The organism is Stieleria mannarensis (assembly GCF_014154935.1).
GTDB classification, from domain to species: Bacteria; Planctomycetota; Planctomycetia; order Pirellulales; family Pirellulaceae; genus Stieleria; species Stieleria mannarensis.
In genome coordinates this window covers 1-57,671 of sequence record NZ_JACEHH010000012.1, presented here as the reverse complement: position 1 = coordinate 57,671, position 57,671 = coordinate 1, and the positions used below count along the sequence as shown (strand labels likewise).

At 60.0% G+C, this 57,671-nt stretch carries 45 protein-coding genes (1 of these 45 running past the window's edge); 21 read left to right on the top strand and 24 right to left on the bottom strand.

The genetic code is table 11. The features are described 5' to 3' along the window. Positions 1 to 1,743 carry the 3' portion of an acetyl-CoA carboxylase biotin carboxylase subunit gene (locus tag H1B37_RS10200; RefSeq protein WP_182866542.1) on the top strand. 255 nt of this gene lie to the left of the window's left edge, so 1,743 of the gene's 1,998 nt are visible here — the last part of the coding sequence; the start codon falls outside the window, past its left edge; it ends in the stop codon at positions 1,741 to 1,743. A 250-nt stretch (positions 1,744 to 1,993) separates the two neighbouring features. On the opposite strand, the gene H1B37_RS10195 is transcribed toward H1B37_RS10200, so the two are convergent. After that, a complete protein-coding gene (locus tag H1B37_RS10195; RefSeq protein WP_286177599.1) occupies positions 1,994 to 2,935 on the bottom strand; it encodes an SDR family oxidoreductase in 942 nt (313 codons plus the stop codon). Here H1B37_RS10195 and H1B37_RS10190 point away from each other — a divergent pair. Beyond that, positions 2,918 to 3,178, top strand: a complete 261-nt coding sequence (locus H1B37_RS10190) for a hypothetical protein (RefSeq protein ID WP_182866541.1) — start codon at positions 2,918 to 2,920, stop codon at positions 3,176 to 3,178. The two genes, H1B37_RS10195 and H1B37_RS10190, sit on opposite strands and share 18 nt — an antisense overlap. A 50-nt stretch (positions 3,179 to 3,228) precedes the next feature. On the opposite strand, the gene H1B37_RS10185 is transcribed toward H1B37_RS10190, so the two are convergent. The 4 genes from H1B37_RS10185 to H1B37_RS33750 all read right to left on the bottom strand — a co-directional run bounded on the left by H1B37_RS10185 (position 3,229) and on the right by H1B37_RS33750 (position 6,763). Continuing rightward, positions 3,229 to 3,570: a type II toxin-antitoxin system PemK/MazF family toxin gene (locus H1B37_RS10185; protein ID WP_220498139.1), complete on the bottom strand. Its 342-nt coding sequence runs from the start codon at positions 3,568 to 3,570 to the stop codon at positions 3,229 to 3,231. A 390-nt stretch (positions 3,571 to 3,960) separates the two neighbouring features. Continuing rightward, a complete protein-coding gene (locus H1B37_RS10180) occupies positions 3,961 to 4,365 on the bottom strand; it encodes a hypothetical protein (RefSeq protein WP_182866540.1) in 405 nt (134 codons plus the stop codon). Positions 4,366 to 5,319: 954 nt separating this feature from the next. Then, positions 5,320 to 6,558 carry an FG-GAP repeat domain-containing protein gene (locus H1B37_RS10175; RefSeq protein WP_182866539.1) on the bottom strand — a complete coding sequence of 413 codons (1,239 nt, stop codon included), beginning with the start codon at positions 6,556 to 6,558 and terminating at the stop codon, positions 5,320 to 5,322. A gap of 70 nt (positions 6,559 to 6,628) precedes the next feature. After that, positions 6,629 to 6,763, bottom strand: a complete 135-nt coding sequence (locus tag H1B37_RS33750) for a hypothetical protein (RefSeq protein ID WP_286177597.1) — start codon at positions 6,761 to 6,763, stop codon at positions 6,629 to 6,631. Between H1B37_RS33750 and H1B37_RS10170 the strand changes: the two genes are divergently transcribed. After that, complete coding sequence (locus H1B37_RS10170) at positions 6,762 to 8,081, top strand: DUF3472 domain-containing protein (RefSeq protein ID WP_182866538.1); 1,320 nt, start codon at positions 6,762 to 6,764, stop codon at positions 8,079 to 8,081. The two genes, H1B37_RS33750 and H1B37_RS10170, sit on opposite strands and share 2 nt — an antisense overlap. Before the next feature lie 222 nt (positions 8,082 to 8,303). On the opposite strand, the gene H1B37_RS10165 is transcribed toward H1B37_RS10170, so the two are convergent. Both H1B37_RS10165 and H1B37_RS10160 read right to left on the bottom strand, forming a co-directional pair. Beyond that, the gene (locus H1B37_RS10165; RefSeq protein WP_286177596.1) at positions 8,304 to 9,281 is read right to left on the bottom strand and encodes a DUF3500 domain-containing protein; all 978 of its coding nucleotides are present in this window, start codon (positions 9,279 to 9,281) and stop codon (positions 8,304 to 8,306) included. Positions 9,282 to 9,629: 348 nt separating this feature from the next. Next, the gene (locus H1B37_RS10160; protein ID WP_182866536.1) at positions 9,630 to 11,411 is read right to left on the bottom strand and encodes an arylsulfatase; all 1,782 of its coding nucleotides are present in this window, start codon (positions 11,409 to 11,411) and stop codon (positions 9,630 to 9,632) included. A 492-nt stretch (positions 11,412 to 11,903) separates the two neighbouring features. Between H1B37_RS10160 and H1B37_RS10155 the strand changes: the two genes are divergently transcribed. Next, on the top strand, positions 11,904 to 13,136 hold the full coding sequence (locus H1B37_RS10155; protein ID WP_182866535.1) for a hypothetical protein: 1,233 nt from the start codon (positions 11,904 to 11,906) through the stop codon (positions 13,134 to 13,136). Positions 13,137 to 13,307: 171 nt separating this feature from the next. Here the strand turns inward: H1B37_RS10155 and H1B37_RS10150 are convergent, their stop codons facing one another. The 3 genes from H1B37_RS10150 to H1B37_RS10140 all read right to left on the bottom strand — a co-directional run bounded on the left by H1B37_RS10150 (position 13,308) and on the right by H1B37_RS10140 (position 16,299). Then, positions 13,308 to 14,354 (bottom strand): NHL repeat-containing protein, encoded by a 1,047-nt coding sequence (locus tag H1B37_RS10150; RefSeq protein ID WP_353620816.1) that lies wholly within the window; start codon positions 14,352 to 14,354, stop codon positions 13,308 to 13,310. A gap of 729 nt (positions 14,355 to 15,083) precedes the next feature. Beyond that, positions 15,084 to 15,323 (bottom strand): hypothetical protein, encoded by a 240-nt coding sequence (locus H1B37_RS10145; RefSeq protein ID WP_286177617.1) that lies wholly within the window; start codon positions 15,321 to 15,323, stop codon positions 15,084 to 15,086. Between the two features lie 94 nt (positions 15,324 to 15,417). Continuing rightward, positions 15,418 to 16,299 (bottom strand): carbohydrate kinase family protein, encoded by an 882-nt coding sequence (locus tag H1B37_RS10140; protein WP_182866533.1) that lies wholly within the window; start codon positions 16,297 to 16,299, stop codon positions 15,418 to 15,420. A gap of 183 nt (positions 16,300 to 16,482) precedes the next feature. Between H1B37_RS10140 and H1B37_RS10135 the strand changes: the two genes are divergently transcribed. After that, positions 16,483 to 16,818: a helix-turn-helix domain-containing protein gene (locus tag H1B37_RS10135; protein WP_182866532.1), complete on the top strand. Its 336-nt coding sequence runs from the start codon at positions 16,483 to 16,485 to the stop codon at positions 16,816 to 16,818. Between the two features lie 143 nt (positions 16,819 to 16,961). Next, positions 16,962 to 18,569, top strand: coding sequence for a carbon-nitrogen hydrolase family protein (locus tag H1B37_RS10130; protein ID WP_182866531.1), 1,608 nt, complete (start codon positions 16,962 to 16,964; stop codon positions 18,567 to 18,569). Here H1B37_RS10130 and H1B37_RS10125 read toward each other — a convergent pair. Next, the gene (locus H1B37_RS10125; RefSeq protein ID WP_182866530.1) at positions 18,517 to 18,930 is read right to left on the bottom strand and encodes a hypothetical protein; all 414 of its coding nucleotides are present in this window, start codon (positions 18,928 to 18,930) and stop codon (positions 18,517 to 18,519) included. The two genes, H1B37_RS10130 and H1B37_RS10125, sit on opposite strands and share 53 nt — an antisense overlap. Positions 18,931 to 19,165: 235 nt before the next feature. Here H1B37_RS10125 and H1B37_RS33745 point away from each other — a divergent pair, with 235 nt between their 5' ends. Continuing rightward, positions 19,166 to 20,623 (top strand): two-component system sensor histidine kinase NtrB, encoded by a 1,458-nt coding sequence (locus H1B37_RS33745; protein ID WP_353620815.1) that lies wholly within the window; start codon positions 19,166 to 19,168, stop codon positions 20,621 to 20,623. A gap of 124 nt (positions 20,624 to 20,747) precedes the next feature. Further along, a complete protein-coding gene (locus H1B37_RS10115; protein WP_182866529.1) occupies positions 20,748 to 22,196 on the top strand; it encodes a sigma-54-dependent transcriptional regulator in 1,449 nt (482 codons plus the stop codon). 392 nt (positions 22,197 to 22,588) lie between these two features. Here H1B37_RS10115 and H1B37_RS10110 read toward each other — a convergent pair whose 3' ends face one another. Then, complete coding sequence (locus H1B37_RS10110; RefSeq protein WP_182866528.1) at positions 22,589 to 23,659, bottom strand: DHH family phosphoesterase; 1,071 nt, start codon at positions 23,657 to 23,659, stop codon at positions 22,589 to 22,591. Positions 23,660 to 23,909: 250 nt separating this feature from the next. On the opposite strand from H1B37_RS10110, the gene H1B37_RS10105 reads away from it, so the two are divergent. From H1B37_RS10105 to H1B37_RS10100, 3 genes are all read left to right on the top strand, one after another. Further along, entirely contained in the window at positions 23,910 to 25,148 is a 1,239-nt protein-coding gene (locus H1B37_RS10105; RefSeq protein ID WP_182866527.1) for a diadenylate cyclase, read from the top strand. Between the two features lie 412 nt (positions 25,149 to 25,560). Then, positions 25,561 to 25,686, top strand: coding sequence for a hypothetical protein (locus H1B37_RS33740; RefSeq protein ID WP_286177595.1), 126 nt, complete (start codon positions 25,561 to 25,563; stop codon positions 25,684 to 25,686). 142 nt (positions 25,687 to 25,828) lie between these two features. Next, entirely contained in the window at positions 25,829 to 26,662 is an 834-nt protein-coding gene (locus tag H1B37_RS10100; RefSeq protein ID WP_182866526.1) for a TrkA C-terminal domain-containing protein, read from the top strand. Between the two features lies 1 nt (position 26,663). On the opposite strand, the gene H1B37_RS10095 is transcribed toward H1B37_RS10100, so the two are convergent. From H1B37_RS10095 to H1B37_RS10080, 4 genes are all read right to left on the bottom strand, one after another. Further along, a complete protein-coding gene (locus H1B37_RS10095) occupies positions 26,664 to 28,151 on the bottom strand; it encodes a DUF1501 domain-containing protein (RefSeq protein ID WP_182866525.1) in 1,488 nt (495 codons plus the stop codon). Continuing rightward, positions 28,148 to 31,132 carry a PSD1 and planctomycete cytochrome C domain-containing protein gene (locus tag H1B37_RS10090; RefSeq protein ID WP_286177593.1) on the bottom strand — a complete coding sequence of 995 codons (2,985 nt, stop codon included), beginning with the start codon at positions 31,130 to 31,132 and terminating at the stop codon, positions 28,148 to 28,150. Before H1B37_RS10090 ends, H1B37_RS10095 begins: the two co-directional genes overlap by 4 nt. A 124-nt stretch (positions 31,133 to 31,256) precedes the next feature. Beyond that, positions 31,257 to 32,669 carry a DUF1501 domain-containing protein gene (locus tag H1B37_RS10085; RefSeq protein WP_182866523.1) on the bottom strand — a complete coding sequence of 471 codons (1,413 nt, stop codon included), beginning with the start codon at positions 32,667 to 32,669 and terminating at the stop codon, positions 31,257 to 31,259. Positions 32,670 to 32,673: 4 nt separating this feature from the next. After that, positions 32,674 to 35,052, bottom strand: a complete 2,379-nt coding sequence (locus H1B37_RS10080; RefSeq protein WP_182866522.1) for a PSD1 and planctomycete cytochrome C domain-containing protein — start codon at positions 35,050 to 35,052, stop codon at positions 32,674 to 32,676. A 255-nt stretch (positions 35,053 to 35,307) separates the two neighbouring features. Between H1B37_RS10080 and H1B37_RS10075 the strand changes: the two genes are divergently transcribed. Beyond that, positions 35,308 to 36,666, top strand: a complete 1,359-nt coding sequence (locus H1B37_RS10075) for a nickel-dependent lactate racemase family protein (protein WP_220498138.1) — start codon at positions 35,308 to 35,310, stop codon at positions 36,664 to 36,666. On the opposite strand, the gene H1B37_RS10070 is transcribed toward H1B37_RS10075, so the two are convergent. The 3 genes from H1B37_RS10070 to H1B37_RS10060 form a co-directional block, all read right to left on the bottom strand. Then, positions 36,596 to 37,579 carry a CvpA family protein gene (locus H1B37_RS10070; RefSeq protein ID WP_220498137.1) on the bottom strand — a complete coding sequence of 328 codons (984 nt, stop codon included), beginning with the start codon at positions 37,577 to 37,579 and terminating at the stop codon, positions 36,596 to 36,598. The two genes, H1B37_RS10075 and H1B37_RS10070, sit on opposite strands and share 71 nt — an antisense overlap. A gap of 169 nt (positions 37,580 to 37,748) precedes the next feature. Beyond that, on the bottom strand, positions 37,749 to 39,011 hold the full coding sequence (locus H1B37_RS10065) for a DUF1559 domain-containing protein (RefSeq protein WP_182866520.1): 1,263 nt from the start codon (positions 39,009 to 39,011) through the stop codon (positions 37,749 to 37,751). A gap of 43 nt (positions 39,012 to 39,054) precedes the next feature. Further along, positions 39,055 to 39,219, bottom strand: coding sequence for a hypothetical protein (locus H1B37_RS10060; protein WP_182866519.1), 165 nt, complete (start codon positions 39,217 to 39,219; stop codon positions 39,055 to 39,057). Positions 39,220 to 39,353: 134 nt separating this feature from the next. Here H1B37_RS10060 and H1B37_RS10055 point away from each other — a divergent pair, with 134 nt between their 5' ends. Then, positions 39,354 to 39,998, top strand: a complete 645-nt coding sequence (locus H1B37_RS10055; protein ID WP_286177592.1) for a DUF2585 family protein — start codon at positions 39,354 to 39,356, stop codon at positions 39,996 to 39,998. Positions 39,999 to 40,081: 83 nt separating this feature from the next. On the opposite strand, the gene H1B37_RS10050 is transcribed toward H1B37_RS10055, so the two are convergent. From H1B37_RS10050 to moaA, 3 genes are all read right to left on the bottom strand, one after another. Further along, complete coding sequence (locus H1B37_RS10050) at positions 40,082 to 41,158, bottom strand: sugar kinase (RefSeq protein ID WP_182866518.1); 1,077 nt, start codon at positions 41,156 to 41,158, stop codon at positions 40,082 to 40,084. Positions 41,159 to 41,264: 106 nt separating this feature from the next. Continuing rightward, positions 41,265 to 42,077 (bottom strand): SDR family oxidoreductase, encoded by an 813-nt coding sequence (locus H1B37_RS10045; RefSeq protein WP_182866517.1) that lies wholly within the window; start codon positions 42,075 to 42,077, stop codon positions 41,265 to 41,267. A gap of 90 nt (positions 42,078 to 42,167) precedes the next feature. Then, complete coding sequence (gene moaA / locus H1B37_RS10040; RefSeq protein ID WP_286177591.1) at positions 42,168 to 43,220, bottom strand: GTP 3',8-cyclase MoaA; 1,053 nt, start codon at positions 43,218 to 43,220, stop codon at positions 42,168 to 42,170. 487 nt (positions 43,221 to 43,707) lie between these two features. Between moaA and H1B37_RS10035 the strand changes: the two genes are divergently transcribed. The 4 genes from H1B37_RS10035 to H1B37_RS10020 all read left to right on the top strand — a co-directional run bounded on the left by H1B37_RS10035 (position 43,708) and on the right by H1B37_RS10020 (position 48,259). Continuing rightward, positions 43,708 to 45,558: a DUF1800 family protein gene (locus H1B37_RS10035; RefSeq protein WP_182866516.1), complete on the top strand. Its 1,851-nt coding sequence runs from the start codon at positions 43,708 to 43,710 to the stop codon at positions 45,556 to 45,558. Positions 45,559 to 45,648: 90 nt separating this feature from the next. After that, positions 45,649 to 47,169 (top strand): DUF1501 domain-containing protein, encoded by a 1,521-nt coding sequence (locus tag H1B37_RS10030; RefSeq protein WP_182866515.1) that lies wholly within the window; start codon positions 45,649 to 45,651, stop codon positions 47,167 to 47,169. 74 nt (positions 47,170 to 47,243) lie between these two features. Then, complete coding sequence (locus tag H1B37_RS10025; protein WP_182866514.1) at positions 47,244 to 47,423, top strand: hypothetical protein; 180 nt, start codon at positions 47,244 to 47,246, stop codon at positions 47,421 to 47,423. Then, complete coding sequence (locus tag H1B37_RS10020) at positions 47,408 to 48,259, top strand: biotin--[acetyl-CoA-carboxylase] ligase (protein WP_182866513.1); 852 nt, start codon at positions 47,408 to 47,410, stop codon at positions 48,257 to 48,259. The genes H1B37_RS10025 and H1B37_RS10020 overlap by 16 nt, the downstream gene beginning before the upstream one ends. 124 nt (positions 48,260 to 48,383) lie before the next feature. Here H1B37_RS10020 and H1B37_RS10015 read toward each other — a convergent pair whose 3' ends face one another. Next, on the bottom strand, positions 48,384 to 49,196 hold the full coding sequence (locus H1B37_RS10015; protein ID WP_182866512.1) for an Fpg/Nei family DNA glycosylase: 813 nt from the start codon (positions 49,194 to 49,196) through the stop codon (positions 48,384 to 48,386). A 324-nt stretch (positions 49,197 to 49,520) separates the two neighbouring features. On the opposite strand from H1B37_RS10015, the gene H1B37_RS10010 reads away from it, so the two are divergent. From H1B37_RS10010 to H1B37_RS09995, 4 genes are read left to right on the top strand one after another with little or no spacing between them, the layout of a single operon-like run. Further along, positions 49,521 to 49,964 carry a GntR family transcriptional regulator gene (locus tag H1B37_RS10010; protein ID WP_182866511.1) on the top strand — a complete coding sequence of 148 codons (444 nt, stop codon included), beginning with the start codon at positions 49,521 to 49,523 and terminating at the stop codon, positions 49,962 to 49,964. Beyond that, positions 49,957 to 50,928 (top strand): ABC transporter ATP-binding protein, encoded by a 972-nt coding sequence (locus H1B37_RS10005; protein ID WP_436298262.1) that lies wholly within the window; start codon positions 49,957 to 49,959, stop codon positions 50,926 to 50,928. Before H1B37_RS10010 ends, H1B37_RS10005 begins: the two co-directional genes overlap by 8 nt. 44 nt (positions 50,929 to 50,972) lie before the next feature. Next, positions 50,973 to 53,468, top strand: coding sequence for an ABC transporter permease (locus H1B37_RS10000; protein ID WP_182866510.1), 2,496 nt, complete (start codon positions 50,973 to 50,975; stop codon positions 53,466 to 53,468). Then, positions 53,465 to 54,799: a hypothetical protein gene (locus tag H1B37_RS09995; RefSeq protein WP_182866509.1), complete on the top strand. Its 1,335-nt coding sequence runs from the start codon at positions 53,465 to 53,467 to the stop codon at positions 54,797 to 54,799. Before H1B37_RS10000 ends, H1B37_RS09995 begins: the two co-directional genes overlap by 4 nt. Before the next feature lie 197 nt (positions 54,800 to 54,996). Here H1B37_RS09995 and katG read toward each other — a convergent pair whose 3' ends face one another. After that, positions 54,997 to 57,183 carry a catalase/peroxidase HPI gene (katG, locus tag H1B37_RS09990; protein WP_182866635.1) on the bottom strand — a complete coding sequence of 729 codons (2,187 nt, stop codon included), beginning with the start codon at positions 57,181 to 57,183 and terminating at the stop codon, positions 54,997 to 54,999. Positions 57,184 to 57,671: the final 488 nt, after the last annotated feature.

Below are 57,671 nucleotides of genomic sequence, written 5' to 3'. Positions count from 1 at the left end.
TCCGAGAACGCCGCTTTCGCCCAGCAACTGGCCGAAGCCGGGATCACCTTCATCGGTCCCAACGTCCACGCGATCAAAAACATGGGCGACAAGATCACGTCCAAGAAACTGGCCCAAGACGCCGGTGTGAATACCGTCCCCGGGCACGCCGACATCATCCCCTCACCCGATGCCGCCGTCGCGATCGCCCAGGAAATCGGCTATCCGGTGATGATCAAAGCCAGCGCCGGCGGCGGCGGCAAAGGGATGCGGATCGCCCGCAACGACGACGAGTGCCGCGACGGATTCCAGCGGGCCAGCGGTGAAGCCAAAACCTCGTTCGGCGATGACCGCGTGTTCATCGAAAAATTCATCGAACAACCGCGACACATCGAGATCCAAGTGATCGCCGACCGATACGGCAACGTGATTCACCTGGGTGAACGCGAATGTTCGCTCCAGCGGCGTCACCAAAAGGTTATCGAAGAAGCCCCCTCGCCCTTCTTGGACGCCAAGACACGTGCGGCGATGGGCGACCAAGCGGTCGCGCTGGCCCGCGCGGTCCAGTACGAATCAGCCGGAACGGTGGAATTCATTGTCGACAATGACCGCAATTTCTACTTCCTGGAAATGAATACCCGGTTGCAGGTCGAACACCCGGTGACCGAATACGTGACGGGACTGGACCTGGTCGAATTGATGATCCGCGTTGCGGCCGGCGAGGAGTTGCCGCTGTCCCAGTCGGACGTCAAGTTGCGTGGGTCGGCGATCGAGGCCAGGGTGTATGCCGAGGATCCGCTGCGCGGTTTTCTGCCGTCGATCGGGCGGCTGGTGCGGTACAGCCCGCCGCCGGAAAACGAGGTCGTTCGTGTCGACACCGGTGTCTATGAAGGCGCCGAGATCTCGATGCACTACGATCCGATGATCGCCAAACTGATCACCTATGGAACCACACGTGATATCGCGATCGCCCACATGCGCGAGGCACTCAATGAGTTCTACATTCGCGGCGTGTCGCACAACATCAGCTTCTTGGCGGCATTGATCGAACACCGACGTTTCCGCTCGGGAATGATCAGCACCAACATGATCGCGGAGGAATACCCGGATGGATTCCATCCGTCGGATTTGGTGCACGAAAATCCCGCCTTGCTGATCGTCGTCGCCGCGGCCATTCATCGCCGCTACATGGACCGCGCGGCGGGGATCAGCGGCCAATTGCCCGGTTATGAACGGAGCATCCCCGACAACTGGGTCATCATGCTCAATGGCGAGCAATCGCCGGTCGTGATGCGTCCCTATCCCGGTGGTCACGAAGTCACCTACGGCACCGACACCTACCGCGTGATCAGCGACTGGCAATTTGGCAAGCCGCTCTTCAAGGGCACCGTCAACGGCGAAACGGTCTGCATTCAAGTCGAGCGCCGTAACATGCATTACAGTCTGTTCCACTGGGGTTCCCAGATCGACATCATGGTCCTGACGCCGCGGGCGGCGGACCTGCTGGCCTGCATGCCGGTCAAAGAGCCGCCGGACATGAGCCGCTTCTTGCTCTCGCCGATGCCCGGCCTGTTGACGCAACTGAGAGTCGAAGAGGGGATCGAAGTCCACGCCGGGCAAGACTTGGCGGTGATCGAAGCAATGAAAATGGAAAACGTGCTCCGCGCCGAGCGCCAGGGACGCGTCGTAAAAGTCCTTGCCAATATCGGCGAGACACTGGCGGTCGATCAACCCATCCTGGAATTCGAATCACTGGGCGGGTGACGCAACCTGGCTCCGTGGCAAAACGATCGGGGGCAAAACGATCGGGGGCAAAACGATCGGGGGCAAAACGATCGGGGGCAAAACGATAAAAGCGTCCCCAGCGGCTTCGTCGCCCGCCCCCTTCACCACCATCATTCTGCCCCGAATCATTCTGCCATCTTACTCTTCATCGTCTTGCCCCCATCGTTTTGCCGCTCACTACAACCATCGCCCGCGCCACCTCCTAACCCAGCGGCACCTGCCGCGTTGATCAAGACGTTGTCGCCGAGCCGTTCTCCTTGTCCAACCCGGCGAAATACTCTTCTAAAGTGTGTGTGCCATTTTCGGGGGCCAGCATGTCCATCGCCATGACGGTCATGAAAAACTCGATCGGCCCATGCACTTTGCTTCCTGTGAATCGTCTGACAAGTTTCAGGATCAGGACTCTGATCCAATCAGGCAGGTGGACAATCGCGGGACGCTTCCCCAGAGACTCAAAGGCGATCGATGCGATTTGATTTTGTGTGAATGTCTCCGGCCCACCGACTTCAATCACCTGCACTGGCTTGTCGATCGCATCGACACAAACCCTCGCCAGGTCTTCCCCGTGAATCGGATTCGCCCTCAGTTCTCCATCTCCAAACAGGTAGACCCGGCCCCGTTTTGCCATGCGATAAAACTCGGACATGTCCGAGAAAAAGCCATTGGGGCGAATCACGCAATGGTCTAAACCGGATTGCTTCAATCGATCCACAAACCGCTCTTTTGCGTCGCAGATCTTCAGCTCTCTCAGCTTTTCACCGTTGAGCACGGAAACATAGATGAACTTCTCGACGCCGCTCCTCTTTGCCTCGTCCAGCAGATTCATGTTGGCCTGGAAATCCACATCCATGTAGGTCAGGCCATCTTTTTGTCGTGTGATACCGACCGTTGTGATCACAACATCGATGCCACGGCAACAGTCTTTGATCGAATCGGGATCCGTCAGTTGTGCCTCGATCACTTCATCCGCTTCGACACCAAGTTGCTTCAGTTTGCCCTGGTTCCGAGCAATCGTCCGTACAAAATGAGAGCGTCTTTGAAGTTCCTTCGCGATATAGCTTCCCAAATACCCTGTTGAACCGGCCAACAAAACTCGCTTCATCATTTCCCCGGTCTTCAGCACGCGTTGCGAAAGGGCGACGGCCGACAGCGGTTGCTCGCCCACTTCCATGAAAACGGTGCAACGAGTATCTCGCGAAGCGACGCAGGCGCGAAGGTGACGGCAGGCAATACCACCATCATCCAGTCATCTTTCTCTTCATCGTCTTGCCCCCATCGTTTTGCCCCCTTCACGCAACCATCGCCCACGCCCGTTTCACGCCCGACGGGCATTACCACCATCATCATTCTGCTGGCCTCGATTCTCGCCGCGCTCGTCAAGGGCTTTATGGTCGGCGCAGGATTGGGGCAGTGATCGATCACGCGAATCGGTGCCCGCATTTCGGACAAATACGCGACTTGCCGTCATTGTCCCAGCACGACGTTGATTCCCACGAGCACGGCAGCCAGTTGCTTCTTTGGAAGTGTTCCGGTGCATTGAGTCAATTGAGCTTTGTCGATGGCGACAATCAGTGAGACGTTCGCCACAGAATCCTTCTCAAGTCCGGTGTAGCGTTTCTTCAGGGTGACATTGCCAGGGGCACCTGCCCATTTAAGGTTGCTGGTCAACGGGACGCAAACCGTGGTTGAGATGCGACTGCGATTAAAAGCATTGCACTGGACGATCAGGACAGGACGTCGAAACCCGGCACCAGAACCGATGGGTTCATCGAGGTCGGCCCACCAGACGTCACCCTGTCGAATCACCACTCAACCCGCCGCAGAGCCCTATGAGCCATTGACTTGGCTGCCGTGGTATCCGCGTCCTGTTCCCGCACTTCGTCGGCGACTTCATCGAGTGCCCGTGTCACGCTCTCTTCATCATGTCTCGCGATAAATTCGGCGAGTGCGCGGGCGTACAACTCACTGCGTGAGGTCTGGAAACGTGCCGCAAGTCTCTCGGCATCGTTGAACACGTCATCTGGGATGGAAACCGCTGTTTTCATACCCGAAGTATAACCGCGGCGTGCGGAATGTCAAAAATTGGTCGGTCCTCCGCGAATCACGATCGCAAGCCAGAAGAAGCCCGGACACGAGAAAGGAAAGCAGTCAACAATCCCGCCGTTTTCAGTTGAACCACAATCCGTTTCTACCCCATTATCGATGGCAAGTCCCGAGGAACGCCAGAACCTCGACGGAGGTCGTCTGGAATCGACCCGCAGACATTTTGAATTGGGTGCGCAACGTCCAACGGTGGCAGTCCAGGAGCGAATCGATTTTCGAGGTGAAAGAGAAGGTGTTTTCGTCATCGCGTTCCACGTGCAGCATCCATTCTCCGCCGGGGGCGATCCAGGCGGCTGAACCGCACTCGGCGTAGTGATGCGTAAATAAGCGGGCAAATCCACTCCAGTCGTCGGCATCGACATCCACCCCAGCAACGCAGTCCGTGCAGCGGACATGCACACGCATCCGCTGAAGCGGTTGATCCACCTCCGCTGGCGTGCGCTGCAGCAACCGAAGCGATGTCAGCCCTTCGTCACAGATGAAGTCGTAGTGCTCCATCGTCAGTCACCTCGTTGGGCTTGCTAACCGTGATCCGCCGTCGATTCAGAGAAACGGGAAGATGTCGATCGACCAAGCGATGCCGTCCCTACCCCGCGGAAGCTTCACGGAAGGGAACAATGAATTCGGCGGGATGTTCATCGGACGCATTGGTGCGAAGCAGCAATTTCTTTGGTGCGACGAGTTCAACTTTGTATCCCATTCTCGTCAATCGTTTCGTGAGCAATCGGCTCGATGCCTCGGGCAACAACGAATTGGTCGCGACAGTGAGTTTCTTTTTTCGGATTCGCGCAACGATGAATCGTTCCGTGCGAATTCTCACGTCGGCATCACCGTACGAGACGAGCAACATCGGCTGGTCGATTGCTCGGTGAACGAATGACGAAATCACCTTCAATACGTCTGGATCCAGGTTCACCGTTGCTTGCACATGAATTCTCTGTTTGACCCCCTGTTCCGTTGGCCCTTCGGTGAAACTGACCCAAGCACCATTCTCCGTCGCTTCGTTGCTGAATGCAGAGGTACAAAACAACGTACAGACGACGAGGCAAAAGCCCACGTTCAAGAGAGAGCGACTCACGACGACACCCCGTAACGATTTAAGTTTGTCGGCAAACGTCCACCGTGGCACGGCGGACAACCAAGTGATCTCGTCGGACTCGGATTCCGAGCCTGTGTGCGAAGGCGAATGATTTCCGCGTCCGGTAACAGCGACAGCGCAAACCATCGTTGCTCCGCGACAATATACTCGACGAGAGCATCCCGTGAGGGCCAGACTGCCCCGATTTCATCGCTCCTCGTGGCGACTACTTCACATTGTCACCGGGGCCTGTCCCCGTCGGAACTGTCCCCGTCGGAAGATGGCAATAAACAAAGACCCGCGGATGGCAGCGCTTTCCCACGGATCCTTGGCCGAATTCCATCCGTGGGTACGCCTTGCCATCCGTGGGGCGGCTACTGTTGCAGGAAGACGAAGGTGCCCAGTTTGGATGCGGTCGCGACGTCGATGCGGCCGTCTTGGTTGAGGTCGGTGGCCAGGATTTGGACTCCCACGCCTGATTCGTCGTCGATCAAGTGTGGGATGTATCGCACGGTGCCGTCGTTTTGGCGTCGCAGTTCGAACCAATACACCACCGGCGGAGCGCCGGGTTCGATGTCGCCGTCGGGGCCATGCGCCCAACGTCGCTTTCCGGTGATCAAGTCCGGCAATCCGTCTCCGTTAATATCGGCCGAGGCCAACGCGTGGGGCTGGGTGAACGCAACCCCGAACCGATCGATCTCCGATCGGTTTCCCATGATCAAGTGCTCCTTGAAGGTTGAACCGGATTCAGATTCGGACTCGCCGCCCAGCTGCTCGTACCATGCCAGTCCCCAACCATGCGCGTCGACCGCGGACAGGATGTCTTGGTCGCCATCACCATCGACATCCTGGGCGAACATCTGCGCGCCGCCTCGGCCTTGGGAAAACAGCCCGCGATGAAAGACCCAGTCGGCTCCGGCTGCGGCGGATTGCGGCTGCTCATACCAACCGTCGTTGAGGATCAGGTCCGGCTTGCCGTCTCGATTGACATCGCCGACGCCCTGGCCGTGATAAAATTGCGGCCAGTCTTCGGCGGCACCGATCGGAATGAATCTCCAAGGTTGCCTCGGTTGCGATGGATCGGGTTGAATCGAACCCCAGCGGCCGTCCCAGTGGCAGATCACCTGCGGCACGCCGTCACCGTCCAGATCAACCAGTGTGGGCGATTCGCCTTTGACCCGATGAAACGCGACGTGTCCTTTCCAAAGCCCCTCCGTTTCGCCCGGGTTCTCGTACCAGATCGCTTGATGTTTGTGGACGCGGCCGAGCACCAGGATGTCGGGGCGGCCGTCACCGGAAAAGTCGGCGACAAAGCTGAACATGCTGTTGCTGGGGCTTTCCGCCGGCGGCAATGCGACCGGCTGGTAGAACGCGTGTGCCACTTGAAAGTCCGGGCCTTCGTACCAGTACGGTCCGGCGACCACATCCGCATCACCATCGCCGTCAATGTCCCCCGATGAAACGCCGTCACAGTAGTACAGATCGCTCAATACCAGCCGTTTGAATCGGAACACCTCTCCGGTCGCGTCAGACGATGGCGACGATGGTTCTTTGCAGCACGCAATCCCTGCCAAAAGAACGGACGAGATCCAGACGGTCAGCAGTTGTTTCATTGTGAAACCTTTCGTGAAGAAGATCGGTGGGAGCTCACGATCATACACCGCGGCGCAAAATGTTTCCGAGCTAATTGATTTGATCGTCGAGCATCACGAGGCTGGCAGGCCCCCTTCCCCAGAGCGACTGTTCCGGCAGACGACCGATGATTATGGTGATGGTCGTTTCGTCGTCGCCCATTTTGCCCCTTGTTGAACTGTTCATGACATCCACCCTCCGAACCTCCGTCGGCGTTGTCCATGCACTCGCACTGATCGTCGCCTTTGCCCACAACCAATCCGGTCAGACCCGCGCGGCCGATTGGAACGTCCCGGTCGCCGGCAACGCGTTTCAAACGGCACCTGATCCGGGTGGCAGGGGCTTTCGGCGCGATGCCACGCTCGTCCTATCGGATTCCGAGGACGTCTACTCGGTCTTCTTTCACGTGGATCGGCCGGCCGTGATGGAGATCGCGGTGCGGGCACGCGCCGTCGACAGTGCCAGCACGCTGGTCACGCGCGTCGGCGATGACGTCTTTCGTACGAGCATCGAGCCGGCGAAAGACTCGGCGTGCCAGGTCGGACGAATCGAAGCGGACAAAGCCGGATACGTCCGTGTCGATCTGCAAGCGGACCGCAATCAAGATGCAGGCGGCATCAAGGTCGGCGACTTGATGGTCACCTCCGATACCGACGGCCTGTCGCTGGATTACGTCAAAACCAACGCAGGCAACATGTTCTATTGGGGACGCCGCGGCCCATCGGTGCATCTGCGGTACGAAGTCCCCCGCGACCGTCCGTTGCAATATGCCTACAGCGAACTGACGGTCCCCGTCGGCCAAGACCCGATCGGATCCTACTTCATGGCCAACGGGTTTGGCGAAGGCTACTTTGGGATCCAGGTCAACGGCCCCCGAGAGCGACGCGTGCTGTTTTCGGTGTGGAGTCCGTTCAAAACGGATGACCCGCGTGAGATCCCTGCGGACCAGCAGATCGTGATGCTTGCCAAAGGCCCCGACGTGCGGGTCGGGGAGTTTGGCAACGAAGGTTCCGGCGGGCAGAGCTTTCTGGTTTACCCCTGGAAAGCCGGGGCGACGTATCGGTTCTTGACCGAGGTGCGACCGGACGCGATGGGGAACACAATCTACACGTCTTGGTTCGGCGACAAGTCACAGTCGACGTGGCGATTGATCGCGAGTTTCCGCCGGCCCAAGACAGACACGCACCTGACCGGGTTTCACAGTTTCCTTGAGAATTTCTCGCCCAGCCACGGCCACCTCGGACGTCGGGCGGCCTATGGGAATGTTTGGGTGCGAGACACGGTCGGCCGGTGGCAACAATGCACGCGGGCTCGGTTTTCGGTCGATGCGACCGGCGGCGGTCGTCATCGTCTGGATTTCACCGGCGGGGCCGACGGCGACCATTTCTATCTTCGCAATGGCGGCTTCTTTGCCGAGACCGGTCGCCCCGGTGAAACGTTCACGCGCCGGTCGACGGCTGACGACCAACCACAGATCGACTTCGAGACGCTACCGCGGGGCTAAGGATAGCGATGCGAAATATCATTCCGCTGACCCCGCCTCGGAATCGCATCCGATCATTCCGCCCCGAATCATTCTGCCACCGTTTCCCTCTTTCCCACCGATTTGACAGGGCACGGTGGGTGTCGGGAAAGGTAAGAAGATTTTGGAGGTAGGAAAATTGGCTTAGTCGAACGGAGGGTGCATGAGCGTCTGGATCCCCTACCATCAGGCTCGTCAGGTGCCCTACGACTTCACGCCGATGTTGATGTAGGCGTGGACGTGGGGAGCGCCGCGGAAGTGCCAGACCAACGAGGGGCCTTCGACGCGCCAGATGTCCCAGACCTTGTCATCGTCCATGTCTTGTTCTTGGTAGAACGCCATGTGCAACTGGTCCAGCCCGCCGCTTTCTTTCAGGATCGCCATCACTTCGTCGACGTCTTCTTCGCGGTACGGCCCGAGCAGAACTTTCAGGGTCGATTCGACGAGTTCCTTTTGGTCGCTGGCCAGTTGGCCGACCGCGATGCCAGGGAAACGCCCGCCGCTGCCTTGCAATTGAACGGCGGTTTCTTTGGGTGCTTTCTTCAGCAGAGCCGACTTCCGTTGGCCGGGATCGAGTGCTTGAAAGACTTCGTTGGTTTTCTTGGTTTGGTAGAAGAACAGGTTGTCCTTCGGCCACTCTTCGCCGTGCCCATAGACGATCGGTCCGCCGAAGGCCGCCTTGTCGACTCGGTTTCCGTCGGCACGCATTGTCAGGTGGCGACCGGTCATTTCGAATTGGAACTGGTCGGTGCCGGGTTCTCCGAAGATCGCGATGCTGTAGTTTTCCATGCCGCCGTCGTCTTCGTCCATCTGTTGGACCAGACGCTCGTAGCCGTCTTTGGAGGTGATGTTACGAACGATCTGATCGATCAGCGTGCGTTGTTTGTCGCTGAACAGGTCGTCTCCGATGACCGCGCTGGTGACGTGCCAATTCGGATTGATGCGTCGACGGTCTTTGTGGTCAAAGGGTCGCCAAATCGCTTTCTTTTGTTTGTCCGAGAGTGATGCGTAGAGTTCGCCGACCACCGTTTCAGCCGTGACGGCAGACGACTCGGCCGCGTGCGCAAACCGAGGGTCGAACAGCCCCGGCGTCGCCACTCCGGCGGCCACGGCGCCGCCAAGTTTGACAAAGTCTCGTCGGGCAACACGCTGTCCTTGGGGATGCGACTCGGGACGGTTCATGTTCATCTTTGTGCTCACAAAAAGATTGGGGGGAGGTTCCTGGCGGGAGCCGTCGGGCGGGCGACGGGTACGAGAATAGTTTACCAATTTGCGCGGCGCGGCGTACAAATTCCGATGGGTTTTGGGGCGAGGGTGTGGGCGGTCGCGAGTTTTCTATTTTCGGGTAAGAAGATTTGGGGGTAAGAAAATGATGAAATCCTCCATCCATTTGACAGAGCGAATTTTCCTGCCCCAAAAATCGTCTTACCTTTCCCCTCGGCCGCGACTCGGCATGTCGGCGGGATGAGGGATGGCAGAATGATGCGGGGCAGAATGATGCGGGGGGCGGCGTGAAGCATCTGTTCACCGCTAGCGGTCGCGACGCGTCAGGATGACTTGATGGGGGCCTTGAACTTTTCCCTCAAACACCACGTCGACACCCAGCGTCAGCTTTCCCGCGGGGAGTTTCATTTCGGCCGTGTGGCCGCGGCGTTTACCGGCGGCAATCGCCAGCGTCTCGGTCATCGGCCCTGCGCTGATCGTGGCTTTACCGGCCGGATGGCCTCCGGAAAAAATCAATTCGATTTTGTACTCTCCGGCTTCGGGCGCTTCCAACAACCAGACGCCGTTGGAGTTTCCTGCCCAGGGGCGGCCCTGTGTGTGTCGCCAATCCTGTCGCGTCAACACGCTCTGCAATTCATGTTCGGTCCCAATCACGATCCTGGGCGGGGCGTAGTTGTCCGGTCGCGTCGAGCTGACATCCTGGAACCAAGCGTCGTAGTCCTGTTTGAGTCGCCGCACGACCTCCGGGTGCTGATCGGCGACGTTGTTTTTCTGGCGTGGGTCCTTCCTTAAATCGTAGAGCTGCAACCGTGGCTGGCCGCTAAAACTTTCCCGCCCGAAACCACTCGGGTGAACCAGTTTCCAGGGTTCTTCATGCAAGGCGAAATGGTGGTAGGGTTGCGGTTGGTCGCCCCGGTGCGTTTGCAACACAACCTGACGCGGCGGCAAGCTGGTTGCTTGACCGGTCAGCAGCGGCAGAAAGCTCCGCCCGTCAAGTTTGTGGTCAGCCGGCACGTCGACTCCGCAGGCATCCAGCAACGTCGGCAGCAAGTCGATGTGCGCGCACAGGACGTCGGAACGGTGTCCGGCGTTCACCTTGGCGGGCCAGTGGAACACCAGGGGGGACCGGATGCCGCCGTCGTCGACATGCGATTTCATGCCGCGCATGTCGCCGACGTATCGCATCGTGTTGGGGCCGTTGTCGTTCAGGTAGATCACGATTGTGTTTTCGCGGATCCCGAGCGTGTCGAGCTTTGTGAAGAGCCGTCCGACGTTTTCGTCGATGTTGGTGATCATCGCCGCGATTCGCGCCAGTTTGTCGCTCTCTTGCTCCAGACGTTTCGGATTGAGCTTGTTGATCAGGATGGGCGAAAAGTCGACCTGCAGATACTCCTGGTACAACGCTTCGGGCACATCATGGAACGGCCCGTGCGGCGCGTTGGTGGCGATGTAGGTGAAGAAGTTCTCGTCGGCTTGAACGCTTTGGTCGATGAAGTCCATTGCGGCGTCAAAATACAGGTCCGTACAGTAACCTTTCATCGGCGTTTCTTCGCCGTTTTTGATCAGCGTCGGGTCGGTGTACTTGCCTTCGGCGCCGATCGGATCGGAGGGCTGGCCGATGCCGCCGCCACGATGCACCAGACTGTCCTGAAACCCCTGGTCCATGGCCCGCAGCGGATAGTTGTCTCCCATGTGCCACTTGCCATAGATCCCGGTGCGGTATCCCGCGCCGGCCAAGAACTCTGCGATTGTGACTTCGTCGCTGTCCATCATCGCGCGGCCGATGTAGGTGTCGATGCAACGCGTCCGATAGTTGTACCGGCCGGTCATCAGGCAAGCTCGCGTGGGGGCGCACACGGGGCTGACGTAGAACTTGCTCAAAAAACCGCTGCGGCGATGCATCGCATCCAACTCGGGCGTTCGGATCACCGGATTGCCCATGAATCCGTAATCGCCGACACCTTGGTCGTCGCTCATGATGACGATCACGTTGGGGCGTTCCGCAGCGAAGGCGGGAGCGATTGAAATCCCAGACGCGAGGACGGCCAGGCAACTAGCGAGTGAGAGGGAAACCGTTTTTCTCTGCATGGATCAGCTCAAGAATCGGGCGGTGGCGCGGGAGGGGGCGGGGAAGGCATTCGAAAAGGATCGCCGGAATTTCTGCCATGGTAAACCAGACGGGCACGTCGTGCATGACGCGTCATGCGTAAGGCACACCGGGGACGTCGATTGTCGATGTGAGGGATTTGATCGTCGCGGATGTGGCCATCACTTTCGCAAGCCGCGGACCCTCTCTGGCGTTTGCTTGCTGCGCAAACGCCGTCTCTCCCAGAGGGAGAGATTCTCAATTGGTTGCCCAAGTGTTCCGCCAACGAATTGACGCCCCTCGCATGACCTCTGGCATGCACCGCACGCCTTCGTCTACTACACTTTGATGGAGCGACGTTCGCCGGAGCGTGGACGACCCGGGGATCCACCTTTTGGCCTAGGTCGTTTCATCCGTGGGGACGCTTTGCCATCGGTGGGCTGATTTCGGTTCACTTTCCGTCCCAACTCGACTCGATTATCGGTGAGCGTCTGATGAGAATCCCAATCCTCGCGTTTCTGATCGCCAGCCTCGCGTTCACCAGCGGCTCCTCGTGCCAGGCCCAATCGGTTCCTTCGGCGAAGCAGTTGGAAAACTGGCGGAAGCGGTTTCCCGATGCGGATGCCGATCGCGACGGCACGCTGACGATCGAGGAAGCCAGTCGTTACCGCGAGAAACTGCGTTCAGGGGCGACCGATCGCCGCGGCGGCAAATCGCGTCAGGGCGCACCACGCCAGTTCACGGTCAGCCCCGGCTGGGGTCGTGAGCGATTTCCCGAACACGCCGTCTGCTACCTGCCGCCGCAAGACATCAAGGCGGTATTTCAACAGACGATCGGTGGCAAACAACCGGCGGTCGTCTCGTATGAAAAGCCCGATGACGGAGCGCTGCGGATCGTCGGCACCGGCCACAGTTTCATGGCGCCTGGGTATCGAACGTTCCCGGTCATTTGCAAAGCGGCCGGGATGGATCAGCCGCTCTACACGCATACCGGCGGTGGCATCACCGGCAGCACTCGTTACAAGTGGGAACAGGAAAACGGGATCTTTGATTTCGAAGGTCGCCCCCAACCCAAACTCCTTGCGTCGATCGCCAATGCGAAATGGGACGCGATGATGTGGGGGCCGTACTTCAACGACCGCCCCGTTTATTATTCCTGTTGGATCGACTTCTGTTTGAAATACAACCCGCACATGAAATTCTATCTGTCCGACGCTTGGCCACAGTTGTATCAACTCGGTACCAATCCGGAATCGGAATCCTTTTTCACCGCCGAGATCTTTGATCGACTCGGGGCGGAACGGCGGGCGGAATATGTTCAGCAAGTCGAGGTGCTGCGCAAGCAATACCCCGACAAGGTCTTTATCATGCCGACTTCCGATGCGATGGTGCTGGCGGCCAAGTCGTATTTGAAGGGTGAGCTACCGGGCGTCGAAGGGATTCATCGCGTGATCGGCGGCAAGGAGCGGTCGTTGTGGCGCGACCAGCTGGGGCACATCGGACCGGGCTTCGACCGATTGGAAGGTTACGTGTTTTACGCAACGCTGTATGGAAGGTCCCCGGAATTGATCGAGGACCAGATCGCGTTCGGCGGAGACGATGCGTTCCCCGGGCCAAAGTTGGACCGAAAGTTTCGCGAGATCGCCTGGCAGGCGGTCATCGGTCACCCGCTATCGGGAGTCGAGGACCGCGACGGTGACCGCGTCGACGATTCACGCGGCCGCTGATTTTGCGGCCGCACCGAATCGCGGATCGCCCCTCCCGTCAGGTTCGGCCTGTTGATTCGTTTCGGTTGCGATTAAATCAACAGGCCGCTTGCGCTTCGTGCTTGCATTGGTGGACCGATTCACTGGGAGTTGGGCAAATCGATCGCGTCCCGGTCGGTGAGCGAGCGGTCCTTATTGAGCTTCGACCGCTTCGAAAATGGCGATCTGTCCGTCGTTGCGTTTGCCTTTTTGGTTCTCGCCCCCGTTGGGCCAGGAGAGGGCGATGCCGAACAACTTTCCGTCACGTTCGACGGCGCAGAATCCGTGCATGTGATGCATGTATTGCAGGCCTTCGTATTCGGCGGGAACCAATCGCCCGACCGGTGTTCCGCCGGACACAATCAACACGGGGGCGACGCCGTTGCTGTCCGCCAATGGATTCAGCAGCGGCAAGTACATTTGGTCGCCGTGAAGGGCAAGGTTGCAGGGATTCGAACGAGGCGGCAACTGGATGTACTTTTGCTCGGAGGCACCGGGCAGCTGGACCATCTCGCCATCGGCGCTAAATCCATAGACTCGGCCGTGAGCCCGCGAGGCGACTTCGATGACTTCGGCACCGTCGACTCGACCGATTTCGACACCATGGGCCGTGGCAAAGGGGCCACCCTGGTTCGTCTTGCCACCCCAGGCCGCTCCGGTCCACTTCCACGTTCCGTCGACATGCTTGGCCGTCAACGCGTAATCCCCCGGAGCGTATCCCGTCACGACGATCAACGATTGAGCTTCGGGTGCGAAGACGACATCGCAAGGGGCGAATTTTCCGCCGTCGGCGTAATACTGATTGATCCGTTCGTCATCGAATTCACCGCCCTTTGGCGATGTCAACACCGCAAGCACTTCGCCGCGTTTGGAGATGACGACTTCGCCGGTGTTGGTGGAAGAGAACGCCCACAACGATTCATTGTTAAACAGGAAGCAATCGGCACCGTGCGCGTTCATCCCGGCGGCAAATTTGGGGTCTTGGTTTTCCACCCGCTTCCACGCCTTCAACTCCGCATCGAGTGCAACCAACCCGAAACCGCTGACAACCGTGACAATCTCGTTCGTTTTCAGGTCTTGGTCGGCATTGTTGTGCAAACCACCCTTGGCTGCGGCGATCATCTTGTCGGATTGCTTGCCGAGATCGTCGCGATGTTCCCAGCGGTAAGTCGTTTCACCGATTTGGAATTTGCTGGACATCGCGGCGTCGGCTGGGTCGACTTTCGCGGTCAGTTGCGATGCCGCGTGATCGTGATCTCCGTGATCATGTCCTTCGTGAGCATCAACCGCCCCAATGAAATAAATCGCAAGCAGCCCGATGGAGGCCACGCGTGTGATCCGAGTGCAGAAAACCGAGAATGACGTATTCACGCGCATGAAGAAACTCTTGAGGATCATTGAAGGATGCAAAATGGGACTGTGGTGGGTTCAGCATGTGCGCAGGAAACCGAACCGACTTGAACAAAGCTCGCTTTGATTCGAACTGTAAATGCGGAAGGCGATTGTTACAAAGGTGGTACAAAACACCGCGTGGCAAAGAAGGTCAATCCCAACATCAGGGCGCTCGACGGGGGGCTGAACCGACCTTGCCTTTGCGCCGGTCCGAGCAGAAAGGTCACGCGTTGGAGGCATTGGCGTGATTACAATCGCGTGCCGATGAACCAAGCCACCCACGACGTGTGGCTTGTGCCCCCTGCTGAACTGCCATCATCACCGGGAGGGCCGAATGCAAAACCTGGCGCACCGGTAATCTGGCAAGTTAGCTAGACGGGGCCACGTTGCCGTTGTTACGCTCGATGCGAGCGTGGAAAACCTCGGCGATCCACCTTCTGGCGAAGGTAGCTACGTTTGACCACACCGGAGCGGTCGTTCCCATCGCCTATCCTAAAAATTGGGGGCAGCTGACGAACCCGCGTGCCAGATGCACGTTCAGAACGTGCAATGTTGTCTCGGTGACCTCGGCGGAGCGATCGCCAGCGGCAGGTGTTCCCAGTGGTTCAGGTCGCGACTGATCGCGTGCCCCCAGCTCATGTGCCCCCATGCGTTTCCCGCGGGATTGTACTGGTAGAACAGGTGGTATTCGCCGTCATGAAACACCAGCCCGTTGGGGTCGTTCATCCAGTGGATTTCCGGGCTGTAATGGAATTGTGGCCGCCAGGGTTCACGCAGGTAGCCAGCGGTTTGGCGGTAGCGTTCAAGCTGGTGCCGCAGGTCGAATCGCTGCGGCGGATCGTCGGCGGTGTCACGTCGGATGTCAACCGTCTTATGACTTCATCAGGTGATCCGGAAACTTCATCGTCGCGCCGGGTTGGGAACAGACATAGGACGCCACGGCGATCGCGTTTCGATTGACGGTGTCGATGTCGTGTCCGGCCAACAAGCCCAGCGTGATCGCGGCGGTGAAGGCATCGCCCGCGCCGACGGTGTCGGCCACTTCGGTGGGGATGCCCGGCAGCTCGCTGACGGCATCTTCCGAAACGATCACCGCGCCCTCGTCGCCACGCGTCAACGCGACGTAGCGGAGTTGGTGTTGCTGGGCCAGTTGCTGCATCAGGTCCACATCGCCGCCGGTCAAGCCATCCAGACGGGCCAGTCGTAGCAGTTCGTCGTCATTGAGCTTGAGCACGTTGGCCAGACCGAGTGATTGTCGGATGATCGCGTCGTCGTCGAACGGTTCACGCAAATTGACATCCAAAATCCGCAGCGCCGATTCGGGTGTCGAATTGACAAATCGGCGGATGGTTTGGCGTGACTGTTCCCGGCGCTGGCCGAGCGTGCCGAAGCAGACCGCGTCGCATGCCGCCGCGACGCGGCTCAATTCATCGTTCCACTGCAAGTGGTCCCAGGCGGAGTCTTCGGCAAATTGATAGCTAGCCGACCCGGAATCATCCAGCTGGACGTCCACCTTTCCCGTGCTGTGAGGGTTGGTCTGCACGACCGAGATGTCGACGCCACGCTGTTTCAGTGATTCGATCGCTTTACGCCCCAGTTCGTCGTCTCCGACCGCGCTGACCATCAAGGCGCGGGCGGACCCACGCGACAGCTCCGACGTGCTGCAGGAAAAATTGGCCGGGGCACCTCCGAACCGCGGTCCGTCCGGGAAAACATCCCAGAGAACTTCACCGATACCAACAACCTGATGCACACCAAACCTCCCTTGCGATTCCGAGTCAGGGCTACGAGTCCTGCGGAGAAACGCCTTTCGCCTCCGCGATCAAAAACCGCCCCGATTCCACGAACACCGTTCAACTACCACCTCATCATAACGCAGAAGCAACCCGAATTCGGCGCCGGGTGCCGCAGGGAGTTGAAAACGGCACAAGAGTTGATGAAGCGATCGTCCATGGACCAACGCGAACACACCCGATCGGCAACCGAGCCTCACGACGTTGCCTTGCCACAGGCCCCGACGCCCCCTGCGTCCCCCGGTTGGACGGATTGGCAACGGGGGTTGCAACGGGAAATTTTGACGCTGATCACTCAAAACCACTCGTCCATTCGTGAGGAAATCTGCGATCGGGTCGACGAGGTCTTGTTGCGAACGACGCTGGAGGCAACCGGGGGAAACATCAGCCAGGCCAGCCATCGGCTGGGAATCAGCCGGCCGACCCTACGGAGCCGTCTTCGCCAACTGAAGATCGCGACGCCGCACTGGCCGACGTGAATGGAAAACTTCTTTCCAAAGTTTGCGAAAATTATTTCCAAAGCGTCCGGCTGTCAAAACGCCCCAAAGTGGCGAGACTGAATCGGTCGATCTGTCCGATGCTAACCGCCGACAGCTCTCTTTTTCTGCGTCATCGAGTTTTCATGAATCAACCTACGCCCCCCGCCAATCGTCATCCCGATCATGCCGTTTTGAGTGCGTCTCATGTCCGCTCCGAGCCGGACTTTGATGTGTCCGAATTCGAACGCAAGCTGATCGTCCGTCCCTTGCGAATCGAAGACTACGACGCGTTGGTCGCGATGCAGTTGCGGTGTTTCCCGGGGATGGAACCGTGGGGCCGCGACCAGATCGAAAGTCAGCTGGCACATTTTCCCGAAGGCCAATTGGTCGTTCAATGCGACGGCCGCGTGGTCGCCAGCAGCAGCAGCTTGCTGCTGGATTATGACGATGACCTGGAATGGTGCGACTGGAAAAAAACGGCTGACGGGGGCTACATTCGCAATCACCGCCCCGGTGGCGACACGTTGTACGGCATCGAAATCATGGTCGACCCGGATTTCCGCGGCATGCGGTTGTCGCGTCGGCTGTACGATGCCCGCAAAGAACTGTGCCGCAGCCGAAACGTGGAACAAATGATCGTCGGCGGTCGGATCCCCGGCTATCACAAGTATGCCGACCAGATGAAGGCGTCGGAGTACGTCGATCGCGTCATCAACAAATCGATCTTTGATCCCGTCCTGTCGGCTCAAGTGGCCAACGGATTTGCCTTGGAAGGCTTGTTGCGGGACTACCTGCCGTCGGACACCGAGAGCTGTGGTTACGCGACGTTTCTGATCTGGCGCAATCTGGAGTACTCGTCGGCCGGCAAGCGGCGTCATCGGCGCACGGTTCGCCCGGTCCGGATCGGTGCGGTCCAATACCAGATGCGCGCGGTGGCGGATTTCGACGAATTCGCCCGCCAGATCACCTACTTCGTCGATGTCGCCGGGGACTACCGTTGCGATTTTCTGTTGTTCCCCGAACTGATCACCACCCAGCTGTTGTCGATCATCCCCTCGCTGCGTCCCGGTCAGGCGGCGCGCAAGTTGGCCGAATACACGCCGAGTTTGTTGGAGGTGTTTGCCGATTTGGCGATGAAGTTCGACACCAACATTATCGCCGGGTCGCACTTCATCGTCGAAGACGATCGGTTGTACAACGTGGCGTTCCTGTTCCATCGCGACGGCCGAATCGACAAGCAGTACAAGCTGCACATCACGCCCAGCGAACGCAGCTGGTGGGGTGTCGAAGGCGGGCCGTCGCTGGAGGTTTTTGACACCGATTGCGGCAAGGTGTCGATCCAAGTCTGCTACGACTGTGAATTCCCCGAACTCGGACGATTGGCGGCCGGCTTGGGGGCGGACATCATCTTTGTCCCCTACAACACCGAAAGCCGTCACGGCTATCTCCGCGTCCGCGCCTGTGCCCAAGCCCGCTGTATCGAAAACGATGTCTACGTCGCGATCGCCGGATGCACCGGAAACTTGCCCTTCGTCGAAAACGCCGACGTGCACTACGCCCAAACCGCGATTCTGACACCCTGTGACGTCACCTTTGCCCGCGACGGCATCGGCGCCGAAGCGAGTCCGAATATCGAAACCGTGATCATCCACGACGTCGATCTGGAATTGCTGCGGCGGCACCGCGAACGCGGCAGCGTCACGAATTGGAAAGATCGCCGCACGGATCTGTATGAGGTGACGCGGAAGTAAGATCTTCGCAAAGCGAGCGACAGGCGACGTAGCCGACCGAGACGGGGTACTTGGCCGCCAGGGCGCTGGCCTGGTCCAACAGTTTGATCGCGACGGCCAGATCGCCCGAACCGGCGGCGTTCAAGGCTTGCTGGGCGTACTCGGCCGCGGTCTTGGCGTCGTGCTCGACCCCCGACAGCCACTCGGCCGCCTGGTACCAGCACTGGGATTCTTCACCGCGCGTCGCCTTGGCCGCCACCACCGCCTGCCGCGCCTGCAGCCCCCGCAGGTTTAACCGCCGCGAACCGAATTCGGTTTCCCAGCAGCACCCCACCCAGGACTGCTGAGCAAGCCGTACCAATTCACTGAGTCGGTCAAACATGGGGGTGGTTCGCGAAAAAGGTAAGCAGCGGATGATGGGAGTGGTCCTGTTCGGCTAAGTTAAACAGCGGCCCGCAGCACCGTCGCCGGGATGCGGTTTGCCTGCTGCGTGTGGCCGACCGTGTGACGCAAATGATGTACCCGCCGACTGTCAAATCTTTTGCCACGCGGTGGCTCGGTCGATTGCCAGAACGTGCCGCCGGCAAGCCAAATTCCTTTGCCCCGATTGCTCGTCCGTGAAAACTTTGTTTCGCCGAAATGCGTTTTCGTTGCTGTGGGTCGCCGCCGTCGTGTTGACCTTCGGGTCGCTTGTCGTGACGTACCGGGCGATCAACGATTTGGCGGTGGCGAATGATCCGAAACGCGACGCTGCCCTTGCCGGCTTGGTGGTCGGGCACACGGTCGTGCTCGCCGCGCTGGCGTTGTTGTACATCGCACGTCGCTCGGAGCATCGTCGCCGCTTGGTCCCCGGCGACAGACCCGGTCGAGCCGACGGGCGATCGCAACGGTTGACCCAAAACAGCGACGACGCAGTCGAGCGTCTGGCCGGCTCCGTGCGCGACGCCTGCAATCAACACGCCTCTGATCAACAGGCCTCGCGTCTGCGAATGAAACAGCATGAAGCCTTGTTGGCTGAGATTCCCGACCCGATCCACGTGCTCGATGCCGGCGGGCGAATCGTCTATTGGAACCGCGGCGCCCAACAGTTGTTTGGTTATTCTGTGGACGAGGCGATCGGGCACACCGCGGGCGACCTGCTGCGGATCGTGCCGCCCCAAGATGAATCCGACAACGTGCACCGTCACGATTACGACAACGCCCCGCGTTGGTCGGGCGAACTGCACGCGACGGCCAAGGACGGCACTCGGCTTCGCATCGAGCGCCGCCGCACACGGTTGTTTGACGAAGACGAATCGATCGGCGATGTCATCTTTGACCTGGACCTGGTCGCCCGCACCAAGTTGCAACAGGTCGAACGGCGGCGACAGCGGCTGGAATCGCTGGGCGCATTGGCCGGCGGGATCGCACACGACCTGAACAATCTGTTGACCCCGATTCTGATGAGCGGAAAGATGCTGCAGCGGGACAATCCCCACATCGATCGTTCGGCGTTGGTGGAAACGATTGTTCTCGGTGCCTCGCGCGGCGCCGACCTGATTTCGCAATTGTTGACGTTTGCCCGTGGCGGAGACGGTGTCCGCCAGCCGATCCGCTTGCAGGCCTTCTTGCCTGAAATCGTGTCGATCATCCAGCGCACCCTGCCCGGCGGCATCGAGTTGCGGCTGGACATCGAACCCGATCTGCCCGACATCAGCGGTGATGAAACGGAGATCAGTCAGGTCGTAATGAATCTGGCCATCAACGCCCGCGACGCGATGGCCGAATCGGGCACCCTGGGAATCGAAGCCTCGTTGATGACGTTGACCACCGAACGCTCGTTTTCTTACACCACGTTGCAACCGGGGGACTATGTCGTCATCAGCGTCTCGGACACCGGTACCGGCATCCCGGTCGACATCCGTGACCGAATCTTTGAACCGTTCTTTTCCACCAAACCCCGCGGCCAGGGCACCGGGCTGGGGCTCAGCACGTCGATCGGAATTGTCAAAAGCCACCACGGCGCGATCGGATTGCAGTCGACCGTCGGCAAAGGGACGACGGTGTCAGTGATTCTGCCGATCTGCGTCCGTTGAAGGGGCCCATGTGCGATGTCCCTTCCCGGACGCCGCCGCAGACGGGCTCTTCCCGCGGGCTTGGATCGCAATCAACCTATGCCATACTGAATGACCCGAAAAACCTCCGCTGACGATGATGGTCATGACAAATCCCCAAACCCTGCTGGTCATCGACGACGACCCCTTGATCCTGCAGTGCATGCGGTTGTGCCTGCCCGAACCGGACTATCACGTGTTGACGGCGGGATCGGCCGAACAAGCCATGGCCGCGTTTCGCCGCGAACAACCCGACGCGGTGCTGTTGGACATCCAGTTGCCCGACCAGTCCGGGTTGGCGTTGATTCACGACCTTCGCGAACAGGATCGCCGTGTCCCGGTGATTCTGATGACCGGCCATGGCACGTCGGAGACGGCGATCGCGGCGATGAGCGGCGGTGCGTTTGACTACATCACCAAACCGTTCGAGCCCGATGAGATTCTGCCCGTCATCGATGCGGCGTTGGAAACGAGTCGCATGGCGCGCAAACCCGCGATCTTGCCGTCGGAAATAGAGCACGCGTCGGCGGAAAAACCGAGCGACCGGATGCTCGGCGAGTGTCCCGCGATGGTCGAAGTGTTTCGATCCATCGGGCGAGTTGCCTCGCGCGACACCGCCGTATTGATTTTGGGGGAAACCGGGACGGGGAAAGAAGTCGTCGCCCGTGCCCTGTACCAACACAGCTCGCGACACGACCACGTGTTCCACGCGATCAACTGTGCGGCGATCCCCGAGGCCTTGCTGGAAAGCGAACTGTTCGGCCACGAAAAGGGTTCGTTCACCGGGGCAGACCAGCGGCGGATCGGAAAGTTCGAAATCTGTAACGGCGGAACGTTGTTCTTGGATGAAATCGGCGACATGACGCCCGTGATGCAGACCAAGCTGCTGCGTGTTTTGCAGGAAAAGGAATTCGAACGCGTCGGAGGCAGCAAGACGATCAAGACCGACGTGCGGATCATCGCGGCGACCAACCGTGATCTGGACTCCGCGATGGCCGACGGGTCGTTTCGCAGCGACTTGTTTTATCGTTTGAATGAATTCACCATCTCGTTGCCTCCGCTGCGCGAGCGCGGCCAAGACCTGCCCAAGATGGCCGAACACTTTTTTCGCCTGTTCTCGCGGCAACTGAAAAAGGACTTCGTTTCGATCGCACCGGAAACGATGCAACGGTTGATCGATCACGATTGGCCCGGCAACGTTCGCGAGCTGCAAGGGATCATCAAGCAGACGTTGTTGAAGGCCAGCGGCCCGGTGATCTTGCCCGCCTTTTTGCCCAGCGGATTCGCCGCCGCGGTGCCGCCGGCCGCCAAGGCCGCCGGCGCCGCAGTGGCGTCACGGGAATGGCAGGACGGGTTGGCCGACGAGATCCGCCGCCGGCTGGGCGAGGGATCGTTCACGATCGGCAATGACATCCACGACGAGGTCGATCGGATCCTGATCAGCGAGGTGATGAAGTCGACCGGCAACAACATCAGCGAGGCGAGCAACCGGCTGGGCATCAGCCGCCCGACCCTCCGCAGCCGCATCAACCACCTGCGGATCGATGTCAGCTGATCAGCGGTCGCCAAGTTAAGACGAAACCCTCCCTGGAAGCGAGGGTCGAGCGTAGCGAGGGGAGGGTCGATCGGTGTTGGCTGAGTGTTTCCGAGCCACAACGAACCCTCCCCGCGTCGTCGCTCACTCCTCCGCGACCCTCCCTGCCAGGGAGGGTGAAGTCGTAAACGCCTGTTAAATCAAAGGTTAAAAACCGCACGACCTCTGAAAGGGAGGGTGTCTTCAAGCATTCGCTGGCTTCACGTCTTAACTTGCTGCGTATGCCCTGTGCCCGACAAGCGGCTGCGGAAAAAAGCGGGCGTGCCAAGACGAGCTTGGCACGCCCCTGGGATGGGGACCTACCTGTGACCATCGAGGCCGAACCTCCTGGTCAACGAGTAGCTCCATACCAGTTACAGATCTAGATTTTGAATGATCTCGCGTTTGGCGATCAAGCGTGTGCCGCGTTTTCGGTCCACGCCGCAGACGTCCAGCCATCGATCGCGGAGCAGGTTGGAGACTTTTTCGACCGCGCTGGCACTTTCGCCGACGTTGGGGATTTTTCCGCCGGCCCGGTGGGCGTGGCCGCCGGCCCCTCCCAGCCCTTGTAACGTCGTTTGAATCATCTCCGCCGCGTTGTCTTCGGCGAACTGGGTCCGCGCCGACACCAGCAAGTCGTCACCGATCACGGCACCGCACATGACCCGCCCGACCGATTCACAGCGGACCAACAAATCGGCGACCTCGCCGACGATCTCCACGCCGTCGGCGCGGGGCAGAAAACACAGCGCCACGTCGTCGTACAGGAACGTGTTCTGCAGCGCCAGCAGCAGGTCACCGTAATAAGTTCGCTGCAACGGCGCGTTGTGAATTTCCACCAACAATTCCGGCTCGGCGTACTCCATCAACCAGGGCAAAATCAATCGATCCAGCGATGAATAATGCGACTCATAGGCACACGTCTCGGTGCGGATCGCATACAGCATGGCGGTGGCCAGTTTGGCTCCCGGAGGGATGTCTTGCTCGCGAAGGTAGCTGGCGATGATCGATGCCGACGCAGCGACCTGGACGCGGATGTCGACAAAAGGTGTTTCGGTATTTTGATCATCGGAGATGTGGTGATCGATGATCGCAAACGGCTGGACGCCCTGACGGGTCAACACATGGTTCGACGCTCCGATGCTGCAGTCGACCAGGATCGCTGCGGCCCGGTCGTCGAAATCGAATTCGTCGACCAACTCGATCGGCGGCTGGAGCAGGTTGACCATGTGCCGGTTTTCGGCCCGCACGATCGCACCGCCCCCGATCACCCGCGTCGGCATTGCGATGGTTTCATCGATCAACACCTTCAACCCCCAACCGGTCGCGATCGCATCCGGGTCGGGGTTGTCGTGCATCACGATCACCACCTCGTCGTAGTCGCACAAACGCTCCAGCAGCTTGGCAGAGACGGATTTCGCATTCAATTGCGTTGCCTTCATCATTCGGTCGCTCTTGTCACCCGGTCGGCACCCAGCCCCCGCCAGCCTTACCAGCCCCCGCCAGCCTACACCCGCTCATGCCGAAAATTCCCCGTTGCGCCAGAGTGCTATCGTATCCCTGGCCGAGACCGGTATAAAGGTTGTGAATCCTGAATCGGCAAAGTTCGCCCGATCTTCTCTCGGCCCCGGTCCGGTTAGGCAAATCGGATCCCGCATGCGGACGGGGAAGGATGACAACCCCATTGGGTGACTCATGTTGGAATCGATTCTGTTGACCGTCCAGGAGCTGCGGCAATCATTCCGCGTTGTCGACGTGATCGACATTTTGCTGGTTTCGGCGTTTCTGTACGCGTCGATGCTGTGGTTCCAGCAGACGGCGTCGCGCGGCGTCCTGGTCGGATTGGCGGCGCTTGCGTGGGTGTACTTTTTGGCCCGCAGCCTGGACATGTACCTGACCTCGTTGGCCTTTCACACCACCTTCGCCGTGCTGCTGTTCATCCTGGTGGTGGTCTTTCAAGAGGATTTGCGGCGGTTGCTCGAGCGGATGGCGTCGTTCCGGTCGGTGCATTTCGACCACGACGGTCGACGCTCGATCCCGATCGATGACTTGGTCGAGGTGGTGTTTCGCATGGCGTCGACGAAAACTGGCGCGCTGATCGTGTTGAAACGAAAGGAGTCGCTGGAACGTCAGCTGAACGGAGGCATTGCGCTGGGCGGCGGATTCAGCATCCCGTTGATCTATAGCATTTTTGATTCCAGTTCGCCGGGCCACGACGGCGCGATCGTGATCGATCGCGACCGCATCGAACAGTATGCCGCCCACCTGCCGATCTCTCCCCACACCGGCAAGATCGGTGGACGCGGCACCCGGCACAGCGCCGCGTTGGGGCTTTCCGAACGCTCCGATGCGGTGACCATCGTGGTCTCGGAAGAACGCGGCAGCGTCTGTGTCACCCAGGCCGGCACGCTGACGGAAATTTCTGGGCCGGCGGAATTGAAACAGTTTCTCGAGGACAGCTTCGCCTCGGTGTTGCCCGAGTCGCGACCACCGCTTTGGAAACAAATCCTGGTGGACCACGCGGGCTTGAAACTGCTGTCGTTCGTCGTGGCCGTCGCCGCCTGGTTCGTGCTCGCCTACGACCCCCACACGGTGCAGCGGACGTTCATCGTGCCGCTGGAATATCGCAACGTGGCAAAGCAACTGGAAATCGATACTTCGGCGCCGACCGAATGCCGTGTGACGCTGTCGGGGTCGGACCGCGATTTTCGTTTCCTGGATCCGGCCAGTTTGAAAGTCTCGCTGGACCTGGCCGACGCACAGGCGGGCTACCACGAGTTTCTGCTCAGCGCCCAGAACATCCGTCTGCCGGCAAACCTGTTTCCCTATCGGATCGAACCACGCGTCGTCCAGCTGAAGATGAACGTCAAACTGCCCGATCCGACGCCGCCCGCGGCCAGTGCGGTAACGCAGTCGTTCGATGGAGATCACTGAAGCGGAGATGCTTCGAGGTGGCGTCGTTTGACGTAGCGACGCTCGCCAGAGCGTGGCAGGCGCAGCGGAACCACCTTCTGGCGAAGGTAGCTACGTTGGACACCTCGGATGGACGCTGGAAAACAGTTTTCCAGTGCGATGATGTTTCTTTGCCATTGCGTCATCGTGAGATTCGCTGCACAGGATCGCCGTGCATCGACGCACAGACGGCATCGATGTCAGCGTGATTTTACGATGTTGAGGCAGGAATGTCGGAATCGATTTCGCACCAATCGGTCGAGAGACCGCACAACGGCCTTTCACCACGCGCCGCCGGTCACTTTGGCACAGAAAATGCTTTTACTATTTGACCGTCGACCCGGTGTGGGTCTCCGATCTACCCGTTTGCTCATCCGAGGAAACAGAAACGAACATGGCCAATCGCGGCAAGAACCAGAAGAAACCCAAAGGCTTCAACAAAAAAATGGCCCCCGTCGTCGCGCCCGCGGCGAACATGAAAGGCAAATCGACGGCCGCATCACGCGGAAAGAAACGTTAGGTCGGCCGGTGAGCCCCTTATGCGTGCCAAGGCAAGCTTTATTTTGGCCCCACCACGCTTTTTCATAGCGACCCGCAAAGTATTATCTGGGCTTTGCGGGTCGCGTTTTTTCGTTTTCCGACCGATCGGCCGGAGGTTTCTTTTGATCGGTGTAATCTCACTGTTGGTGACACTCACGCTGTCGATGATCGTCACGCGAGTGGCCGCGATGGCATTGATGTTCACGGGGCTGTCGCGTGAAGCGGCGAAATTCCAGGCCCGGTCGGCGTTCACCGGATCCGGATTCACCACCCAGGAATCCGAAATGGTCGTCACCCATCCGGTGCGACGCCAGATCGTGATGTTGTTGATGTTGTTGGGCAACGTGGGGATCGCCACCGTGGCCGCGACCGTGATGGTGTCGGTGATGAGCACGTCCAATTCCACGTGGCAAACCCAGGTGCTGTTGTTCACGATCCTGTTCGGCGGGATCACGTTTCTGTGGATGTTTTTTTCTAGCCGCTGGGTCGAACGGCACATGAACCGGATCATCGCTTGGCTGTTGAAAACGTTCACGGACTTGGATGTGCGTGACTACGTCAGTCTGCTGGAGCTTTCGCGCGGCTATGCGGTCACGGAAATGCTGGTCGAACCGCGAGACTGGTTGGCCGGTAAAACGCTGGCGTCGCTGCGGCTGTCCGACGAAGGCATCTTAGTGTTGAGCATCCGACGCGACGGGGGCATCTTTCAAGGCACCCCGCGGGGCGATGACGTGGTCCAGCCCGGCGATGTGTTGATCTTGTACGGCGACCTGGACGATGTGGAACGATTGGACAAACGGCGCGCCGGTTTCAAGGGCGACCAGGAACACGCCCTGTCGGTCGAACAACAGGAAGAATTCGAAGCCGAGCAGCGTGAATTGCTGCAGGCCCTCGAAGCCCGACAGGCGCTCGAGTCGGAGATTTCAGAGAAGGTTGAAAAGCTGGATGGATCATAGGCTATGCCATGATTTCTTTGACCACCCGCGAGGGCTGGGTGACGTTGGACAATCGTTGCGGCAGCCCCTGGTGCATGTAGGTCAACCGTTTGTGGTCGATCCCCAGCAAGTGCTGCAGTGTTGCGTGCAGGTCGTGCGGTGAAACCTTGTCGACGATCGCTTCGTAACCGATCTCGTCGGTTTCTCCGTAGCTGATCCCCGGCTTGATTCCCCCGCCGGCCATCCACATCGTGAAGGCGCCGGGGTTGTGATCGCGGCCGACAAACTTCATCTCGCGACCGCCACGGTTTTCACGCATCGGTGTGCGTCCGAATTCACCACCCCAGACCACCAGCGTGTCCTCGAGCAAGCCACGCTGGCGCAAGTCATTCAGCAGCGCCGCGATCGGTCGATCGACTTCTTCGCAGCGGGTCTTGAAGCCGCCGTTGAGGGCTTCGCTTTCGGCCGCCCCGTGTGAATCCCATCCCCAATGGAATAGCTGGATGAACCGCACGCCGCGTTCGGCCAACCGCCGGGCCAGCAAACAATTGTTGCCGAAGGATTCCTTGCCCGGCTCGGTGCCATAGAGCGCGTGGGTGGCCTTGTCTTCCTGCTGCAAGTCAAATGCTTCGGCCGCATGGGTCTGCATCCGAAACGCCATCTCGTACTGCGAGATTCGCGTCAGGATTTCCGGGTCACCGGTTTCGTTGAATGTTTGTTGGTTGATCCGGTTGATCGCGTCCAAGGCCCGGCGTCGCTGCTGCATCGAAACGCTGTCCGGATTGGACAGGTACAGCACGGGATCGCCTTTGGAACGACACTGAACGCCCTGGTAAACCGACGGCAAAAAGCCCGACCCCCAAACGCTTTTACCGGCCGACGGTGTCTTCCCGCCGGATACCAGCACGATGAATCCGGGCAAGTTCTCACTTTCGCTGCCCAGGCCGTACATCGTCCAGGCACCGAAGGATGCACTGCCCAGATTTTGATTTCCGGTGTGCAATAGCAGTTGCGCCGGTCCGTGGTTGAACTGGCTGGTGTGCATCGATTTGACGAAACAGACCTCGTCGACGACCGATTGGAAATGCGGCATCCGGTCGCTGACCCAAGCACCGCTGTCACCACATTGTCGGAACGGATACTGTGGCCCCAGCATCTTGGGAACGCCTTGGATGAAGGCGAATCGTTTGCCCTCCAAGAAACTTGCCGGGCAATCCTGGCCATCAAGCTGCTGTAGGGCCGGTTTGTAATCGAACAGTTCCAATTGGCTGGGGGAACCGGCCATGTGCAAAAAGATGACCCGCTTGGCCCGCGGTGCGAAATGCGGCAGCGCGTGCGAATCGTCGTGCGAGTCCGGCTGCGTCGCCGCCCCTGCGTCCGACAGACCGGCGGCGATCGATCGACCACCCAACCAGATTCCGGCCAGCCCCATCGAACAGTTTTTCAAGAAGTGTTTGCGCGTTTGCAGACGTGCATACTCTTGTTGGACTTGGTCGTGAAGATTCTTCATTTCGTTACCGCTCGATCCAAATTCAAGATGGTGTTGGCGACGATCGCGAGCGCGTCGGCATCGATCGCGTCGGCAGTGATTGCGTCGGCAGTGATTGCGTCGGCAGTGATTGAGCCGTCAGCGGGGGCTTCAGGCGTCTCGGCCCCCAGATCCTCGGCCCCCAGATCCTCGGCCCCCAGATCCTCGGCCCCCAGGTCCTCGGCCCCCAGGTCGTTGTACAGCTGTTTCAATTCGTCGATTTCGACTCGGCCGGGCGTTCGCTGTGTGACCGCCCGATACATCCACTCGATCGCGGCGCCGGCATCTTCAGCGCCTGCGGCGTCGCCTGCGGCGTCGACTGCGCGAGCGGCCAGTGCCCGTCCGCATTCGACATAAACGGGGTCATTCAGCGTGACGAGTGCTTGCAGTGGAGTGTTGGTGGCGATCCGCCGCGCCGAACAAAGGTCGCGGGTGGGCGAATCGAACATCAGAAAACTCGGGTAGGGACTGGTGCGCCGCCAATACGTGTACAGCCCACGTCGGTACTTGCCGGCACCTTCGGGCGTTTTCCACTGGGCGCCGCTGTACACCGTTTGCCACACGCCGTCGGGTTGCGGCGGCATCACCGAAGGGCCGCCGATTTGATCTTCCAACAGCCCCGAAACCGCGAGCGCTTGATCGCGAATCATCTCGGCCGTCAATCGCGTGCGTGGTCCCCGCGCCAACATCAAATTACGTGGGTCTTGTTCACGAAGCGACTTCGGTGCGGCGCTGGTTTGACGATACACCGATGACAGTACGATCTCTCGCAACAGTGGCTTGAGTCGCCAACCGTGTCCGTCGCGCAACCGGATCGCCAGATGATCCAACAGGTTGCGATCGAAAGGCTGGGTCCCGCTGGATCCGAAATCTTCCAGCGTTTCGACCAGTCCGATCCCGAACAATTCCGCCCAAATACGGTTGGCCCAAACGCGTGCGGCCAGCGGGTTGTCGTCCGACACCAACCAGCGTGCAAATTCCAATCGGTCGCGGACCGGTTCCTCGACGCCGAAGACCGCGGGGATTCCCGGCGGGATTTCTTCACCGCGATCGAGCCAATTGCCACGGATGAATTGACGCGTCGCGCGGGAAACGGCGGCGTCACGGGTTTGCATCACCGGCAAGGACGCTCCACGGACCTGGCCGGCGATCTTCTTTGCCTGGGCCAATGCCCGGTCCGCTTCGGCCAGTTCTTGCGAGCCGATCAATTCGGTCCAGGCGTCGTCGTCGCAACGGTCCCAGCGGAAATGGCGAATCGGGGTGGCCAAATTCCCGGTCACACTATTGGATTGCACCATTTCCAGACGCAGCATGGCATCCGGGCCGATGTCGTCGCCGGTCAAACGATGTCGCAACACAAAGACCGCCCAACGGGGACGATGCAGTTTCGGATAGCCGCCGACGCCATCGGCTTTCTTATCCAAGCTGGATCGCGGATCTTCCGGGCCGGTCAAGGCGTCGGCAAAGACGTCGGCGATCTCGACCGGCACGATGGTCTGGTCCGCCTTGACCAGGGACAGCTTGAACTGGCTGAGCACGGAACCCTGTTCCGGCCAATCGACCGGATCATCCGACTCGGGCAGGATCTCCACGCGCAGCGCCGTCAACGGCTGTCCGTCCGCTTGGACCGTGTAGCGAACGCCCGGCGGGAACGTGCCCCCGGCGGTCCGCACGTGGTCGCCATCGATCCGCAATTCGCCTTCGGTGCTCGAAACGCTGCGCGGAACCAGGGGACTCCAGGGGACGTCGGTCGCAAGATCGCTGCCGAGTTGATTTCGATCGACACGCAACCGTTGGTAGGTCCGTTGCGCGTCGACTGCCGTCGGAATCTTTTCCGGATCGGCGGGGATTTTCAGGGTCGGATAGTCCGACGCCAAATCGGCATCCAACGAGTCGTTCAGGATCGCCATGCAGGCGTAGTACTCTTCGTGCTTGAACGCGTCGTAGGGGTGCGAATGGCATTGCACGCATCCGAACGTTGTCGCCTGCCAAACGGTCCAGGTCGTGTTGATCCGGTCGATCAGCGCCGCGACGCGAAATTCTTCGTCATCGGTCCCGCCCTCGGTATTGGTTTGGGTGTTGCGGTGAAACGCGGTCGCGATCAAATCATCCGGCGTGGGATTATCCAACAGGTCGCCGGCCAATTGGCGGATCGTAAACTGATCGTACGGCATGTCATCGTTGAAGGCGCCGATCAGCCAGTCACGATAGGGCCACATGTCGCGATGCGGATCCTTTTCAAACCCTTTCGAATCGGCATAGCGGGCCAAGTCCATCCAGACCGACGCCCATCGTTCGCCGAATCGTTCACTGGCCAACAGCCGATCGACCTGGCGTTGGTACAGGGTTTCACGCGCGGCAGCGGAGTCGGCGCGTCGCAACGCTCGGGTGAACCGGTCGACCCGCTGCATCGACGGAGGCAAGCCGATCAAATCAAACGACACGCGTCGCAACCATTCTTCCCCTGCGGCTTCGGGGGACGGCGCGAGACCATGTCCGGCCAGCCGCTGGTACACCAACCGGTCCAGCGGCTGCCGTGCCCAGTCCGCTGCGTCGTGATCAGGCTCGGCCGCGTCCGCACCCTCCGGCATCGTCGACTTCAGCGGCTGCAGCGACCACAGCCCACCCCAGGGAGCACCCTGGCGGATCCATTCTTCCAGCAACTCGATCTCCTCCGCCGGCAGCGGATCGGGGTGCTCCTGGACAGGCGGCATCCGTTCGTCCGGATCGTCGCTCTTGATGCGTTCGATCAACAACGACGCGTCGGGATCCCCCGGCTCGATCACCCATCCGTCCGGCGGCAACACTTGTTCGGCATAGACGAACGACAGGTCACCGGCTTGCTTCACGCCGCCGTGACAGGACGTGCAATGCCGCGTCAGAATCGGGCGGATCTGTTCGTTGAAATCGATGGGGCGTTCGGCGTTGGCCCGATTGCCGGTGCTGCTGACGAGGACCAGCAAGAGGATTCCGAACGCCCAGCGCGCGGGGCGCTGCGAGTTCGAAGGGCCGCGAAAAATCCACCCTCTGGCGAGGGTAGCTACTGAAAATTGACGATTCATGACGTTGTGTATGTGAAACGGGTGATCATGCGAGGATCTCGTCGATGACGCGTCCGTGCACGTCGGTCAATCGAAAGTCACGTCCCGAATAGCGATAGGTCAGGTGTTTGTGGTCGAAGCCCAATTGATGTAACACGGTGGCGTGAAAATCTGGCATCGTCACCTTGTTTTCGGTCACTGCCATCGCCAGTTCATCGGTCGCCCCGTAAGTCATGCCGCCACGCACTCCGCCGCCGGCCATCCACACGGTGTATCCATCGATGTGATGATCGCGTCCCACCTTCGTCGGATCCTTGACCTGTTGGACGGTCGGCGTGCGGCCCATTTCGCCGCCCCAGATGACCAACGTCTCGTCCAGCATGCCACGTTGCTTGAGATCCGTCAGCAGTGCCGCGATCGGCTGGTCGGATTCCTTGGCCAACCGAGTGATGTTTCTGACGATCGAACCGTGGTTGTCCCAGGGCTGGCCGGCGCCGTGGTAGCACTGGATGTAGCGGACCCCGCGTTCGGCCAAACGTCGCGCGTAGAGCAGGTTGCGGCCTTGAATCGAATCGCCGTACAGCTGGCGAATGTGCGCGGGTTCTTGCGACAAGTCGAACGCATCCGTTCCGGCGCGTTGCATCCGAAAGGCAAGTTCCATCGTGTGGATGCGGCTTTCCAGACGCTCGTCTTCGGCACGCTGTGCGGCGTGCCGCTGATTCAGGAATTGGGCGAGCGCGACCTGTGCCCGCTGCGAACCCGCTCGCACATCGCGACGCGTCAGGTTGGGCACGATTTGTTTGCCCGTGCTTTCGCTGTCGATGTGCGTTCCCTGGTACACGCCCGGCATGAACGCGCTGGTCCAGTTACGCGATTGGGCGGTCGGCAAACCACGTGGACACAACACGACAAAGCCCGGCAATTCATCGCTCTCATTGCCCAATCCGTACAACAGCCAAGAACCCAGACTCGGGCGTGGTAACGTCGAATGTCCACAATTGGTCAGCAACAAGCCGGGCGTGTGATTGGCGATCTCGCCCTGCATGCTGCGAATCACACACAAATCATCTGCATGCTCGGCCACGTTGGGAAACAACTCGCTGACCTCCAAGCCACACTCGCCGTAGCGTTTGAACTTGAACGGCGATCCGAACAGGTTGCCGGCGCGTTTGCGCTGGGTCGGTTGCAGCTGTTTCTTGACCGAATCGGGCAGCGGCTTGCCGTCCAGGCGATCCAGTTCTGGTTTGCGGTCAAACGTGTCCATCTGGGACGGGCCGCCGTTCATGAACAGGTGGATCACCCGTTTGACACGCGGTGGAAAGTGAGGCGCCAGCTCGCTGAGCGGCGATTCTTCCGGTGCCCGATCGGCCGATGCGGATTGCTGCAACATGCCGGCCAGCGCGATCGACCCCAGACTGGTCGACTGCAACCAGCTGCGTCGTGATAGGAAAGGGTTCATGTCGCTAGTCCACATATTGGAATTCGTTGCACATCAGTAACGCCTGTGCGATCAACGGCCAAGGTGAATCGATGAAACGTGATGGCGGGCGATCCGGATTCTGGAACCGTTTCTGAAATTCCACCAGTTTCAACGCTCGGGCAATTTCAGCGGCATCGGGGTCGCGTCCAAGCACCGACTGAAACAGGGACACCAGCTTGGGCCGATCATGCTTGATCCGTAGAAAATCCGCCGATGACACGATGGCCGCGGCCTGGTCGATCACCAAGGGTGCGTTCATCGTAAACAGTGCTTGTGGGGCGACAATACTTTCACCCCGCGCGGGTTGGGTTTGTACGGGGGCGGGAAAGTCGAACGCCCGCAGCGTCGGATCCAGATTGAATCGATTGATGAATCCATAGATCGCCCGGCGTCGAGTGTAGTCGCCGTCCCACAGACGTCCGGGGTGACCACCGATTCGTCGGTCCAATTGACCGGCGACCAGCAGCATGCTGTCCCGAATCGCTTCGATCGACAGATGTTTTCGATTGCCGCGCCACAGCCAGCGGTTCTCGGGATCCGCTGCCTGGCCGGCTTCGTGAGAGCGGCTGGATTGTTGATAGGTCTGCGACGACACGATCCGACGCACCAGGTGTTTGACCGACCAGTCATGACGCAGGAAATCGTCAGCCAGCCAGTCAAGCAATTCGGGGTGCGTCGGCCGGCTGCCTTGCAATCCGAAATCCGACGGCGTGGTGACCAGGTGGGAACCGATCAAGTGCCCCCAGACGCGATTGACGAACACGCGGGCGGTCAAGGGATTGCCGGCCGATGCGATCTTTTCGGCCAGTTCCAACCGGCCGCTGCTGTCCTGGGGGAATGCGTCTTGCTGCGGATCCAGGATCTTCAAGAAGCGTCGCGGCACCGCCTCGCCGCGGGCCGAGGCATCGCCGCGGATGAAGACATAGGATTCCGGAGGACGCTTTCGGTCGGCCAGGACCATCGCCCGTGCCGGCGCGCCGGGATGAAACGTCAACAGTTCCGCCAATTCCGTCTCACGGATTTTCTGCGCGATCGATCGGTTGTTGTTCTTGGCCTTCTTTCCGTCCGCACCGTCGATCTTGGCGTCGATGGTGGCGCGTTTCTTTTGATAGTCGGCCACTTCGGCGGGAGTCGGTCGATAGGACGCCAGGATGGGTTGTTTCGTTTCGTCCAACGGATTGACGCGTGCGGCGGCGGCAAACACGCCACGCAACGAGTAGTAGTCCGCGGTCGGGACGGGTTCGAACTTGTGATCGTGACAACGGGCGCACGCCGCCGTGATTCCCATCAACCCGCGCGTCGTGACGTCGATCCAATCATCCAACGCTTCGGCTTGCGCTCGGCTGGAATAGGGGCCGGAGGCATAAAACCCGAGCGCGGCCATCTCCGGTGCGTCGGGCGCGAATCCCATCAAGTCGGCCGCCATTTGTTCTTTTAAAAATTGATCAAACGGCTTGTCGTCGTTCAATGATCGGACGACGTAGTCCCGATAGGAAAACGCGAACGGGTGGTAGTGTGGCGTGCGGGTGTCGGGGCGATAATTGTTGTCGGTGTCGCCATAGCGAACGACGTCCAACCACAACCGCCCCAGATGTTGTCCGAACTCCGGTGAAGCGATCAGCCGGTCGATCCACTGTCGTGTCGCGGCATCCCGGTCGATCTGTGCGGCTTCGACAAACGCGGTGATTTGGTCATACGTCGGCGGCAGCCCGGTCAGGTCATGGTGCAATCGGCGCAGCAGCGTTGCCGGGTCGGCCGGGTCGGAAGGTGCCAGAGCGACTTCGGCCAGCGAATCCGCAACGAAGCGATCGATCGCATTGGTTCCCCACTCGCCCCGACTTGATGGGGATGACGGCAGCGTGACCGGCGCGACCGGTTGGAATGCCCAGTGACCGGCGGCTTGATCAAACAGGTACTCTTGGTCGCCCAAACGAGAAAACTCGGTTTCGCCCATGTCATCGGCCGGACCGATCGCACCACGCTGCACCCATTGTTCGAACAACGCGATCGCTTCGTCATCCAACCGCTGGTCCGGCGGCATCTGCAGATTGTCATCGTCATATCGGATCGCGGTCACCAACAGTGACGCGTCCGGTTGTCCGGGGACGACGGCCTTGTCGGTCTCGCCACCTTCGATCCATCCCGATCGGCGGTCCAACAGCAGTCCGCCCTGTTGCTCACCGGCCTCCTCGCTGTGACACTCGTAGCAGTGCCGAACCAACAGCGGTCGGATCTTTTGCTCATAGAACCGCACATCCTCCGCCGACTCTTCGGCCCGCACGGATCCCGCAATCAAACCGCAAACGAGAGCGGTGAAGACGGCAAAGGGGACGACGGCATGGCGACGTGAACGAGCTAGCATCGACAATTCAGCGGTTGGGATGGCGAAGAATTCACCGTGGCGGGGGACCGCGATGCGGCCGACTCCATTGTGATCGACCCGGTCAGCACTGTCTAGTTCAACGGAGGGGGTGGGCGGACGCCCCCAGGGCTCGGGCAGGTCTCATGGCTCGGGCAGGCAATGCCGCGATCGCGAGGTTGCCCGGATAGGGCGCGTCGTGCATGGGGGCTGTCGAAACACGGTGCGCGATCAGCTACGCTTCACCAAGCCTGTCCAGTGTTCCCATCCGACGTTCGAGCCCAAGAGGCGGTCAGTTCGATGCAAGTGTCGTTGCTCTACGGTCGCAGCGGAATCCGCGTGGCGTTGCCCGTCGACGCCGACGTGACGCTGATCGGCAAACCGGAAATGCCGCGTTTGGACGATCCGGTCACCGCCGTCCGTCAGGCCTTGACGCGGTCCCCGGGATCGGATGAAACGCCCGGATTGCAACAGATCGCCGACGGGGCCGCGAGCGCGTGCATCGCGATCTGTGATATCACGCGACCGGTCCCCAATCAGCTGTTCCTGCGGCCGATGGTCGAGACGCTCGTTGCGGCCGGCGTGCCGCTCGATCAAATCACCGTGTTGGTCGCGACCGGATTGCACCGCCCCAACTTGGGCGATGAGCTTGCCGAATTGGTCGGCGACCCGTGGGTGCTGGAGAACGTGAAGGTCGTCAACCACGATGCGCTCTGTGACGAAGACCACATCGATTTGGGCCGCACCGCCACGCGGCAAACACCGATCAAGATCGATCGGCGGTTCGTCCAGGCCGACGTGCGGATCGCGACCGGGTTGGTCGAACCGCATTTTATGGCGGGGTATTCAGGGGGCCGCAAAGTGATCGCGCCCGGATTGGCCCACGCCGACACCATCCGGACGTTTCACAACCATCAATTCATGTCCAATCCCGCCGCGGCCAATTGCAATCTGGATCGCAACCCGCTGCACGAGGAACAGTTGGAAATCGTCGCGCGGATCGGCGGCGCCTACGCGCTGAACACCGTCATCGACGAGCATCGAAATCTGTCGATGGTCAACTTCGGCGAGATCACGGCAAGCCACCGGGAAGCGGTGTCGTTTATCGAGCGGTATTGCCGCGTCGCCGTGCCGCGACCTTTTCCGACCGTGGTCACCAGCGCCGCCGGTTACCCGTTGGATAAAACGTATTACCAAACCGTCAAGGGAATGGTCGGGGCGATGGACATCCTTCAGCCCGGTGGCAATTTGATCATCGCGTCCCAGTGCGGCGAAGGGCTGGGATCGAACGCCTACGCCGCCGCCCAAACGACGCTGACCCGGTTGGGGCCGGAGGGGTTCTTGCGATCGATCCGAGACAAACCGTTTGCGGACATTGATGAGTGGCAAACCCAAATGCAGACCAAAGCGACACAGCAAGGCAACGTCTATCTTTACTCTTCGCTTCCACCAGAATCTCGGGCGTTGACCGGCGTGATGATCAGCGACGATCTGGAAGCGACGATTCGAGCATCGGTTGATGCCAGCGCGTGCAAACGCGTCGCGGTCATTCCCGAAGGTCCTTACGTGATCCCGTTTGTCCAAGATCCTGGATCACCCGGCGGGCCTTGGGGATGAAGTCGGGGTGATCGACCAGCCGCATCACCGCGGGGCTGTTCATTAAATGTCGCACCAACTGCGGATCCACCCCGCGCCCCTGTTCGATCCACTGATTGAGCGCCGGGTCGTTTCGAATCTCATCGATCGCGGTGGCGATCTCCGGGTCCGATCGCAACTCGACAACGCCCGGGTTTTCCAGCACCCGTTGGATGTTTTGTGGATCGCCCAAACCGCGCATCGTCTGGTGGATTTCGCCGACCCCGGAAAGGAACTCAAAACGTTCGAACGGGTTGTAGTCTCGAATCAGCGGCCCGAGCACGCTTTGTCGGGTCCGCGAGGCCCATTCATCGACCGCCATCGCGACGGCGTTCTCGCGGATGTCATCACCGCGCTGCCACATCTGCAAACTGATCAATCCGCCGAGCAGGAGGTAACAGATCGCAACCCCTTCGGCCAGGCCGACGACAAAGCCGGCGAAATGATTGACCCATCTGAATTTGCGACGCTTTAAAAAAATGCGATTGCCGATGATCGTGATCCCCAGCGTCGTCACCAACGAGATCAGCACGCCGATCGCAGCGATGCAGAGAAATCGATTCGTCAGCCCGCTGGTTCCGAACCGCTGGGCAAACGCATCTTGGTACTGCATTCCGATCGCAGGGGCGTAGGCGACCGCGGCGACCAACGCGACGACGGATGCCGCGATCCGGCCGAATCCAACTTTGAATCCGCCCCAACCGGCCAGGGCCGTGATGACGATGGTGATCGCCGTGACCTGATCACCGCGGCGGAACATTAGAAACGCCCCGGCAAGGCTGATCAGCACCAACGGAAGGAACAGCCACAAGGGCATCTCAATCGGGTCCCCCGGCCTGGGCTTTCGTCGTTTTTTCTTGCGTCGAAAGCGACTCGTTTCGGTCTGATCGGCCATGGGGGGATTTGCGTGGCGGGGATGAATCGGTTGATTCCTGTCAATGATAGGCCATCGGTCGACCCGATCCGGGCGCAATGCGGAAACCGAATCACAAAAAAAGCCGGGCCCGCATCGCTGCCGGCCCGGCTGGGATCGTCGTGAACATGCGATCGGCGTCGGAACGCCCTCACTGATTGAGTTGCTCCTGGATGGTTTCGCCGCTTGCCCGTGTCCCCAACGCCCCCCACAATCCGTAAGGGCTTTGCGAGCCGGGGCTGCGATTTCCAGTCCCGCCGTCCAACACCGTTCCATCGGTCGAGTCGCCCGCTTCGATGGAATCGGTAATGAAAATCACGGCGCCATCACCCATCAGGATGTGGGCACCGCCCTGGTGGCGGCTGCTCGCCGACAGCACGCCGGGGGTGGTGTCTTCGAGCGACATGCAGGTTTCGCGATTGGGCGGCAGAATCGTATTCATCGCCGTGTAGGGTTGCAGCCCGCTGGCCCAGCGGAACCCGCGGCCTTGGTTGGCGGCCATGATGTCGGTCAGCGAGGGATCCCAAAACCGGGGGCGATCGGGATCGATGTCGTCGCGACACGCGGTCGGATTGTTGCGCAGGCCGCTGAAGGTGCCGGGAGCGAAGCTGTGGGCGAGCGTTCGGATGTCACGGTCGCCCAGGTCGGTCGCGATCTCGCCGAACATGATGGTGTTGGACAACCCGTCCAACACATCGCGAAACTTCTTTGCCACCCGCGGCACAAACATTCCTCGCCCGGCCGCGAGCAGATCCAGATTGGATGCGGTGTGGATCTTGATCTTCGGGAATCCACGCAGGTTGTACCAGTACGGACCGTTGTCGGTGTAGTGCAAGGCATCGCCCAGGCAGGCCGCATAATTGGTGCGGCCCATCGCCGGCAAACCGACGCCGGGATCACTCGGGCAGCGAAGCGTCGGGATCTCCGTCATCCACGGCGGGTAAGCATTGTTGCTGGAATTGACATTCACCACGCGATTGGGTTCTTCGGTCGGCGTCGGCCCCATCGCAGGCCACGGAGGAACGCGTGGCACGCCGGGAGTGGTCAGGTCCACGGCATTCGGATTGCTGATCTGATTCCAGACCGCTTGCTGTTCGATAAACGGTGTCAAACCGACCAGCGTGCTGAGCATCATCATGTTGCAGTCGTCACCGTACTGGCTGAACCAGCTGCCGGTGGGAGGCAGCCGACGCGTGCCGCTCATGTGGGTCGGCAGCTGCTTGTAGGCCGAATGGTAGTTGTGAACGGCCAGACCGATCTGTTTGAAGTTGTTGCCGCAGCTCATTCGTCGCGCCGCTTCACGGGCGGCCTGGACCGCAGGCAACAAAAGGCCGACCAAGATCCCGATGATCGCAATCACGACCAGCAACTCGACCAGCGTGAACGCGCGGGGTTTGTGTGCATCGAATCTCATTTTGGATACCTGACCGATTGATCGATGGAGAACGGACGAAGAATCACTGACGCTGTTCGGCCAACGCCTTTTGAGCACGTTGGCGGTTCTCCTGTTCCTGCTCAGTCATCTGGTAGGTCTGTGGCTGGATGACCATCGGTTCGCTGGAAGCACAACCCGCCACCGCGCCGGCGGCGGCTAGCAAGAAAAACAAGGGGATAAGATTCATGGTTCTGCCGATCAGAAGAGAGAAGAGAACGTTCGGGTTACCTTGACCTGTCGGTCAATCAACACCGAGGTCGCTGGCGGGTTGGTGCCTGACGCCATTGCGGCCCCCCCTCCTCGCCTTCGGATTCCTGTTTAATGCCAGACACTCAAACGCGACGCGAATCACCGCCGGCAGATCAACCGCCGCAAAACACGACGGCCGGACAGGCGGTGTCGACCCCGAGTCTGATCGCAACACTGTGTCTGGCCGCAACGTTGGCCCTGATCGCGACATCGATGGCGATCGTATTGTGGCGGATGGGACGCACGCCGTGGTGTGAGTGCGGGGGGGATTCGCCCTGGTCTGGAGAAATAGTTTCCCGGCACAACTCCCAGCACCTGATCGATCCTTATTCTTTCACCCACGTGCTGCACGGCATTCTGTTTTTTGCCGTGTTGTGGCCGCTGCGGCACTGGCTGAACGCTCGTGCCCGATTGATTGCGGCCGCCCTGGTGGAAGCGGGCTGGGAGATCTTGGAAAACACGCCGATGATCATCGAGCGTTACCGCCAAGCGACCATTTCGCTGGACTACTACGGTGATTCGATCGCCAACAGCGTCGCGGATCTGCTGGCGTGCCTGGCCGGGTACATGATCGCATCGCGATTGAGATGGTATTACAGCCTGGCCCTGTTGGTCGTCGTCGAAGCCGTTTTGCTAGCAACGATTCGAGACAGCCTGTTGCTAAATATCATCATGCTCGTGTGGCCCAACGATGCGATCCGGGAGTGGCAAATGTAGAGCTGTTGTCCCAACTGCTCTCCCAGTGTAGAGCTGTTGTCTCAACTGCTCTCCGAACGATTGGCACAATCGTTCCTGTCCGGCTAGCGTTTGACGCGGGCGTTGCCTTGCCAGATGCTCCACACCTGGTCTTCATCGGCCGGTTGGCCGTAATCGGTCAGCATGGTCGCGGCCAGGGCGCCGGTGGCCCAGCCGAATTGGGTGCTCTTTTCGACATCCCATCCGTTGAGCACGCCGTACAGCAATCCGCCGACGAAACCGTCACCGCCACCGATCCGATCGAGCACGCCGATTTGGCGAGGTTCGACGACCATGTACTCTTCACCGTGAGAAACGATCGCGCCCCACATGTGGGAGTTCGCGCTTTCCACTTCTCGCAGCGTTGTGGCGAACAAGGTCGTGTCGGCGTACTCCTTTTTCACGCGGCGAATCATTTCCTTGAAGCCTTCGATTTTGGCCGCGATGTCTTTGCCGCCGGCCTCGGGCCCCTGGATATCCAAGCACAATTGGAAATCCTCTTCGTTGCCGATCAGGATGTCCGACAAGCTGGCGATCTCTTTGAAGGCGGCCGACAGTTCTTCTTCACGTCCGACCCAAAACGATGCGCGGTGGTTGAGGTCGAACGAGATGCGTGCGCCATGTTTTTTGGCGGCACGGGCGATCTCCAGGCAGAACTGGCTGGTGTCTTCGGACAGTGCCGCGATCAGCCCGGACATGTGAACAATCTTGGCACCTTCGTCGCGGAAGATGCGATCCAGGTCAAAGTCTTTGGCATTCAGCAGACGCCCGACTTCGCCGGCGCGATCGTTTTGGACGCGCGGCCCGCGCGATCCCCAACCGCTGTCGGCCATGTTGATCTGGTGGCGAACGCCCCAAGGGGTTGCTTGTTCGAATTCCGGCCCTTCGTAATCCATGTGTCGCCGCGCCAGATCATCCTTGATGAAACGTGCGATCGGGCTGTCTTTGACGAACGCCGTCAGGATCTTGACCGGCAACCCCAGGAACGACGACACGCTGCCGACGTTCGATTCGGCGCTGGTCGCTTGCATCTTGAACGTGTCACTGCAGTGAAACGGCTGATGGTCGACGGGCGTCAGACGCGTGCCCATGCTGGTGGGGATGACGAGGGCATACTTGGCATCATTGCGAAGTTCGATCATTTCCGAGGGTCTCGTTGGGCGACGAAGTGGTTGGGGGAAAGTGGGATAGGCTTCCAGCCTGGCGGCGGTTGTGTTTGACAGGCTGGAAGCCTATCCCACGGTGTTGTCAGATGGTGACCGATGCGAATCCGCCATCGATCGCGATGTTTTGGCCGGTCACAAAGGACGACGCGTTTCGGCTGGCCAGCCAGATCGTCGCGCCGGCCAACTCTTCCGGTTTTCCGAATCGGCCCATCGGTGTGTGTCCGATGATCTGACCGCCACGTTCGGTGTAGCTGCCGTCGTCGTTGAACAGCAACTTGCGGTTCTGTTCAGCGGGGAAGAATCCGGGGCTGATCGCGTTGACCCGAACGCCCGTGGTCGCCCATTCGCGGGCCAGCCACATCGTCAGGTTGATCACCGCGCTTTTGGCGGCCGAGTAAGCCACGACGCGCGAGAGCGGGATGATGCCGCTCATCGAAGCGATGTTGATGATGCTGCCGACGCCGGCGTCGATCATGTCCTGGCCAAAGATCTGGCTGGGCAACAACGCACCGCCGACCAGGTTCAGATCGAACACGTCGCGCCAAGCGTCCAGCGGCAACTTGCAGAAATCGCCGCCCGGCGGAATCGTCGCCTCGGGACGGTTTCCACCAGCCGCGTTGACCAGCACCGATGTCGGGGCGCCGGCCCAGTCGGCGATCGCGACGCGGGCCGCATCGAGCGACTCGGCACTCAACCCGTCGGCGGCAAAAAACTTTGCCTCGCCGCCGGCGTCGGTGATCTTCTTCGCTCGCGCTTCACCACGCTCGGCGTTGCGACCGATCACGGCGACCTTCGCGCCCGCCGACCCGAGTGACTCTGCCATCAGCCCGCCCAGTTCGCCGGTTCCGCCAATCACCGCCGCGACGTCGCTTTTTAATTCAAATAGATTGTTCATGGCCGGTAATTTAATCTTTCGATCAGCCGGCTAACAGAGTGGCGCGACAGATTCCTCGCAAGAGAGAAGAAGGGGCCAACACGGATGCCCTCACCCGCCGATCGAATACATCGGCCGCTGCGGAGGCGAAAAGCCACCGTCGTCAATCCCGTGGCCGGCCGCCTTGGCCGAAACCGCCGCCTTGAATTGATCGATCAATGCGTCGTCACTTGCCCCGCTGCGGACCAGATCACGGATCGGAAACTCGTTCTGGGAAAACAGACAGTTTCGAATCGCTCCGTCCGCGGTTAAACGAATTCGGTCGCATGCATCACAAAACGGCTCGGTCACCGACTGGATCAATCCGATCGGCTGTCCCCCGGCAAGCCGAAAATCTGTTGCCGGTTGCGAGGCGACCGGCGGCGGTACCGGAACCATCGGTCCGAATTCCCGCTCGATGATGCCACGGATCGTCGCTCCGCTGAGCACATTCTCGGTCCGCCACGATCGGTCGGTGTCCAGCGGCATGAACTCGATGAACCGAATTTGAACGTTCCGCTCGATGGCGAACTTCACCAACGAAACGATTTCCGTTTCGGTGACCCCTTTGACCGCCGTCGTGTTCAGTTTGATCGTCTCAAATCCCGTCGCGATCGCGGCGTCGATCCCGCGGACAACCTGATCGATTCCACTTCGCCGCGAGACCGTTTGAAAGTTCGCTTCGTCCAATGTGTCGATGCTGATGTTCAATCGCTTCAGACCCGCCTGACGCAGCGGTCCGGCGAACTGCTCCAGCAACATCCCGTTGGTCGTCAACGACAAATCGTTCAATCCGCTGATCGCCGAGAGCATCGCGACCAGCTTGGGCAAATCCTTTCGCACCAGCGGTTCACCGCCGGTCAACCGAATGTCTGCGATGTCACAACGCGACACCAGCAGCCTGGCGATCCGCTCGATCTCTTCAAACGTCAGCAACGTCTCCCGCGGCGCGAACTCGGCGCCGACTTCGGGCATGCAATAAAAACAACGCAGGTTGCAGCGGTCCGTCACGCTCATCCGCAGACTGCGGTGCACGCGACCGAACCGATCGATCAGCGGATCACGGCTGCGGCGATCACTGCTTCGGTTGTCGGCCGGACGGTTCTCAGGTGCAGGCGTATTCAATCGTCTCGCGTGGATCTGAAAGGCATTGGCATCGAGTCGCTGACAGCATGTTGTACAGCAAACGACATGAATTGCCGAGCAATCGTGGCGACCTTGGCTGCCGCTGGATGCCTTGCATTTTCCAAGCTCTGGCGAGCGTCGCTACATCAAACAGTCATCGACCAGCTGGCGAGCACCTGGGTGGAGTGCTGGAACGGGCCGATGGGGTGGGCAGGCGATACGGTTCGATACAAAACGCAGGCTTCGCCAGTCCTCAAGGGGGGAGAGTGGTGAATTATTTGGCGGTTAAGGAGTCGCTGGCGGTCGTTGCGCTTTGCATCGCGAATTCGTTGTCGTTACTTTCGAACACCTTGTCGTCGCCGAAGCGGGCATCTTCGGCGTCCGGCCAGACTCATCTCCTGTCTCGTCTTTCTCTTATCGGCCGGTGTGTCATCGCGCCGAGTCGTAGGTGGTGGTCATGCGAACGCGATGCGATCGATTTCGAGGGGTGTTGTTGGTCCTTGCCGTGATTGGCACTTGGGGGTTCAGCACCGTGGGGGCTCAAGCCGGTGAGTTCCCGGTCAAAACCGCGCGAGAGATCCGGCTGATGAAGGCCAAGGTTCGCGCGGCACAGTTTCTTTCCAAAGCGACGTTTGGTCCGACCCAGGAGTCGATCGAATCACTCGCCCGCCGGATCAGTGAAGTCGGTTACAAGCGCGCGACATCGCAATGGATTGACCAGCAATTCGCGCTGCCCGCGACGTCACATCAAGACGTGGCGTTGGACATCATTCAAGTCGATGGGAACGAGCCGGACACACAGGGCATCAGTGTTTCGTTGTATCGGTACCAGGCATGGTGGCACATCGCACTGACCGGCGAAGATCAGCTTCGCCAACGGGTCGCGTGGGCACTGTCACAGATCTTTGTGATCGGCGACTCGGGAACGGGATTTAACAACGACGACCGGCGATCGATCGGCGGAGGCCAGGTGACGATCGTGGATTGGTTGGGGATGTCCCACTATTACGACATGCTGTCCGAAGGGATCGATGGGACGTACCGCGAACTGTTGGAAGACGTCACCTACCACCCCTGCATGGGAGACTGGCTCAGTTCCCGCGGCAATCGCAAAGCCAATCTCTCGGCGGGACGGTTTCCCGACGAGAACTATGCGCGCGAAATCATGCAGCTGTTTTCGGTCGGGCTGTACCACCTGCATCAGGACGGCCGACTGAAGACGGACGAGAATGGCAACTTGATCCCCACCTACGACAACGAACAGATCAAGGAGCTGGGGCGGCTGTTCACCGGATTCAAGTACAAGCACTATTCCAGAAGCGACTTTTACGTGCCGCGGAACTTCGGCGAGCCGATGCAGATCCATGTCCCCGAGCACGACAACAACTTGAATTATTCAGAAGACCCCAATGCCCCGGCCAGCAAGACGGTCTTCGGCACGGTGCTGCCGCCGCTTCCGACAACGATGACGCAAGACGACGTCAAGGCGGAAATCGGCGCGGGGCTGGACGCGATCGCCAATCACCCCAACGTGGCGCCGTTCATTTGTCGCCTGTTGATCCAGCGGTTGGTCAAATCCAATCCGTCACGCGGTTACCTGAGACGGGTGACGCGTGTTTTTAATGACAACGGAGACGGCGTCCGCGGCGATCTGCGGTCGGTCATCAAGGCGATCTTGACCGACCCGGAACTGTACCGTGGCCAGCGTCCGGTGCGGCGGCGGAATCCGCTGCGGGTGGATGTGATCACGCGTGGCACCGAGTACAGCCGTTTGCGCGAACCGATCCTGCGCCTGACGTCGCTGATCCGAGCGATGCGACCGACGACGAACTATCCCGCCGGCTACATGATGCTTTCGCGCAACGTTGGCGACGAGATCGGTCAGATGGCGTTCCGATCGCCGAGCGTATTCAATTTTTATTTGCCCGATTTTCAGCCCCCGGGCGACTTGATCGGCTACACACCGACTCGGCGAAATCCCTATGACTCACTGTTCGCACCCGAGTTTCAAATCCTCAACGGCGTGACCGCCAACAAGACGCTCAACCGGTTGCGTAGCTGGGCCTACAACCGTTACGTGCAGTACGGGATGCGCGAGGGCAGTTGCCGGATCAGCTTCCACTTGGAACCGGAATTGGAATTGGCCCGCGATCTGGAAAATCTGGATGAGATCCTGTGTCGATTCGACCTCTGGCTGTGCAACGGTTCGATGAGCGAAGCGACCAAGACCAGCATCAAGGACGCCATCCTTAGCGAACCGCGTGCCTCGAACGTCCAACGCGTCGAAGTGATGCTCAACGCCGTGTTGCTGTCTCCCGACTGCGCGGTCGAACAATAGCCCCGCGGCGGTCTGGCCGCCGCGTCATCGCTTCGAGGAAGTCGCCTCGGAGCTCTTTGAACACTCTTCTGCTTTTCCGGATCCTCTGCCATGAATCTTCACCGCAACGAATCGGTCTTCACCTCACGTCGCGCGTTGCTCAAAGCCGCCGGCGGGTGCGGCTTGATGACGAACACGTCGTTGATGGCAACGTTGTTGAACCTCCAGGCGACCAAGTCGCTGATGGCAGCGGAAACGAATCCGACCGGGTACAAGGCGATCGTTTGCCTGTTTCTGCTCGGCGGCAACGATTCCTACAACATGCTCGCGCCTTACGACGGGACCGCGACCAGCGGGGAGTACGGCAACTACGTCAGTGTGCGTGGCGGGATTCATGACCCCGACAACAATCCCGGCGGTCTGGCCTTGGACCAGAACGCGTTGGTTCCGATCCTCGGCCCCGATTCGAGGAACTTTGGGCTGCACCCCGGCATGGCCTCCCAAGCCTATGATGATCCCCAGCCCGATCCGTTGCCCGACCCGTCCACCACCGGTGTGGCCGGGCTTTACAACACCGGCAAGCTAAGCTTCGTCGCCAACGTCGGATCGCTGGTCGAACCGACCACGCGGGCACAATACAACTCCCGCGCCGGGCTCCCGCTGGGCTTGTTTTCTCATGCCGACCTGCAACGCCACTGGCAAACCGGGTTCCCGCAATCGCGCAGCCAGATCACCGGATGGGGCGGCCGGATGGCCGATCTGCTGCAAAGCACCAATTCGAATCCGGCCGTCTCGATGAACATCTCGGTCAACGGAATGAACCTGTTCCAGACCGGTTCGGACGTGATCCCCTATGCCATCGGAACGGGCGGTGCGACCAAGGTGAACGGGTACGCGGGAAGCCTGGGACGCCAGGATTTAATGAATTCCAGAGCCATTAACAATATCCTGGACCAGACCTACAGCGATCTCATCGCAAAATCGTTTGCCGAAACCCATCGCAATTCAGCCGAAGCGGCGCTGGAGTTCAACCAGGCCACCGATGCGGTGACGATCAACACTCCCTTTGCGTCGGAAAACCCCAGCAACCAGCTCAAGATGGTTGCCAAGGTGATCGGTGCCCGGCAGGCCCTGGGCCAGACGCGGCAGATCTTCTTCGTCACCAACGGCGGCTGGGACAATCACAGCGGTCTGATCGGAGCCCAGCAAACCAATCTGGCCGAAGTCAGCCGCGCGATCCGATCGTTCTATGACGCCACCGTCGAACTGGGCATCGAAAACGACGTCGCCCTATTCACCGCCTCGGACTTCGCCCGAACCTTGGGCTCCAACGGCCAGGGCAGTGACCACGCCTGGGGCGGCAACCAGATCGTCGCCGGCGGCAGTGTCGCCGGCGGGAAACTGTTCGGCAACTACCCGACAGACTTACTGAACCCCGTCGACTCGTTCGCCGGCAACCTGAACCTGGGCCGCGGACGGCTGATCCCGACCACCTCGGTCGACGAATTTGCCGCCGATCTGGCGATGTGGTTCGGCGTCGGAAACAATCAAGATCTGGTCGACGTGATCCCCAACATTCGGAACTTCTACTCCGCCGGCTCCACCGCCGGGCCGCTCGGATTGTTCGGCTGACAAATGTGGGATAGGCTTCCAGCCTGTCAGCACGGTTTGACAAGCTGGAAGCCTCTCCCACAATCACCGTTCCGATGAGCTACGACGACGAAGACGACGACGACTTTGATTACGACGAATTCGTCGAGCGGGAATTCGGCACGCCGCTACGTTCGCGAGACACGCCGCTGCACTGGCAACTGGTCGCCATCGGATTGCTGTTGTTGTTCGCACTCGTAACCTGGATGTCGCTCGGACTTTGGATGCCGTTTTAAATTGTGACCCCGGCGTCACACCCGGCCTGCGTCACACGCTCGACACGCTGATCGGCGACGGGGTGGTCGCGTCGGCGGTCTATCGCCGCAGCACCGCATCGACCAACAGCGACGCGCTGGCCGATTTGCAATCCGGGCAGATCGACGAGGGCTTGCTGCCGCGGCTGTACTTGGCCGATCGCCAAACCGCCGGCCGGGGCCGCCACGGAAATGCCTGGGTCAGCGAAGACGACGCGCTGACGTTTTCCTTGGCCGTGGAATTTGATCTGGCCCACCGCGGTGCCGCCGTCTTGTCCCCGGCCGTCGGCGTCGCCGTCGCACGCGCCATCGAATTCGCCTGTGCACCCTGCCGCGTCGCGCTGAAATGGCCCAACGACATTTGCGTCCTGCGTTCACCCGAGCCTGCCGTCTCGCCCTCGCTTTTTAAACTCGGCGGCATCCTGATCGAAACGGCCGCCTCGATCGATCAGCGGTTGGTGATCGGTGTCGGATTGAACCTGAACGGCACACCCGAATTGAATGCCCCGCACGCCACCCCGCCGGCATCGATCGCCGAGATCACCGCGCGACACGTCGGCCGCGAAACACTGCTGGCCGCCCACGCCGAGTCCCTCACGGAAATGCTCGGCGAGCTAACGGGAGACCCGGCGGCACTGATCCGGCAATATCGAATGCGTTGCGCGCTCGCCGGCAACGAGCTGTCGCTCCGACAGAGCAGCGAACTGATCACCGGGCACTGCACCGGCATCGCCGACGACGGATCGCTGGAGTTGATCGTCGATGGGACCCGCCGGCACTTCCGCAGCGGCCAAGTCCATCGCATCCGTCCGCTGTAGCGACGCGGCAACGAGTACGACGGCCCTTCCGGGCGATCGCTCCTCGCTGCTACGCAGCGAGAAAAAATCGCCTGAAGGCTAGACGCCAACGCTTGCTGAATCTTTACCCTTTGATCCGACGCGGTTACCCCACCGTCACATTCGCTTGGCACTGCGGGCACCAATACAAATCCCGCGCCGCGATTTCGATTGTTTCGATCGCGTGCTGGCATCGGGGGCAGGTCGCTTTGCCATACACGCGAAACCGATCGCGACCTTCCAGTGTGGCAAGCGGCGCGGCGGCTTCTTTGGCCGTGACCGTCACGATCTTCCCGTACTTCAGTCCCTTCCGCATCATCTTGATCAGGGACTTCCAAAGCGTGTCGAACGTCGTCTCATCGATCGCGGCACCGGCGGTCCGCGGGTCGATTCCGGTTTCAAAGAACAACTCGGCGCGAAAGATGTTCCCGACGCCCGCGATCACCGACTGATCCAAGACGAGTGCGCCGATCGGCTTCTTGCTGCTTTGAACCTTGTCCCACACCAATGCCTTCTTGCGTGCCAAGGATCCATCAGCGAGCGGATCTGGGCCGAGCTTCTCGATCACTTTGGCGCGAGTCTCGTGATCAATGACACGGCAGGTGGTGGGACCGCTGAGGTCCAGCGAACGTGTTTGCCCCACCAGTCGCATGCGGACCGCCCCGACCGCCGGCGGTGGCGGCGCGGCGTGCACGCGGTATTTCCCGTAGCGACCGAGATGAACATGAATCATTCGATCGTTTTCGAAGTGATAAAACAGGTGCTTGCCGACCGCTTCGCAATGATCAAACACGACGCCGGAAACCTTTCTCGCGTCGCCGCGGAATCGGCCTTGCGGACTGGTCACCTGCAGCGGCTGTCCGGAAAACCAGTCGGTGTGCTCACGGGCATAGAAATGTGTCTTGTGTCCTTCGGGCATCGCGCTGGCAGTGATGGGAAGTGATCAGGAAGGTAGGAGTCAGTATCCGCAGTTGTCGAGTGTCTGATTCGGATTTCGGTGACTGGGTCATATGTGGTAGCGGAATTCGCCAAGAATTTCGGCTTTTCCCGTGTGGGCTGCTGCGAGACGAAAGCCTTGGCGGCTTCCGCTACGGGTTGCGGGACAAAGCCTAATGGTGGTTGACGCCCGCCGGCATCATCAGGGCAGCCACGACAAAAAAGGAATGTGGTTGACAGCCGAATCGCACCACCTTACTATTTAAATAGCACACTCATCCACTGGTTCCTTTTCACAGGTCCAGCCATGTTTTTTTCGATCGACGTTCAAAGCGACGTCGCGATCTATTTGCAGCTTGTCCGGCAGGTCAAGTTCGCCGTTGCCGCGGGCACGATCCGCCCGGGGCAGTTGCTGCCGAGCGTCCGCGCGCTCAGCAACCAAGTCGCGCTCAATCCCAACACCGTCGCCCGGGCCTTCAACCAACTGCAAGCCGACGGGGTGATCGAAACCCTTCGCGGCCGCGGCATGGTCGTTCGCGAGGGCGCGGTGGAGATCTGTCGCGGCGATCGCGAGACGGTGTTGAACGAGCGGATCGGATCGGTCTTGTCGGAAGCTTGGCACGCGGGGCTTTCGAAAAAGCAGATCAAGACGTTCGTGGAGGATCATCTTCGCGAGCTGAGCGAGACTGAACCGGCGGTCTTGGTGACGTCGACCGATCCGGGCGAAAACGGAGGCGTCAAAAATGAGTAGCGAAACAGAAACACACGACCTTCAAGATGAGCGGAGTCAACGTGCGATGGAACCCGTGATCACAACCGACGCCCTGACGATGCACTTTCGTCGTTGCGACGCATTGATGGGCGTCAGCTTGGAAATCCAACCGGGAACGGTGTTCGCGTTGTTGGGTGAAAACGGTGCCGGCAAGACGACGATGATTCGGATCTTGACCGGGTTTCAGAAACCGACCAGCGGCTCGTGTTCGGTGTGCGGCATCAACCCGCTGCGCGACCCGCAGGGCGTGCGACGTCAAATCGGCTACGTCTCCGACGCGCCGGCGCTGTACGACTGGATGTCGGTCGCCCAGATCGGCGGCTTCACCGCATCGTTCTATGACGCATCGTTTCTGCCGACCTACGAAGCGTCGATTCGGCGCTATGAGATCCGCCCCGAACAGAAGATCCGTCACCTGTCCAAGGGCCAGCGGGCGAAAGTCGCATTGTCACTTGCGTTGGCCCACGACCCGTCGGTGTTGATTCTGGACGAGCCGACCAGTGGTTTGGATCCCAAAGTGCGCCGCAACTTTCTGGAATCGATGATCGACCGCGCGGCGACGGGACGAACGGTGTTCCTGTCCAGCCATCAGATCAGCGAAGTCGAACGGGTTGCCGACACGATCGCGATCCTGCACCGCGGTCGGATTCGCTTGCACGGCCCGCTGGCGGAATTGCGTGAATCGATTCACGAGGTTGTGATTGATGTCGACGATCCATTGCGGTCGATCGCGCCGCCGCCGGAACCGGCCGAGGTGTTGACCGAGGAAACATCGGGGCGTTCGCGTCAGTTGTTCGTGCGGCATTTGACGCCGGAGATGGTCCACGGGCTTCGCGAAACTCCCGGCGTGACGGAGGTTCGGACGCGGGTGGCGACGTTGGAGGAGATCTTTGTCGCCTGCACGACCGATCGGCCGGCAGCGGCGATGAGTGCGGCCATTTAGAACGAACGTCAGACCCCGATGGAATCCTTTAGTCTCATCTGATCATGACCACCGAAGCAACACTCTCTGCACTGACAACGAGGCGGCACGAAGCTTCGTCGACCGCCTGGTTTTGGTGGAAGGAAACGCGTCAACTTGCGCCACTGATCGCACTGTTGGCGACCGTCTCGCTGTTGATCATCGTCATCAACGCCATCCTGGACGCCGCGATCGGAGGCCAGCTGCGTTTTCGACTGCCCCATGAAGTGACGATGCTGGTCTTTCCGGGCCTGTTCGCGACCGGAGCGGGGCCGTTATTAGTCGGCCAGGAACGTTCGCAACGCACCATCGATTGGCTGGCCTTGCTGCCGATTTCGTCCCAGCGGATCGCGACGACCAAATTGTTGGTCGCCATCGCCGGCTTGGCCGTGATGTGGCTGTTTGCGCTGTTGGTCATCACGACGTTTGGTCTTGGACGACGCGAAACGTCGTATTGGATGATCGGCAGCACGACCGGCTATTCCGGCAACCCGTTCAGTTATCCCGTTTGGATCTCCCATTCGTTGTTCGTCTTGGTGGCGGGCTATTTCGTCGCCTGGCGGATCAAGAACCAGTTTTATTCTTTGATCGCGCTGATCCCCTTGGCGTTCTCGCCGGTGATTGCCACGTCGTTGGTTTCGGAGTACGTCGGCCGTTCACTTCAGACGGGGCAACTGGATTGGATCAACTTTGGGTTCACACTGCTTGGGATTGTGATCGTGACCCCGCTGACCTACCGTGCGGCGATCGCCACACTCGGCGCCGCGGATGCGCCAGCGGTGACGCCGCTACTGGACGTCTCGCCGCATTCGCCGGCAAGCGAAACAAACGATGCCATTGCGCCGGCCTTTGGTACCCAAACCGCTCCGATCATTTGGCAATCGCTCCATTCGGCCAAAGGCATGCTGGCGATTTTGGTCGGCATGCTGCTGATCAGCTTCCTTGCGGCCGTTCAGCTTGCGGCGGTGGATCGGTACCGCGGCATCACGGGGTTGTTGTTTTGGCTGTTGCCGCTGGCTCCGTTGGCGGTTTGCTGGCTGGGGATCAGCGTGTTCAAGCACGACGGGGCATCGCAGCGGATCCGTTTCCTGGCCGACCGCGGCGTTTCGCATCGCAAGGCCTATCTGGCATTGCACGCGGTGCCGATTTCGATCCTTAGCGGATCGCTGTTGATCTACGGCGTTTGGAACATGACGGTGGTGCACGAGGAAAGTGTCTCGGGCTTTGCCGCCGGATTGCCGACGGTCGTCACGATGTTGATGTTTGCCGCGGTGATTTATTCAATTTCTCAATGGGTCAGCCAGTTCGTCCGCACCTTGATTTTGTCGGTCATCTTGGCCCCGATCCTGTCGCTGATCGCGGCCGGTTGGCTGTCGTTCGCCTACGTCTCGCTGGGGTTCCCGATTTTGGGATTGGTCCTGTGTATTGCTGCCCCGATGATCGCCAGTTGGTCGATGATGCGGCGCTACATGGATTCCACCGATCGACCGGTGACGTTCCTGGCTGCCGGGGTCGTGGTGGCGGTGATCACGCTGTTGCCGGTCGGCGTCGCGACCTCCTACGTGCTTTCCATCCCGGCCATGCATCCCAATCAGCGACAGCAGTTGCTGAACGAAGCACAAAGTGCCCCGGCGAGTAGCCATCGTTTTGTCTCGATTCCGATGGGCGGTTTTTTGGACAGCTTCCAACGCCTATCGTATCCCTATAACGACCCCATGCGTGACCTGAAAGAATCCCTGGAACACTATCAGATGGATCCGCAGGCGAGTGTACGGTTGCTGAAGTCTCGCCCCGACGACAATTTCATCGCGCAGACCAACCTTTACGACTATCAGCGTTGGCACGGCGGCATGATGCGGGCGCGGCTCCGTTGGCGTCAGGCCCAGAACGATCCGGCCCAGAACGATCCGGCCCAGAACGATCCGGCCTGGGCCGAGTTGGCTTCTTGGTTGGATGCATCGGGGGTTCTGCTTTCGGCGCTGCGTCGCGGTCGCTTGCTGACGGACCAGGAAATCGCCGATCGGCTGGAAGTCTTGTTGATCGACACACTGCGACACGACGTGCCACCGGAGCGTGACGATGACGCCGCCGTACAAATGGCGATCGCCGCGATCGGAACGCCGGCCAGTCGATCGGCGGCGCGACGCGGAGCGGTGGTGGCGACGTTGCAGTCCCTGCTGCGAAACGACAAGGACCGGTACTACAACTTCCGGCTGACCGCTCTGGAATGCCAACCCGAAGGCCTGGTGGGTTGGATGGAGCCTCGGATGCAGGATGCCTTTTTCATCGCCCTGCTGGAAGGAATTGAGGCGTCTGCCGGCCGGAGCGAGGATCAGGGCTGGCGGTTGAAGCTTCATGCTTTGCATCAACCCGGCGGCGTGTTCCAGACCAGCCGGTACGGGGACGAAATGCGTTCGATGCCGGCGATGGAAACGATGACGCTCGGGCGAATCAGTGGCTACGGCCAGCTTTGGGGCCGAGACTGGGAATACGTCAATTTCAATCACAGGAAACAACCATGAGTGCGACCCGAAAGACCTCTCGCGATCGGGCGATGATCGCTCTGACACTGACCCCGCCGATTGCGCTGATCCTGTTTTGCGTTTCCGCCGCCGCGACGTGGCAGGCCGGTTCGGCGACGATCCGCCCCCTGCTGGAACAATCCTTCTCATCCGAGTTGATCGATTCGCCATCGCCCGAGGCTGCCGATTACGCCGCTCGCACAAGCAAGGAGCAAACCAAGTCGTATCGCGAGCTGATTGCCGCCGTTGATTCGCTGAACTATCAGTATCAATTCCTGTTCGACGCGCTCGCCGAACAAGAGGACTTGTTCGACAACCTGGACCAGGAACACCCCGTCGACGCCTACATCGCAGAGTACTTGGCCGACGCGGCGCCGCTGCTGGAGATGGTCCGACAATTCAAGTTCCGCGCCTCGGCAATCTGGCAGCCCAATGAACTCGGCAATCCCTACCGTTTTTCGAATGGGATGCTGCAATCGCGCGGTCTCACCGATCTGCTGATGGTCGAGTTTCGCTCCGCGGTACGCGACAAACAAACCGACCGCGCGATCGAAGCGTTTGATCTGTTTGAGCGTCTTGATCCTGGGATCAATGCGTCTGCATCCCAGCGAATTCTGCCACTGGTAACTCGTTCGATCGCGTCGGGGATTTGGGGCGAAGCCGAGTTGAATCAACTGGACCGGCGGGTTCACGGATCAAGGGATCTGGAGGACATATGGCAAAACCGTCTTCGCGGGACAAAGTTGTCTCAGTTGCCGTGGTTGCTGCGCGGCGAAGTGAGCGAATCTTGGCGATACGACGCGATTCCCAAAACGTATGCCCCCAGTCGCCGCATCCAGTGGCTCCGGCACCAGGATGAATTCTCGCGGGTCCGCGGCATCGGCACGTTGGCCGCGATCAAGCAGGTCATCGAACTGGAAAACGAATGGGCGTCGCAATCCGAATCGGCGCTCGACCTCGCACTCCAGATCCCCGCGTACAACCAACACCATCACCCCGGCGGTTCGACACAGTACTTCGCCATCCTGTTTGCGGGGATCGCCAATGAACGCCGCTATGCCCGCACGGCGATCGCAGTCGCCCGTTACAAGCTAAAGTACGGCGATGACCCGGCGACACTTGATGATCTGTCGAAGGTCGGGCTGCCGCGAAGTGAAACGCTTGACCCGACCGGACATCCATTTCTATTTGAATCTGATGAACAGGGCTGTCGGTTGGGCAACGCGGCGATTGAGTTCACCGATGGGCGTGGTTATAGCGGCTTGTTTGACAGCCGCGATTCGACGCTGTCGTCAATCGTGAAGCAATTCGTGATGCTGGAATTTCGCTGAGAGAAACGCGGCGTGTGGCAAGTGGGGATCGGCGTCAGTGGCTCTCTCGCTTGCGCTTCGAGCTTGCATGGATCGGAACGCGGCGCCGCGTCATGCGCCGCCCAGGCGACGCGTCGTGCGCCGCTCGCTGACGCTTCCCGCTGGGGTGGCGTGCCGCTCGCTTACGCTTCCCGCTGGGATGGCGGTGATGCTGCGAGTTAACGCTTTTCGAGATCGAAGCGGTCCAGGTTCATCACCTTGCTCCAGGCCGCCGCGAAGTCCTCGGCAAACTTTTGCTTCGCATCCGCGCTGGCGTAGACCTCGGCGATGGCTCGCAGTTGCGAGTTCGAACCGAACACCAGATCCACCGAGGTCGCCCGCCATTTGACGTCGCCGCTCTGGCGGTCACGGCCTTCGAAGAAATGTTCGCAGATCGGTGACTTTTGCCACGTCGTGTCCATGTCCAGCAAGTTGACGAAGAAGTCATTGGTCAACGTCCCCGGTCGCTCGGTGAACACACCGAGGTTTAAGTTGTCCGCGTTGGCGTTCAACACACGCAAGCCGCCGACCAGGGCGGTCATCTCCGGTGCGGTCAGTGACAACAGGTTGGCGCGGTCGATCAACAGCTCTTCGGCAGGTCGGTCCAACTTGTGACCGAAGTAGTTTCGGAACCCGTCGGCTTTCGGCTCCAGCACCGCGAAGCCTTCGACATCGGTCTGATCCGCAGTCGCATCGGTGCGACCGGGATAGAACGCAACGTCGACGTCATGGCCGGCTCGCTTGGCCGCTTCCTCCACGGCCGCGGATCCGCCCAACACGATCAGGTCGGCCAGCGAAACCCGAATGTCGCCGGTCTGTTCGTCATTGAACTCGCGTTGAATCTTCTCCAGCGTCTCGAGGACCTTCGCCAGCTCTGCCGGCTGATTCACATCCCAGTCCTTTTGCGGCGCCAGTCGGATCCGCGCGCCGTTGGCTCCACCTCGTTTGTCGCTGTCGCGGAATGTCGATGCGGAGGCCCATGCGGTTTCGACCAATTGGGAGATAGAGAGCCCGGAATTGAGTAGTTTCGTTTTCAGCGTGGCGATCTCTTCGGATCCGATCAATTCGTGATCGACCGGCGGCACGGGGTCTTGCCACAATTGAGGCTCGGCAACCCAAGGACCCAGGCAGCGCGAGACGGGGCCCATGTCGCGATGCGTCAGCTTGTACCAAGCCTTGGCGAATGCTTTGTTGAACTCGTCCGGATTCTCGTAGAACCGTTTCGAGATCGGACCGTAGATCGGATCCAGTTTGAGCGCCAAGTCGGTCGTGAACATCATCGGGGCATGGGACTTGTCCGGAACGTGAGCGTCGGGCACGGTCCCCTGGGCCGCATCGTCTTTCGGTGTCCACTGGTGCGCGCCGGCGGGACTCTTGGTCAATTCCCATTCATATTCGAACAGGTTTTCAAAGTAACCGTGGGACCAGGTGGCCGGTGTCGACGTCCAAGCACCTTCCAGTCCGCTGGTGATGGTGTCTTCGGCATTGCCTTTCCCGAAGCTGTTCTTCCAACCCAACCCTTGATCTTCCAGCGATGCGCCTTCGGGGGCGGGACCGACAAACTTGCTCGGGTCCGCCGCACCGTGGGCCTTGCCCAAGGTGTGTCCGCCGGCGATCAACGCCACAGTTTCTTCGTCGTTCATCGCCATGCGGCCGAACGTCTCACGAATGTCTTTGGCCGCCGCCAACGGATCCGGCTTACCATTGGGGCCTTCCGGATTGACGTAGATCAGCCCCATTTGGACCGCGGCCAAGGGGTTCTGCAATTCGCGATCACCCGAGTAGCGTTTGTCGCCCAACCACTGCGTTTCTGGTCCCCAGTAGACATCTTGTTGCGGTTCCCAGACGTCTTCGCGGCCGCCGGCGAATCCCATCGTCTCAAAGCCCGCCGATTCGAGGGCACAATTGCCGGCAAAGACCATCAGGTCGGCCCAGGAGATTTTCTTGCCGTACTTTTGTTTGATCGGCCAAAGCAATCGCCGCGCCTTGTCCAGGTTGCCGTTGTCGGGCCAACTGTTCAGCGGCGCGAATCGCTGTGTGCCGTCGCCGGCGCCGCCGCGTCCGTCGGCGACGCGATAGGTGCCGGCGCTGTGCCAGGCCATGCGGATAAAGAACGGGCCGTAGTGGCCATAGTCCGCCGGCCACCAATCTTGGGAAGTCGTCATCAACGCCTCGACGTCCTGTTTCAATTCATCGAGGTCCAGCTTGTTAAATTCTTCGGCATAATTGAACCCTTCACCCATCGGATTGCTCTTGAGCGAATTCTGATGCAGGATCTGCAGGTTCAATTGGTTCGGCCACCAGTCGCCGTTGGAAAAGACGCCGGCCGCGGTGTGCCGGTTGGACGGATCAGGGACGTTGCCCATCACCGGGCACTTGCTGGTGATCTGGCTGTTGCCGCCAGAGGAGACGGCGGAGGGAGGGGTTTGCGCAAACCCGGCGGTGCCGAGACACAGCGCCGCGACGCCCGTCACGGAACGAGCGAGTCGGTTGATCGGGGGCATGATTTTTCCTGGGTGCGGGGACGAAATACGACGCGAAACGTTCCGAACCGTCGAGTCAGTTAGTATGACGGCCCGGCTAGTCGAAGGCTGTGAATTCTTCACTAACCGGCGTCTAGGGTCCAATGCGTTCCCGTCATGTCTGGTATGCACGGCGTGCATCGGAGGCGTTAATCGGCCCGGAATCGAGGGGGCTGGTCGCGGCCGTCGGAGAATGTTGGTCAAAAAATGGGTTGGTCAAAAAATGGGTTGGTCAAAAAATGGGGGGGCAAAAAATGGAAAACACGTGACGCTGGGGAACGTTCCCCAGCCGCTTTCATCCACGGCTCCCATTTTTTGACCAACAAATTTTT

What these genes read in the sequence shown, in the direction of transcription:
- H1B37_RS10195 (WP_286177599.1), bottom strand. Translation starts at nt 2,935, where the DNA reads ATGGAAGTGGGCGAGCAACCGCTGTCGGCCGTCGCCCTTTCGCAACGC.
- H1B37_RS10180 (WP_182866540.1), bottom strand. Translation starts at nt 4,365, where the DNA reads ATGGAGCACTACGACTTCATCTGTGACGAAGGGCTGACATCGCTTCGG.
- H1B37_RS10175 (WP_182866539.1), bottom strand. Translation starts at nt 6,558, where the DNA reads ATGAAACAACTGCTGACCGTCTGGATCTCGTCCGTTCTTTTGGCAGGG.
- H1B37_RS10170 (WP_182866538.1), top strand. Translation starts at nt 6,762, where the DNA reads ATGACATCCACCCTCCGAACCTCCGTCGGCGTTGTCCATGCACTCGCA.
- H1B37_RS33750 (WP_286177597.1), bottom strand. Translation starts at nt 6,763, where the DNA reads ATGAACAGTTCAACAAGGGGCAAAATGGGCGACGACGAAACGACCATC.
- H1B37_RS10165 (WP_286177596.1), bottom strand. Translation starts at nt 9,281, where the DNA reads ATGAACCGTCCCGAGTCGCATCCCCAAGGACAGCGTGTTGCCCGACGA.
- H1B37_RS10160 (WP_182866536.1), bottom strand. Translation starts at nt 11,411, where the DNA reads ATGCAGAGAAAAACGGTTTCCCTCTCACTCGCTAGTTGCCTGGCCGTC.
- H1B37_RS10155 (WP_182866535.1), top strand. Translation starts at nt 11,904, where the DNA reads ATGAGAATCCCAATCCTCGCGTTTCTGATCGCCAGCCTCGCGTTCACC.
- H1B37_RS10150 (WP_353620816.1), bottom strand. Translation starts at nt 14,354, where the DNA reads ATGTCCAGCAAATTCCAAATCGGTGAAACGACTTACCGCTGGGAACAT.
- H1B37_RS10135 (WP_182866532.1), top strand. Translation starts at nt 16,483, where the DNA reads ATGAAGCGATCGTCCATGGACCAACGCGAACACACCCGATCGGCAACC.
- H1B37_RS10130 (WP_182866531.1), top strand. Translation starts at nt 16,962, where the DNA reads ATGAATCAACCTACGCCCCCCGCCAATCGTCATCCCGATCATGCCGTT.
- H1B37_RS10125 (WP_182866530.1), bottom strand. Translation starts at nt 18,930, where the DNA reads ATGTTTGACCGACTCAGTGAATTGGTACGGCTTGCTCAGCAGTCCTGG.
- H1B37_RS10115 (WP_182866529.1), top strand. Translation starts at nt 20,748, where the DNA reads ATGACAAATCCCCAAACCCTGCTGGTCATCGACGACGACCCCTTGATC.
- H1B37_RS10110 (WP_182866528.1), bottom strand. Translation starts at nt 23,659, where the DNA reads ATGATGAAGGCAACGCAATTGAATGCGAAATCCGTCTCTGCCAAGCTG.
- H1B37_RS10105 (WP_182866527.1), top strand. Translation starts at nt 23,910, where the DNA reads ATGTTGGAATCGATTCTGTTGACCGTCCAGGAGCTGCGGCAATCATTC.
- H1B37_RS33740 (WP_286177595.1), top strand. Translation starts at nt 25,561, where the DNA reads ATGGCCAATCGCGGCAAGAACCAGAAGAAACCCAAAGGCTTCAACAAA.
- H1B37_RS10095 (WP_182866525.1), bottom strand. Translation starts at nt 28,151, where the DNA reads ATGAAGAATCTTCACGACCAAGTCCAACAAGAGTATGCACGTCTGCAA.
- H1B37_RS10085 (WP_182866523.1), bottom strand. Translation starts at nt 32,669, where the DNA reads ATGAACCCTTTCCTATCACGACGCAGCTGGTTGCAGTCGACCAGTCTG.
- H1B37_RS10080 (WP_182866522.1), bottom strand. Translation starts at nt 35,052, where the DNA reads ATGCTAGCTCGTTCACGTCGCCATGCCGTCGTCCCCTTTGCCGTCTTC.
- H1B37_RS10070 (WP_220498137.1), bottom strand. Translation starts at nt 37,579, where the DNA reads ATGGCCGATCAGACCGAAACGAGTCGCTTTCGACGCAAGAAAAAACGA.
- H1B37_RS10065 (WP_182866520.1), bottom strand. Translation starts at nt 39,011, where the DNA reads ATGAGATTCGATGCACACAAACCCCGCGCGTTCACGCTGGTCGAGTTG.
- H1B37_RS10060 (WP_182866519.1), bottom strand. Translation starts at nt 39,219, where the DNA reads ATGAATCTTATCCCCTTGTTTTTCTTGCTAGCCGCCGCCGGCGCGGTG.
- H1B37_RS10055 (WP_286177592.1), top strand. Translation starts at nt 39,354, where the DNA reads ATGCCAGACACTCAAACGCGACGCGAATCACCGCCGGCAGATCAACCG.
- H1B37_RS10050 (WP_182866518.1), bottom strand. Translation starts at nt 41,158, where the DNA reads ATGATCGAACTTCGCAATGATGCCAAGTATGCCCTCGTCATCCCCACC.
- H1B37_RS10045 (WP_182866517.1), bottom strand. Translation starts at nt 42,077, where the DNA reads ATGAACAATCTATTTGAATTAAAAAGCGACGTCGCGGCGGTGATTGGC.
- H1B37_RS10030 (WP_182866515.1), top strand. Translation starts at nt 45,649, where the DNA reads ATGAATCTTCACCGCAACGAATCGGTCTTCACCTCACGTCGCGCGTTG.
- H1B37_RS10025 (WP_182866514.1), top strand. Translation starts at nt 47,244, where the DNA reads ATGAGCTACGACGACGAAGACGACGACGACTTTGATTACGACGAATTC.
- H1B37_RS10015 (WP_182866512.1), bottom strand. Translation starts at nt 49,196, where the DNA reads ATGCCCGAAGGACACAAGACACATTTCTATGCCCGTGAGCACACCGAC.
- H1B37_RS10010 (WP_182866511.1), top strand. Translation starts at nt 49,521, where the DNA reads ATGTTTTTTTCGATCGACGTTCAAAGCGACGTCGCGATCTATTTGCAG.
- H1B37_RS10005 (WP_436298262.1), top strand. Translation starts at nt 49,957, where the DNA reads ATGAGTAGCGAAACAGAAACACACGACCTTCAAGATGAGCGGAGTCAA.
- H1B37_RS10000 (WP_182866510.1), top strand. Translation starts at nt 50,973, where the DNA reads ATGACCACCGAAGCAACACTCTCTGCACTGACAACGAGGCGGCACGAA.
- H1B37_RS09995 (WP_182866509.1), top strand. Translation starts at nt 53,465, where the DNA reads ATGAGTGCGACCCGAAAGACCTCTCGCGATCGGGCGATGATCGCTCTG.
- katG (WP_182866635.1), bottom strand. Translation starts at nt 57,183, where the DNA reads ATGGGCAACGTCCCTGATCCGTCCAACCGGCACACCGCGGCCGGCGTC.